This window comes from Runella defluvii (genome assembly GCF_014195535.1).
Lineage (GTDB): Bacteria > Bacteroidota > Bacteroidia > Cytophagales > Spirosomataceae > Runella > Runella defluvii.
In genome coordinates, this window is sequence record NZ_JACIBY010000018.1 from 57,672 (window position 1) to 115,342 (window position 57,671).

Genomic DNA, 57,671 nt, shown 5'->3' on the forward strand with positions numbered 1-57,671 from the left:
TGGTCGTAGTATTTGGCAGGGATTCCACCACGCATTCCGAATGGATCGGGTGCTTCTGGTGCGGCAGGTTTTTCGGTCTTGTCGTTTTTCTGGGCCTCTACAATGGCTTCCGATTTTTTGGGAGAAAGTGTCCAATAATCTTTGCTACCACGCTCAATCGAGTTTTTACCCATTACATATATATTATACAACAATTCGTCGTGGTGACGAGCGGCATAATCCAACACAGCATAATTACACGATACCGAGTAATCAATTGACTGCTTGAAGTACCATTTTTGAGGCGTTACTGGGAAAGGCGTATTTCCGTTCGGAATCAAACGGTTAGGCACCAACGGCACTGTTTCGGGCGTAGGGCCACCGATGATTTCGGTCAACAAACCAATTTGGTTGTGGAAGTGCGTCGTTGTACGCAAGCCTCCGTTGTACCAAGTCGAGAAAACCGACCCACCCAAACGCGTAAAACCAGGTTTTTCTTCGGCAATCAAGCGATTAATCATCGCCGCGCCTAAGGCATCAATTCCCGTAATCATCAACGGGTGAAATACGTAGTTGAACGGATCGCGGTACGGAGGCCCCGCCAACACCGACCCCGCAGGCCCACGTTGGTGGTGGTTGTACATAATTTGCGGAATCCAGTCAACAAACAATTGGCGACCAACGTTTTGGGTTTCTTTCAACTGCAACATGAAGAAATCGCGGTTGTTGTCGTGGCCTGCGTATTTTTGATATAGGCGAGGCAATTGTCCCAACGAACGTTTCTCAGGTGTCGAGTTACGCATATACCAATTAGCAACCAATTCTTGTCCGTCGGGGTTGATGTGGGTCATCAAAATAACCACATTGTCAAGAATACGAGTCACTTCTGCATCTTTACGCGAAACCAACTGATAAGCCGTTTCGATGAGCTGCATCCAAGCGACCGTTTCGTTGGAGTGAATCCCTCCGTCAATCCAAACAATGGCCTTACCTTCATTGGCAAGCTCACGCGCTTGGGCATCCGTAAGCCCCTCAGCACGAGCCATTTTAGTCGAAATCTCTTGAAAACGCGCCAGTTTTTTATGGTTTTCGGGCGACGTCACAATCAACATCGGTTGATCGCGGCCTTCTTCTGTTTTTCCAATGTTTACTAATTTAACACGGTCAGAAGTGGCCAATTTTTTAAAATAAGACTCGGTTTGGGTGTAGGTGGCAAGCATGTAATCGTCGCCAATGTTGAAGCCAAAATGCTCTTTGGGAGACGGGATTTGCGCCCACCCAACATGACATACAAGCGCCAGGAGTAGAAGCGGTAACAGTTTTCTCATTTGGATAGTTAGTTTGTTTGTGGTCAATACGGGCAGAACGCCCAATTCACTCCACAAAGTAATAAGAAAATGAGAAAACTGGACGATTGGAGGGGCGTTTCAGGGAGTTTTGTTGATAAATCCCCGTTATTTAGCGATTTGTGGGTTTTCAGTTTGAGGCTCGATCGCTGCATTTATTTTAAACACATAGAAAACATAGGATTTACACATAGGCAACATTAGCTATGTTTTCCATTGTGAAAAATTCTATGTTTTCTATGTGGTAACCCAAAACCAACCTACACCAACCCCGTCTCTATGACTTGTTTCTGGCTGCTGGTCTTCATTTCTTCTGGAATATGGGCTAAAATTTCGGTTTTGAGGGCTTCAATCAACTTTTCTTTGACAAAATACCGAAAACTCGCAATGCCTATCTCGCGTACTGGCGCAGGCAATTGAAAATGGCGGATGTTATTTTTTTCTTGTTCGCTCAAATCATTAACCGCCAATGCAGGCAAAACGGTAATGCCTTCGTTGATTTCAACAATCTTTTTAATCGTCTCGATACTCGCCGAAGACAAATCCACCTGGCGAAAATGACGCTCTTGCACTTTCAACTCACACAAATTAATCACTTGATTGCGCAAACAATGCCCTTCGTCCAGCAACCACAGTCGTTTGAGATCAATGTCTTTGGGCAACAAATACTTCTTGGTCAACAACTGATCTGTTTTGGCTGTATATACCACAAACTCCTCGTAAAACAAGTGCTGAACCGTAATGTCTGTATCTTGTAAAGGAATGGCCAACAACCCCGCATCCAACTGATTTTGTTTCAATTGTCGGATAATTTCATTGGTTGTTAGCTCGTGAATTTGTAATTTTATCTCTGGATATTTCTGCAAGAAAGAAGGCAGAAAAAGCGGAATCAAGTACGGAGAAAGCGTCGGGATAATGCCTATTTTCAGCGTTCCTTGCATGTGTTGCGTATCCGATTCGACAATTTCCCGAATACGAGCCGTTTCTTTCAAGATGACTTTGGCCTGTTCAATCAGTTTTTTTCCAATTTCGGTGGGGACAACGGGTTGTCGGCTTCGGTCAAAAACTTTGACCCCAAGCTCATCTTCCAATTTTTTAATCATCATACTCAAGGTCGCCTGAGTAACAAAGCATTTTTCGGCAGCCGTTACAAAATGGCGATAGGTATCAACGGCGATGATGTATTCTAACTGTTGTAAGTTCATTATAGACAATATTTATACAAATATAGATAATATCAGTTTGATAGATAGTGCAATTCGCTCTACTTTTGGTAAAAAATCAGAAACAACAAACCACTTCAAACCACAACCTCACTCAGATGGATTCAGTACATCACAATGGCAACGGCGAAGGTAAATGCCCATTTTCTGGGGCAGTATTAACCAAAGGCGCAGGCGGCAGAGGCACCTCTAACCGCGATTGGTGGCCTAACATGTTGAAATTGAACATTCTTCGTCAACATTCTACGTTGTCGAACCCAATGGACAAAGGCTTTAACTACTCCGAAGAGTTCAAATCACTCGATTTACAGGCGGTTAAAAACGACCTTTTTGAATTGATGACCACCTCACAAGATTGGTGGCCAGCCGATTATGGTCACTATGGTCCTTTCTTTATCCGTATGGCGTGGCACAGTGCAGGTACGTACCGCACAGCCGATGGCCGTGGTGGAGGTGGCACAGGAAACCAACGTTTTGCCCCACTCAACAGCTGGCCTGACAACGGTAACCTCGACAAAGCGCGTTTGTTGCTTTGGCCTATTAAGAAAAAGTATGGCAAAAAGCTCTCATGGGCCGATTTGATGATTTTGGCAGGTAACTGCGCCCTCGAATCAATGGGCTTCAAAACGTTCGGTTTCGGTGGTGGTCGTGAAGACATTTGGGAACCTGAAGAGGACGTATATTGGGGAGCAGAAAAAGAGTGGTTGGCGTTAAGCAACAACCCTCATAGCCGCTACTCAGGTGAGCGCAACTTGGAAAATCCGTTGGCAGCCGTACAAATGGGCTTGATTTACGTCAACCCAGAAGGCCCAGATGGAAACCCCGACCCACTTGCTGCGGCGCACGATATTCGCGTAACGTTTGGACGGATGGCCATGAACGACGAAGAAACCGTTGCGTTGATTGCGGGTGGTCACACCTTCGGAAAAGCCCACGGTGCCGCTGACCCAGGCCAGTACGTAGGAGCTGAACCAGCAGGTGCTGATATTACGGCGCAGAGCATGGGATGGCTCAACTCATACGGTACAGGAAATGCAGGACATACCATCACCAGCGGTTTGGAAGGCGCATGGACTTCAACGCCAACCAAGTGGAGCAACAATTACTTCTGGAATCTTTTTGGATACGAGTGGGAATTGACAAAAAGCCCCGCAGGTGCTCACCAGTGGAAGCCTAAGCACGGCATGGGTGCTGATAGCGTACCTGACGCCCACGACCCATCGAAACGCCACGCTCCTATCATGTTTACGACCGACTTGGCGTTGCGACTTGACCCTGCCTACGAAAAAATCTCTCGTCGCTTCTACGAAAACCCTGACGAGTTTGCCGATGCGTTTGCTCGCGCATGGTTCAAATTGACGCACCGCGACATGGGGCCACGTGCTCGCTACCTTGGTCCAGAAGTGCCTGCCGAAGAGTTGATTTGGCAAGACCCAATTCCTACTGTTTCGCACGAACTAATTGATGAACAAGACATTGCTTCACTCAAGGCAGCAATTTTAGCGTCAGGTTTGTCAGTTTCTGAACTTGTTTCGACGGCTTGGGCTTCGGCTTCGACCTTCCGTGGTTCGGACAAGCGTGGTGGTGCCAACGGTGCCCGCGTTCGTTTGGCTCCGCAGAAAGATTGGGCTGCCAACGACCCTGCGCAATTGGCGAAAGTATTGGAAGTATTGGAAGGTATCCAAGCGTCGTTCAACAGCACTCAATCGAGCAAGCAAGTTTCTATCGCCGACCTCATCGTGTTGGGTGGAAGCGCAGCTATTGAGAAAGCAGCGAAAAACGCAGGGCTTGACATCACAGTGCCATTTACGGCAGGTCGTGGTGATGCCTCACAAGAGCAAACCGACGTTGAATCGTTTGACGTATTGGAGCCAATCGCTGACGGTTTCCGTAACTTCTCAAAAGGTAGCTACACGATTTCAGCCGAAGAAATGCTCGTTGACAAAGCGCAATTATTGACTTTGACAGCGCCAGAAATGACGGCCTTGGTGGGTGGTTTGCGCGTACTCAATGCCAATACTGGCAAATCGAAGCATGGCGTATTCACTGGCCGTCCTGAGACACTTACCAACGATTTCTTCGTTAACCTGATTGATTTCGGAACGACTTGGAGAGCTACGTCGGATGCGCAAAACGTATTTGTAGGCAGCGACCGCGCTACGGGCGAGCCAAAATGGACAGCGACGCGGGTTGACCTTATTTTTGGTTCAAACTCGGAGCTTCGTGCCATCGCTGAAGTGTATGCTTGTGAAGATGCGCACGAGAAATTTGCGCACGATTTTGTAGCCGCTTGGACGAAGGTAATGAACCTCGACCGTTTTGATTTAGCATAAATAGCCTATTCTCTTATATGCTCCGCGCGGTGGCCTCTCTGTAGGTCACCGCGTTTTTTTGCCCCTTCCCGAAAGTTCTGAAACTTTCGGGAAGGTAGTTCATGCGGGGATTTTTTAAATAAACTCAATTTTTGGGTAAATTAAAGCGCATTGAGCACTCGACGCACTTCGCTTACCGACATTCCTGTCAATTTTGAAAGTACCTCTACCGAAAGCCCTTCTGAATACCCTTTTTTTATCACTTCAATCGCTTTTGATACTTCTCCCTCAATTTTTCCTTCAATTTTACCCTCAATTTTGCCTTCCATTTTCCCTTCTTCGAAAGCGGTATCCAACGAATTTTTCAAATCACGATAATACTTCAAACTGTCTTCGTAAGACTGCAATTCTTCTCGGGTAAATTTGGCTACTTCTGCCACCTCAAACAAACGTTCAAATATCTGTTCCCGCAGTCGGTCGGGGATTCTGTCTAATTTATTGAGGTTTTTGAGGACATAGAGCCACTTGTCAAAACGTGTTTCCAATTCTTCTACCGACTTGCCAAATTTCGGCATTTCCAGATAGATGAACGTCAACTTATCATAGAACACTTTACAGGTATCTACATCCGTCAATTTTACATTGTAGCGGTACTTTTTACGCTCCGTTTTGTCTTCTTCAAACACAAAATCCAATATCGCTACCGTATAAACAGCCTTCAACTCGTAGTTCCAATCGGCTCGTCTGGCTTGTTCCTGAATTGGAAACGTCGAGTAATACAGCGTCCTGTCTTTGAAGAAATTCTGCTTAGATTTTTGCAATTCTACAATAAATTTCTCGCCGCGTTCATTCTCACAGTATAAATCAAAAATCGCTTTTCTATCTGTATCTCCCGCCCCTAAATGTTCATTCTTGAGGTAAGTAATTGCCTTGATTTCCCCTTCCTCTTCTCTCAACAACTCATTCAGAAAATCCAACAGCAAGTCTTTGTTTGGTTCTTCACCAAACAACTTCTTAAAACCGAAGTCGGTAAAAGGATTGACATATCGTTCTCTTATCTCGCTCATTTTCTTATGATTGGCTAACAAAGATACAGCTTTTCGGATTGGGTATAGCTGCAAAATTTATAATCGTTATGATAGGCGCTTACCTTCCCGAAAGTTCTGAAACTTTCGGGAAGGTAGTTCACGGTATAGGGCTTTCCTTCCACTGATTTTAAACGACCATCCGCCCCAGATTTCACTTCAATAGGTATCAGTTTTCCACGGCTTCTTCTAAACATGTCACAGAATTAGGGTAATTTTCAACAAATCATGTCACAGAATTAGGGTAAATGGCAGATAACGGGTTATTTTTTGACCTCAACATTGTGATACGTTATAATTTTCCATTCGCCATCCGTTTTTGCCATTACCTGTAATAATCGTGTACAAAGACGCCCCTTATCGTCCAACACCGTACCTGGTAAAGGGCCATTTAAAAAACCTGATGTCCAAGTAAGACACTCGACAAGGGCAACATCGGGTCGAACGAATTTTAGTGCTACGATTTTCATCTCAAGCCTGGTATCCTTAAATTTACCTTTGAAAATATCGTCATGTCGCGCGACAAAGGCTTGATGCCCTGTAAAGAACATTCCCAAAATATTTGTAAAAGTACCGTCTTCAGCAAAGTGTTTTGAATAATTGATTGCGTCGCCTTTGTTCCAAGCGCTTACTTCATCATTCACAATAGTTTCGATGCTTGTTGTATCTGATTTGGTCTGAGCATGTACGTTACTCATTGCTACTACGACAAGGGCACTTATCAATACACTAACAAAAGCATTTAATTTCATTCGTTTTTATTTTAGGGTGAAACCTCTATTGTTGATTGTCCAATCTCTAACATTAAGCGCTTATCTTTTTACCTCTTGCCGAAAATTTCTACCACTTTTAAGAATGTAGTGCAAAGTAATAACCAGCCAATCCAAATATGGTAGCTTTTTATTTAGTGTTTTTGGCGATAGCGAATTAATTTGAAGTAGGCTCTCGTAGAGTACAAGGAGATTTACCCACCCCCTCAAGTATCAACCATTGCCTTTATGTTTCTCTATGATTTCTGCTACTCTGTTAATGCTTATTTTCAATGCTTTGGCTATATTTTCAGCAGAAACACCTATTTCATAAAACCCGATGATTGCTTCAATTTCTTTATTTTCTTCTCCTTTTTTTTCTGCCAAAATCAAATCCTGCGCATCTGCCATTTTTGTGTGTTGTTCGCTGGCAATATCCCGAAGTCTTTTTAAATAAGCGTTATATTCTTTCCTTTCTTTCTCTGAAAGTTTCATTTCATCAAGTCTTTCTCCTGCTTCTTTTAACCCTTTCGCTGAAAAGCTATCTTTAACTTCTGAATTTTTTAAAAAATATATCCACTCATCCAATTTATCTTTTATCCGATTTCCAAACATACCCACTTTTATTACCCAATATTCGGGATATATCTGATGTACTTCCTTTTTATTATACAAGGTCATTTGTTTGTCCGAAAGAGTCAAAATATCGCCTTTGTGAATGCCTTTAAATACGTTTGTACCGTGATATACATAATCTTTGCCTTGCCCTAAATCAAAATAGGCAATGGTTATCGAAATCACTTTTTTTACATTTGCGTAAGCATCTCCTTCTTTAATATGCTCAGTTATCACTTTTGATGCTCCAAAAAGCATACGGTGGAAATAATCATATTCTTTGCTATTTTGTATCTCAATAATCACCAATTCATCTTTTGAATTTTCTACAAGAATATCTACCCGATTATGTTTATCATCATCGGTTACTTTATTGCTTTCACTATCTAATATTTGCTTGATTTTAATATCTTCTTTAAGGAGTTCTGATAAAAAACCTTCAAGAATATCAAAATTGGCTTTGTTTCTCAAAAGCCGCTTCATTGCCCAATCAAATCGAATTAACTGTTTTACTTTCATTTTTTGGGGTTTAAATAGGTTTACGGTTCTTCTTTTTCTTTCGTAGAACGGTTGGTTTGCTAACATGCGTTGGATTTGAGGGTTGGGCTTGGGGAGCATAGGCGGCTATGCATTGTTCGCTACTTTTTATTTATCAATATTCAACCACTACTATTTTCTTTTCAGTACTCGAACCAGAAGCTTCTGAGTGTCCGTATTCTAGTTTATCTATTTCTATTGGCTTTGCTTGAGGTTTTGGTTTCCTAAATTCAATTTTGGATATTTGGCGATTAGTGTCGTAAAATTCAATTTTTTTCTTTTTCAATTCAGAGAAATACTTGTTTTTGGCAAGAAGGTCAGCTGGATTAGGCTCTATCCACTTTTTAACTATTCCTTCATAAGTTAACAGCCACCACTCATTAATAAAACTACTTTCATTAACTTCGCTTTCAATTGAATCTAAATTTATTTTATCGGTTATTAATTTCCTTTGCATCATGTCAAAGCAAATTAAGATTGAAATTGAATCCCGCGAATCAAATATTTGCTGCGCCAACGGTTTACTAATTTTTATTGAAAACGTTTTCGCAATCCATAATGCCCATGAAACTTCAAAATTATGACCTTTGTAAATATGCTCTGAAATTATAGAATATAAGAACTTTTTTAACTTACTTTTATTCACCCAATTTTCATAGGTTAATAATAATTTTAAGATTTCAGGAAGAATAACTGGCTCAGAAATACCCATTCTGAATATCAAGGATTCAAACAAGTTCCAATTACTTTTGTAAATTCTATCATAGAATAGTTTTTTAATCGCAAATTTCAAAACTGAGTCTTTGGGATGGTTTGTTACCAATTCCAAAGCAAAACTGACGTAGTTTTTCAAATCAGTTATCTGTCCTTTCAGATTTTTTCTAATCTGATAATTAGACAATTCAATTACCCATTTAGATTCGTAGGGGAATGGCTGCTTCTTGATAGAAGTTTTCTCTTCATTGATATCCAAGCCGTATTCTGTTAATATCGTTTGAAAATGTTTGAACAAGTGTTCAGCATTAGATTGAGAATCAAAATAGAAATAGCAATCGTCAACGTATCTAAACCCGACCAACTTAAATTTGTCAGTCAGCAACTTGTCAAAAGTACACCCTAAAATTTCAGAAATGATTCTGGAAGTATCTGGCCCAATCGGTATTCCAATGGTTTGTCCACTTTGTGCATTTCTGATTGCCTTATCTAACAAGTTTCCTAAAAGAGTAAAATCATTTTTATTTTGTTTGGCAACTGTTTTTGAATGTATAGCCCAAGGAATTGAATGGGTATAAATCGTCGAAAAATATTTAGAAATATCGACTTTGAGTTCAAATAATTTATCAAAAGACTGTTCTAAACACTTTTCTTTAAACTCACCAAACGAATCAATCATCTTCGTTGCTCTTTTACCTGTTTCATCTTCAATTTGTTTACTCGAAGAAATGGAGGAACGGCCATAAAGTGCCTGAATTTCTATCCAGTTATCACAAACAATTTTTGAAAGGTCAATTTGATGAATTGGATTTGGTATTCCCATTAAGCGCCTTGATAATCCAAATTTTGGAACGGAGTAGGCCAAATTTATTGTTTCCTTAAAATCTTTTTTTACGCTATTGTTCAATGCTTGGAAATAATTGAACATATTTAAAGCCTCTACTCCTAATAACTCCGTGTTAAAGGGTGGTGGCAATTCTGCTGGAAAGTAGCCTTTCGAGATTAGTTTTATTAAATTCATTCTTGTTCAGGGCACTTTTTTTATTTTCAGCAAACTTTTATTTATCCGTAATGAGTTGCGTTTATTTTTTCTTCACCAAACATACATGAAGGAATTCAAAACCCCTAATCTATGTACAACAAATTTAACTAATAATTTACCCTGCATAAATTAGAGCCTAGGCACGTCCAAAAAGCTTCGAGATTGAACGATATCAGACTCTCCTTCATAAGTAGATGCCAAACTCAACGCTACCTTCTCTCCCCACCCACCCCACCCACTCACACCCAAACGACGAATTTTTCAACCTCAGTATAGCATAAACGCCGATTTGTGCGTTAGGGAATTAGCAGCCATTACCTAACCAGCCATCGTTTTGAGAACTATTTTACATCTATTGGGTCTTCTATTTGTTACCACTACTGCCTTTTCACAAGAGTTTTACCAACTTCGGGGGTTTGTTCATTCCGAATCCAACGAGCCACTTCCTGGGGTTACGGTTCGCGTCGTAAATGCCAATACGGGTACCATCACCGACAAAGAAGGGCGTTATCAACTCAAATTATTGGAAGGGCTCAACCGCATTTCGGTGTCGTCGATGGGCTACCAAACGGAGGTGTTTGAAGTGGTGGCGGCCAAAGACCTTGTCAAAAATGTGTATCTAAAAATAGACCAAAAGCAACTCGACGAAGTGGTAGTCAAGGTCAAAAAGCGGGATTACTCCTACGAGGTCATCAAGCAGGTGCTCCAGCGCAAAGATTCGCTCCTTGCTCAGTACCAAAACTACCGCGCCAAGGTGTACATCAAGAGCGTCGAGCGACTGGAAACTAAAAAAGTTGCTCCCAAAAAAGAAGAGGATACCCCCGCCAAAGTCGAAGATGCGCTCAAAAAACCTGTCATTACCGACAGCATCCCTAAATTAAACCTCTTTGAATGTCAACTAGTTCGGCACCAAAGTCGGGCAGGACAACAAAAAGAAGAGCGCGAAGCGGTCAAGCGGCTGGGCGACCAAAGTACGTTGTTTTTTAAGTCGGTGACCGACGGGGAGTTTAACTTTTACCAAAACCACCAAAAAATCGCCAAAATCGGCGATAACGAAATCACCTCCCCCCTGAGCGACCTGACGTTTTTGAGTTATCGTTTTCAGCTGTTGAAGTACTACATCGACGGCCCCTACAAAATATACCAAATTAAAGTCATTCCTCGCGAACTGGGCAACGCGCTCTATGAAGGCACCATCGAAGTCATTGAAGATGAATGGGTTTTGCGCAATGTTGACCTTCAAATCACCAAGCGGGGGTTGCTGCGCTACGATGAATTTGGGGTAAAACAGCAGTTTGAGAAAGTACAAAATCGCTGGATTCCGACGCGGGTTACGTACCATTGGAAAGTCAAAGAAGGAAACACCAAAAAGGCGGGTAAAACCGAGGTTTTGCAGTCCGACTACGCCTTTGATTTGGCCTTGCCAAAGCGCTTTTTTGGGGACGAAGTGGGCGTCACCACCGCCGAAGCCTACAAACGCGACACCACTTTTTGGGAACAAATTCGCCCGCAACCGTTGACCCGCGACGAACAGAAATTTATCAAAGAAAAAGAACGACTCGAAGCGCTGGTAAACTCAAAAGCGTACTTGGATTCGATTGATAAAATTTTCAACCGGATTACGTTTCCCAAGGTCGTGTATTTGGGCATGGGTCACATCAACCGCGAAAAAAAGACCACTTGGCACTTCGACCCTGTGTTGGGTTTGGTGGATCCGTTGGCCATTGGTGGCTGGCGGGTGCGCTACGGAGCAGGATTTTACAAACGCCAAGAAAACCGAAAACAATTGTGGGTCAATAGCAACTTGGGCTATGGGTTTAAGAACAAGGATGTAATTGGTTTTGTGAGTGTTAGCTATTTTTATAATCCCCTCAAAGTCTCCAACATCAGTCTGGCGATGGGCTCAGGTTTCAACGTCATCAACGGCGCGGCAACGATTAGCGACATTGCCCGCCGAAGCAATTTTTACCGAAACCAGTACATCAATCTTATGCACCGAACGGAGCTTTTCAACGGCTTTTATTTCAGCGCTCAAGCCTATTACGAGACCCGCAGCGATTTGTCGAATTTCCAGTTTAGCTCACTCGGCGACCGCATTTTTAGCAATAATGCCCCCCAACCCTTCCCGACCACGCACATCTACCGAACCGTTTTCGGTATCGACTATACGCCGCGCCAACTTTACTTGCGAGAGCCCAACGAAAAAGTAATTCTGGGGTCCAACTACCCTACGTTTAGCCTGAACATCGACCGCGCTTGGCCTGTTTCAGGCAAAAACACCAACGTTTACACCAAGCTGTCGGCCTCCATACGGCAAACTTTTAACGTAGGTATCATCGGCACGTCGGAGTACCGTATCAGCGCGGGTAAGTTCTTGGATACCACGAGCTTGGCAGTGATGGATTATTCGTACATGCGGGGTGGCGACCGCTATTTTTTCTCGCCTGCCATGTACACCTATCAGCTCATTCCTCGGACGTTTCCCGTGTTCGATTGGCATTTGGAGACGCATTACGTACATCAATTCAACGGCTTCTTGACGAGCAAAATCCCGCTGCTCAACAAAACCAAAATCCGCGAAATGGCGGGAGGTGGCTTTTTGTACGTTCCCGAACGTAAATTTCAGTATTCGGAATTGTATTTTGGGTTGAATCGTATCTTCAAATTGGGACGCGAACGGATTCGCTTGGGAGCGTATTATGTCATCGGCCAGTCAAATACGTTTGGCATAAGCAACGGTATCAAATTTTCCATCGAGCCGTACAATGCCGCGAAAAACACGTGGAGTTTTTAGGCCCTTGCGCATTTGCTTACTAATAATTCTGCATGGCAGATTTGAGTCGGCTTGCACTCAATCATTCGTCTAAACCCAGATTTTCTTTCAATCTCATAATTACATCCGATGGCAGCTCTGTTATTTCGCCTATTAAATCAATGGGAAGCCCCTTTTTCAACATATTAGAAGCTATTTCAGTAGCTCGTTCTTCCTTGCCTTTAGCTTCGCCTTCGTCAAAGGCAGTGTCAATAACATTTTTAAGATCTCTATACGATTTTAAACTTTCCTCATATTGTTCTTTCTCTTCATGGCTAAATTTAGCTATTTCAGCTGCTTCAAATAGGCGTTGAAATATCCGTTCTTGTAATTTTTGCGGCCTTTCTGTCAAGTTCGGCAAATGTTTTAATACAAAGAGCCATTTATCATAAGTTGTCTCTAACTCGTCTTCTGATTTATTAAAATGCGGCATTTCAAGATAAACAAAAGTCAATTTATCATAAAATACATCCCCCTTCTGGTTTTTCAATTGTACCTCATGCCGTACTTCTTTGGTTAAATTACTCTTAGAATCTTCATTAAAGGCAAAATCTAAAATTCCTACGGTATAAACTGCTGAAAGTCTATAATTCCAATCTCCTGCTTGCGCTTGTTCTTGAATGGGAAATGTGGAATAAAATACACTTCTATCCTTAAAATAATTTTGCTTGGCTTTCTGCATTTCCACAATAAATCGTTCCCCACTTGGGCTTATGCAATACAAATCAAAAACAGCCTTTCGATCCATTTCAGTATGCCCTATATACTCGTTTTTACGATAGCTCAAATCAGCTACTTTCTTCTGTTGAGGCAGAATGACATCATTTAAAAAGTTGATTAATAAGTCTTTATTAGGCTCAGTCCCAAAGAGCTTCTTAAACCCAAAATCGGTAAACGGATTAATGTATTTTTCTTTGAATGTCATTGCTCTCTTTATTTATACTGCAAAGTTACGCTTTTTAACGTCTAAAGTTGAGCATATTTCTGTACGAAAAAATATTTTACATACAAATAGTGTATTTATTAAACCTATTTTACATACATTTACAGAATAAATAAAATTGATGTATGAAGGGAACAAATTTGGGCGAGTTTGAAGAGTTGGTGTTACTTACGATTGCCGCCTTAGCCAGCGAAGCTTACAGTGTAGCCATTTGCGACGAATTGGAGAAACATACAGGCAGAGCCGCGAAATTAGGGGTGGTTCACGCTGTCCTTAATCGACTGGAAGAAAAGGGCTTAGCCAAAAGTTTTTTGGGCGAAGCCACGAGTGCCCGCGGCGGCAAACGCAAACGCTATTACGAAGTAACCCAAGCGGGAAAAATGGCACTGGTCAACGCCCGTGAAATCCGCGAAGGACTCTGGCGAATCATCCCTGAGCTCAACCTTGGGGGAGCGGTATGAGTACCGCCCCCACTCCTCCCCGCAATGCACAACGGCTCTTGGAATGGTATTGCCGCCCCGAGCTCGCCGAAGATTTGCAAGGCGACCTCTACGAATTTTTTGAGCGTAACCTTCAACGCCGTGGCCTTCGCTACGCCCGCTTTATTTATTGGATAGACGTCCTGAAGTTTATCCGATTGTACACCCTACGTGTGCCTAATTTTTATTCATTTTTTACTTATACCATCATGTTTAACAGCTATTTTAAAACATCACGACGCAGTTTGGTTCGCAACAAACTCTTTTCAGCCATCAACATTATCGGACTTTCGATCAGCATGTCGGTGGGATTATTGATGATTTCTTTTTTGAGTGATTTGCTTTCTTACGATGATTTTCACGAAAAAAAGAACCGTATTTACCGCATCAACACCTCACTCCAACCCACAGGACAACCTTCTATTGAACTCGCCTCGGGGTCGGTGTTGGCGGGTAAAAAAATACAAGAAACCTTCCCCAACGTGGAGCAAGTAACGCTATTGCGGCGGGGTTTCGGCGGGGATGCCAAAGTAAACGAAACCACGCTTCCGCTGGGTGGGTTGTGGGCGGATGCGTCCTTTTTTAAAGTCTTTACGTTTCCGCTGCTTTCGGGCAATCCTGCCACCGCGTTAAAAAATCCCTACACGATTGTTTTGCCCGAAAAAACCGCCCAAAAACTGTTTGGTGACACCGACGTGCTGGGCAAAAGCATTCGATTTGACACCACCGAATACACCATTACGGGCGTCATGAAAGATATTCCCAAGCTGTCTCACTTACGTTTTGACGCCTTGGTGTCTTTCGCCAGTATCGAACTCCAAAAACCCGATTTTGACGGTGGTTTTATGAATTGGGGCAACGTTTTTTCAAATTATACCTACGTATTATTGCCCGAAAACAGCTCACTTAAAACCCTGCAAGCAAACCTCGATAAGCTTTGTTTGTCGGAAAACAAACAACTTAAAAATCAGCAAATTCAGTTGAACCCCCAATCATTAAACGGCATCACGATTGGCAATCGCTTGGAAAATGCCAGTGGCCCTACCATGAACCAAATCACCATTTGGATACTGGCAGGTTTGGTGCTGGTAGTGATTTTGTCGGCCTGTTTCAATTACACCAATCTCTCTATCGCACGGTCGCTTCGCCGAGCGCGGGAGGTAGGTGTTCGCAAAATCGTTGGTGCGTTTAAGGAACACGTTTTGCTTCAATTTATTACCGAATCGGTGCTTATTTCTCTGATGGCGCTGTTGTTGGCATTTGTACTTTTTCTGGTGCTACGAGCCCAGTTTTTGGGTCTAGCCCCTCAACTTACCGAACTCGTTTCATTGGAACTTTCACCCAAAATCATCTTGTATTTTGTCGGTTTATCAGCCTTGGTTGGCATTGCTGCGGGTTTCTTACCTGCGTTATTTTTTGCCCGTATCAAAGCCATTCAGGTGTTAAAAGACGCTTCTTCGGTTCCCCTTTTCCGCCGCGTTAATCTCCGCAAAGCGCTTATCGTTGTTCAATATACGTTTTCCCTGATTTTCATCACTACCACGATTCTTGGTTATAATCAATACAAACATTTTATCGTTTTTAACCTCGGATTTTCTACCGAAAACATCCTGAATATCAACCTAAAAGGCAACAAAAGTGAAATTCTTCGGAAAGAATTGGCCGAAATCCCAAGCTTAACCGACATTTCCACCTCTCGACTTGTCACCAGCTTAGGAAGCGTATATGGCACCATGATTAAGTACCAACAGCCAGACGATTCTTCCAATATTGCCCAAAACTACGTGGACGAACGCTATTTGCCCTTACACGGACATCAACTGCTTGCGGGACAACATTTTACACCACGGGCCAAAAGCGAAGAGAGTTCGGAAGTGATTGTCAATGAGCAAGTCATAAAACGATTCAACATCGGTGGTGGCCATCCGACCAAGGCCATCGGAGAACAAATCAAAACCCTCGACGGGAAAAAGTTTACCATTATCGCGGTGGTCAAGGACTTCCATTACCGAACGGTCGAACACCGCATTGAGCCTTTTGTGTTTTTTTATTCCCCCAACGAAGGCAACCTTAACCTCAAAATCAACTCCAAAGACTTGCCCGCCACCATGGCGCAGATTGAAGCTGTGTGGAAACGCATTGACAAGGTTCACCCGTTGGATGCCCGTTTTTACGACGACCAAATCGAAGAAGCCTACCGCCAATTTTCGGTTATCGTGAAAGTCATTGGATTTTTAGCCTTTTTAGCCGTTTGCATTGCTTCGTTAGGCTTGTTCGGGATGGTCGTGTTTACAACCGAAACCAAACTCAAAGAAATCAGCATTCGTAAAGTGCTGGGCGCCAACGAGCCCTCGTTGGTTTATTTTCTTAGCAAAGGTTTTTTGGGGTTGTTGGTACTTTCGGCAGCCATTGCCCTCCCTAGCACGTATTTGTTGTTTGATAAATTGGTACTTACCCAATTTACCTACCACCAGCCCATCCATTTTTGGGAACTAACGGTCGGTTTTTGGTCCGTTTTGGCGTTGGCAGTTGTGCTTATCGGCTCTCAAACCCTAAAAGCCGCCCGCACCAATCCCGCGAATGTTTTGAAGAATGAATGAGTAATGATTTGTGTTGTGCTCGAAGGCTTTGCTTTCGAGCACAACACAAACTGCGTCTATTTATTTGTTCAAAATCACAAACTCAATTCGACGATTTCGGTACTGGTCGTTCTTACCGTTTTCTGGATACACCATCGGTTGCTTCATGCCGTAGCCAGCATACGATAATCGGGTTTTATCCGAACCATTTGCAACCAAAAACTCATATACTTCTTTGGCACGATTGATAGAAAGATCATACTGACTTGTTTGTTTATCATATACATCTTGCCCCAAATCGCCACAACAAACGTGCCCACGAATTTCCAATTTAAGATCAGGATGGGTTTTAAGCGCAGCCGCCACCGCTTCCAATGCTGGCAGATTGGTGGTGGGCATGAGGTGGTAACCAAACTCAAAACTCAGCCGTCGAATGATAATCGCGTCGCCGACTCCACTGTTTTGCAAGCTGTCTAAAAAAGCTCGAGCAATAGCCGCTCCCTTGGTTTTTTCAGGGATTTCTTTCACCCCTTTGGTGTAAAAAATGCGGGTAGTGTCATTGGCAACATAAATTTTACGGGTGATGAACAAGGTCGTTTTTACCTGCCACATCGTCGTATCAATGTGCAGCGTATCGCCCTTTAGCGGTTTTCGGTTGCCCACCAAATAGGCCGAAGGAAAGGGCGGAAGCAGTTGAATGAGGGTATCTCTAATTGAAACCGTTTTAACGGCGGGTTTGGGCGGAAGCGAGTCACGATATACAATCACCGTTTTTATTTTTTTTGTGGTGTCTTCTTTCGCATAAACCGTAATCCATACGACGCGATTTTCGGCATCAACATACGGCTGCGTTCGGTCAACAGGATTGCGGCGACCAAAGCCGATGATGGCATGGATGTTTTCGCGAGCGAAGCCGCTGGCCATTAAAAAATTCTTTACTGCCAATGCGCGTTTGAGCGACAGGCTGTCGTTGAGGGCATCGGAGCCGTGGCGGTCGCCGCGCCCCGCGATGTTGATGTGGGACTGGTTTTTGTGCTGCGCGGCAAAGTCTTTAAGCAACGTTTTAGCCGCAGGACTCAGCCCAAATTTGCCCTCCGAAAAATAGATTTTGAGCAAGAGACTGTCCTTTTGGGCATGGACTTGCTGAATGCTCAGAAAAAGAAATGACAAAAAAACAAATCGTTTAATGGACATATAAGTCATGGCAAAGGTGTTTTCACAGGTAGAAAAAACGGCACAAATACTTGGCTTAAAAGACTATATTATATCGTCGTGAAGCATATCTTAATTTCCTTCAAACCGCTGCTTCCCTTGGTTAATTTTATTTTTCTTATCAAAAATATCCCGTAACTGTCCCCTATTTAAAAATTTCTGACCCAATGGTCCAGTATCCCTCTCGTACATTAAATTCATCTTTTCAAATGGTGAATGTAATAGGCCTAAAGAGTGACCAAGTTCATGCGCAGCAACCTTACGAAGAGATTTTGAGCTAGCTAATATGTTTCTTGAAATATACATGAAATTTTGACCATGTTCAGCATAACCGATGTTTTCCCCGCTATTTTCCGGGTCTGGAACATTATCGGTAATTCGAAATACATGGTCTTTTTTTCCTACAAAAAATTTTCTAGCCCGAATATCCGTGGTGACTTCCCATTTAATCGTTTGACCCGCTACAATTGGTTCATCCACGCTCACGCCAGTAAAATGTTCCTTAATACCCTCTGATATTGTAGATGCATACTGCTTTAATGCTTTTTTTGACAATCTCTTTTCATGATCAATAAGTACTCCTTTTATATGGATTCTATAGGTAATTGTGTTCGTTTCTGGGTCAATATGTTTGTTAAGTGTAACTTGTCTTCCGTCTGGATCAATGTAGGTAAGCGGATTATTTACTACAAAACTGTAAGGCGATAAATTCGGATAACTAGACGCTTTGGGATCAACACTCATCCACTGGCTCGTCGCCGGGTTATAATACCTCGCTCCATAATAATACAATCCCGTTTCGGCATCTCGCTCTTTGGCATTGTACAAATAGGGAGTTGCCTCAGAACTGTTACGCTCTTCAAAAAATGTCTCTCCAAAGGCCGAATACTCCACGTGTTGGACGGCTTCTCCTAGCACATTGCTTACGTAGGAAGTACTTCCCAAATGGTCTCCGTGGTAAAAATATTGATTGAGCTCTGCAAGGTGTCCCGTTCCTCTAAACCCATACCCTGCCTTTACGGAGTCATTACTCGGAATCGGGCTGACATAAATGGGTGGGCCGTTGGTGGGTTTGGTGGTATTGCCAGGCCACCCAGCAGGAATGTTCCCTGCAGTACTATCCACCACCACGGGTGGCGCAATGCCACTGTTTTGGGGTTCGGCATAAAACAGCTTTTGGGTAGGCGGGCCAGGACTAACGCCCAAAGTAGCGTAATAATTGACTCGGTCTTGTTTCAACTGCGCGGCTCGCTGAATGTAATTGACTCCCCCTGCCGTCAGTGCCGATTGTGGAAAAGAAATATTGGTAAAACTTCCCGTACCAATTTTGGAAACAATCCGCTCAGTTTCGACGTAAATGTGCTTGGTAAAGCCCGTCCTTCTACATACCAAATACGGACTTACATAAACCGTATAATTGTCACGGTGGTTGATGGTACCCGCCGCAGCGCCGTTGAGCCAAGTTCCTTGAACTCCTCCACTGCTTTTTATCACCCTATCACCCGCCGCATCGTAAGTGTATTCACTGAGTAGGCCGTTGTCGAGGATGGCCATTAAGCGATTGTCTTCGTCCCAAAAATACTCCGCACCGCCAAAAACCGTGAGGTTTCCGTTGAGGTCGTAACGGCTTTTTTTGTTGCCAATCTGAGTGGGTTGGTGGGGAGCAGTGCCGCCGTATTGGTAGTTATATTGGTAATTCCCAGAAGTATCGCGTTTTGTTAATTTTTTGCTGAGAATGTTCGACAAGTTGTCGTAGGACATTCCCAACGTATAGGACGCCGTGTCTTTGCTGCCTTCGTACTGTCCCGTGGCAGCGACGAGTCGATACAAATTGTCGTAGCTGTATTTTTGACTGGCTTTGCCTCCGAGTTTTCCTTGTTGCGGCAAGCTGTTGTTAATAATCCCTGTGATATTACTGACAGCATCGTAGGTGTAGCTATTGTTCAGCATCGAACGACCACTTGCCGCCGTGGTTTGCAAGCCTTTAAGGCGGCGACGCTGCTCATCAAAAGTATAATTCATTTCGGTGCCATTGCCGTACTTCATATATACGTTGGTTTCGTATTCGTCGTAGCCTATTTTGCTGACGTACGCATACGCATTCCCCGCCTTTTGACCATCGATACTCGCTAGCCCGCCTGCCCGATTGTAGTGATAATTAACCACTTCACCATCGGGGTAAGTCATTTTTTTGAGACGATTCCAAGTGTCGTATTCTTGCTCACTGACGTAAGTAGTATAAAAAACTTCATTGACCAACACCGTCCGAATTTCTTTGGTGACTTCGCCTAATTTTCCATAGAAAAGCTCTCGCCCACCACTTGCATCTTTTACCAGCGTCAGTCGCCCCGCCCGATTGCCCGAGTTGGGAGCGCCGTAGCTGTAACTTACTTTGTTTTGGTAATAAATGGGATAATCGATATCGACAATGCGTTCGTAATCATAACCGTACTTGATAGCCCCTCCTTTGGGAATTGTTTTTCGAAGTTGGGCGCTTGTTTTTTGTACCAAGTTCCCTGCCAAATCGTAGCTAAATTCGCTCAAACCCGCATCAGGATGCAAGGTACTAATGCGACGTCCTAGGTTATCGTAGGTATTAACAATGTTATTTTTGAGGTGGTCTTCTACCCGCAACAATTCACTCAGGGCATTGTAGAAATAATTGGTAAAAATCGTCCCATCGGGGCCACCGTATTGCCTCACTTGGACTTGACGGCCTCTTACATCATCCAATTTTTCAATTCTATTGCCCAGCCCATCCTTGCTTTCGGTAATGAGCTGATTATTAACCGCCGAGTAGCTCATGGTTTCAACCGTGCCATCGGCCAATTCTCGCCGCACCACTCGGTCGGTGATATCATAACTGACTGATTCGAGTAGGTTCCCAATCGTCGTTGATATCTTGGTATTTTCAGCCCCCAGCGCCTCCGTCGTAGGGTAATACTTTTTGACAACCCGTCCGAAAGCATCGTATATATCCCCCCCCGATACAATCATTTTTAATTCATCGGCGAGGTTTTTACCTTTGAAGAGCGCGCCCAATTTTTTGGTTTCAATTTCTCTCCCCAAACCATCCATAAAAGTCACAATATCAATGGAGCTGTCGTATTCAGGGTCGTAGTGACGGGTAAGGGCGTACGGGGTGCTGGCCTCGGGATGGTATTCAAAGGCCAAAGTATATGCTTTGCCTGCGGCCAATTCATAAGGCCCAGTAATGGTACTGATACGTCCTCGGTTGTCGATTCCGAATCGAATTGGTTGGTTTTGAATACTCGTACTTTGAATTCTATTTCCAAAACGGTATTCGTACTCCGCTGTGCTGCTGTAGCCATAAGCATCAGTGGTTTTTACGGGGTAGCTGTGCGTCACGTTGTCGTAGGCATATTGATAAAACAGCCGTTGCCCTCGGTAATTGGCGGGGCGTAAAAGTTTACTCAAATTACCGTACTCGTCGTATTCAAGGTCATAATTGGCCGAAGTTCCATCAGCCAAAAACGCCCGCACTTGAGTGAGATGTCCTTTGCTATCTATGGCGGTCGTACGTTTTCTTTTGGTTCCTTCAGCCGTTGTCACAATTACCTCCGCAGGAATGTTCTTGAGGTAAGCAACGTCGTTGTTATGGTACGAAACCTTGGCAGTGAGCACGTCTTGGGGCGTGCCATTGCCCGCGTCAATGAGCTTACTAATGTTCCCAAAAGCATCATAATCGTACTGCATGTACGTACTCGCACCAGCCACCGCTTTCCCTTCGTATATCCACCTGTCGTTTCGAATCAGGGCAGGAAAAAATACGCTATCACGCACGGCTCTTAACTCGTAGGTATTACTACTTTCACTGAATTTATTGCCCGCAGCATCGCGCAAGATTTCGTTTTTGAGTAACCCTTTTAGGTAATAGTTTTGGTTCAAAAAAACTTCTTCCGAAGTGCGGTACACGGCATTATTGTTAGCCGTATTTAGCTCTTCGGTAACAACATTTGCAAAACCATAAAATTCTCTTTCGCGACGATTATAGCGCCCGTTGGCATAACGAAATCGGCTACGCAAGGTGTCTATCCCGTCGCCCGCTACACCGTCGTACACTTCCAAGCTACTCAACGCCCATACGTTTTGGGACGACATTTCGTAGGTATTACCCAAGCGTTCATAATTCATTGAAAAATAAGAACCTAAAGGCCGTTGAACGCGCCGTAACATATTGGTACGCCCAATGGTAGAACTACGCACCGACAAATCTCCTTCGTTTTCGGAATGTACGACATCAAGATAACCATCGCCATTGACGTCCAGCAACTGATCCATTTGCCCCGAAACGCCGTGCCCAACGTTAAAAGAAGGGTTGATACAAATTTTTATAATGATGATGTTGATGGCAATGGTCAGGGCAGCGTTAATAGATTCTCCAACGGAAACGGTTTTATTGAGACTTGCCGCTCCTTTCCAAAGTAGCGGGGGTCCCAAACGGCTACCCGTGTTCAATTGAACCGTCAGTGGATTAGTCGAGGTAATTCGGTCGGGTAAGCCATCGCCATTGATGTCTTGGAAGGTCAGTTGGGTATTATCGTCACTGCGCGACATTCCAATACCCGCTTCAATGGTTCCCGAAAAGAGATTTACCCCAATGCCCGCCCCGAAGCTAGTTGATTTACCTTCTTCGATATTTTCAAAATTCCAACGCTCGGGAGTCGAAAATGAATACCCAAGATTTAGGGCTACCTCGCCATTTTTATATACTTTATCGGGCAAACCATCGCCATTCATATCGATCCAAGCCGCCGTTCCTGATTGTTCGTTATAACCAATACTTCCCGAAAGGCCAATGGAAGCATTCGCAGATTTCTGCTCACTTCGGGCATTGGAGGCTGTTTTATTGTTTTTGGCACTGCTTCCGCTACGTTTGTTGGAAGCCGACGCTTTGGGAAACTTCCCTCCCAAACTAAGTCCAAACGAATTGGCGGTGGTATTGGTAGGCGACAGCGCATTGGGTCGTCCCTTCGATTCCAGCCCTCCGTTTGGTAGGGTGAATTGAACATCATTGACGTGCAAAACATCAGGGTAATCGTCCCCGTTCATGTCCATCATGTCGAGTAAATTGGTCGTTGAGGCATTGGAATAGCTACCCGAAACCACAAATCCCCCCGAAAGGCTATTGACATCACTTCGTTCGATTTTGGAAACCGCCGTCAACGACGCCCCAGCGCCCAACATCAGACTATCGACGGCCACATCGTGCTTCCACAAACGGGAACTGCTCATGGTTGTTTTTGACACAAATACCGAACTATCACGGCCTATCCACGCGTTTTTTGTCGCATTACCGTACAGCGGAGCAAAATCCGAATTGGTAGGGCTCTGCACACTTTTAAGGGAATTGGGATCTTTTCGGTAGCTGGCAGTGTCGGCGAGTATTTTTTTGTAATCAACATTTTTCAGCTCGTTGAAATTCAATTTTGACTCATCCAAAGGACCGTTGCCTTTGTCGCCCGCAAATGAAAACTGCCCCCAACCGCGAAAAAGTGGGCTTAATTCATCGTCCGAATTGGTATATATTCCCGCTGGCCGCACCTTATACAGTACTTTGCGGTGTTTTCCTGTAGAGTCACTAACTAGCGTATCTATTTTGCTCCCATAGCCAATTAGGGACATGGCTTTGGCAAAACCCACGTTGGGTACGTGGTACTCCACAAAAATGGGAGTTTGAGGGGTCAAAATGAGCGATAGCGTATCAACAGCGCCCACAATTTTTCCATTTTTGACTTGCAAAATTCGCTTGGCTATGACCGAATTAGGGCTTTTGATGGTGAACACAACAGTCCCACTACTATCAGCTTTGAGGGGGACCAATGGGTACACACGAACGGTATCCAAGGTATTTTTTTCGACAACGGGGGTAGGCGAAAACCAAGTAGTGTACTTGTTATTTTCTGGCACTATCCCGCCCTTTTGTGTCACAGGCTGACGCGTCGAAGCATCCACAAACGTTAATTCATAGTTGGGCGACCAACGCACAGCCGTTCGGTCAATGTACGAATCGGCATCTATCTCAAACCGTAACAAATCTTTGACCGTTACATTTAGCGCGGTATCTTTCAGCGGGCCACTGGCGCTGGTATTTCCTGCAAAAACTCGCTGAAATGGAATAGAAATCCCTCCCAGCGAATCCTTCCGAACGATTCGTACAATGACCGTATCTGAGGTAATTGATTTGAAAAAATCACCCGAAATTTTTAAAGTTCCCGAAGCAGGAATCCCCAACGGCTGAATGGCACTGAGGATAAAGTCTTCGGAGGCTTGGTAGTGCCGCGTATCTTTTTTGTTGACATCCAACACGGGTGAAACCGCGCTCACGTAATCAACGATGGGATCCCACGCCACTTCATCGTTTTCACCATTATAAACCGATTGCACCCTAAAATAAACTCGATCGCCTTTTTTTACCTTTACATTACTCACCCCTGTCGGTATTTTGGGGGTAAAGTTTCCCGCGCCAATGGCTTCGCTCCACACGACTCCCTCTCGCACCTGAATGCTCACCCTAACGCCATCTTCTTTTTTTGATCGAAGACTGTCCGCTGCTTTTAGCAATTGAACGGGGCCTGAAATACGAACCGCTCCGTCGAAAGGTGCCGTCCAAAAACGTACGATGTCTTGGAGTGGAAACTCTTTTTCTTGGCGGTGTTGCAGGGCTGTATCGGGGGCAAAAAAAGTTTTATCCACCGTTCCACCGAGAAAAAGCGGATTAGGCGTACGCGTACTCGTTCGTTCAAAAATGGGTTCTCCCTGCGGGTCAAGGTGATTGAAAAAAACCTGCCCGTTAGAAGCAATGTCTATCAAACCATCCCCGTTAAAATCAGACAGATAGGTGGTGGTCGTGGTGGTAGTATTGGTATAATTATACCCAAAAAAGCCCAAAGGCGGAACAATCTGTAAGCCCAGTGAAAACGAAAGTGCATTGCTGGCACTAAAATCATTGACGCCACTAATGGGCTTCAGGTTTCCAAAAGCGTTGGCATTTTTTAGATTGGCCCGATAAAATAGCCGATTCCCTAATTTGATGATTTTGTCGGGAAGGCCATCCCCATTAATGTCGGTCATGCTTACCACCCCTTCATTGCCCGTGTAGTCAAACTCAAAACTTCCTCCCACCGTAAACTGCTTGGTCCAGCCGTCGCCTATAAACCCCACGGTGAGAGCCAGCCCCGCCCCAAAGCTGTTAGATTTTTCAGTACTCAACACCGAACTCTGGTCATTAAACCCTGGAATGGGATTGATGATGCCACCTTTCGCGCCATCCTTCTCTACGTTCCACTTTGTCAATTCGCCCAACGGAGCGTAACCTGAGGACGCAAGAACATCGTCGAAATAGTCGAAACGATGCGTATAAAATTCCTTTCCTGCATCATCTAGTTCGGTCACGCTTTCCAACAATATTTTGTAAAAAGCTCCTTCTTTGTATTTCAAATCGTAGGTACGAACAAGCTGATTTGTAAATGTTATGGTAACTTTTCGGAGCAAATCGGCCGTGACCATTTTAAAACCATAACGGGCATCCATACTGACATCTTTTCGCTGTGGCTCCGTCAATTGTCGGTCTCTCGTAAACGTCACCGTGTAAGGGCCTTCGGTAGAAGCTTTATTCGTATAATTGATTTTATCAATATACAGTTGTTGTCCTAGCCTACCGCCTACAACCCCTGGATTTTTTACGTTAGCGTACGTATATTGCACTCGGTTATCGTCCAAATCGCGCGTTTGTACCAATGCCCAATGGGCGATGTTTCCTAGCGTATCTTTGAGAACGGCCGCGTCCACTACGCCTTTCTCGGGCAAACCGCCGTAAAAATTTTTGACGCCGTTTTTATTTGTAACTTCCCACCAATAATTCGACGGATGCGAACCATGTCGGACGATTCTATCAAATCCTCCCTCCACCCGTGGAAAGAATTCTTTTTCAGTAACGCGTTTTTCTAACGTAGCTCGGTGCGCCGTGGGAGCCAATTGTCCCCCTTCCAACTGATACGTTTCGGTTTCCCATTGTGCATCATACCTCGGCACTCCCCAACGAGTATCTAGGTTTATGGCGGGAACAGACAAGTCCCAGCCTAGCCCCAACCAGCCATTGCCCCCACCATTGTTGTAGCGAATGCTTAATTCTGGCTGCATTCCTTGCCGCCCCGCAGGAAGTTTTAGACCAAAATCCAATGACGCACTACCCATGGTATTTGCCGTGGGAGGTGCTATCATTACAATCCCCGCCGAAGGATCGGCAGGTTTAAAATCTTTGATAGTCGTAGGCGCATAGCCTTGCGTTTCAGGGGATTCGGGCACTTTTATAATCCCGTTAATCATGTCCGTAAAATGCAGGGTATGAGACAAAACTACGTTTGAGGGCGTAGCCACCGAGTCGAACGGTAGAACGAGCCACTTGCGGAGTTGTTCATCAAAATAATAAGTGCGAATGTCGCTGGCCGTATAGCCTTCAGGAATGAGCGTGCTATCATAAGGAATACTCAACTGAGCAGCCTTACTAAATTGACTTCCATGCGGCAAGAAACGATACCCTGCCGCCCCCGCTGTTACGTTGACCATGTCTTCGTTCAACGCAGGCAAGTCGATGGCGCGTAGGGCCGTGATTGAAATTAGTTTGCTTTGGGATAAAGCATAGGCTGGAATCTCAATGGAAGCCCCTGAAATCGCGGTCGTAACCAAGGTTAAATCTAGCCCTTTTTCACGGTCAAAATGTCCTAAACTTTCTCCTTGCCTCACCTCTGACGTGTAAACTTGATCCGCTTTTTCAGCGCGCACAAAGCAGACATCCTTGGTAACAATTTCACCATTGGAAAAGGTGGCTTTCAACGACGCCCTAAACGATGTCTTACCAGGATTGTCAAGCAACGCTTCAAATTCACCACTATATACAGGGATGCGTTGGTCACCGCAGGTCAACAAAACGGGTTCTTTCAAGCTCCCTTTTTGCGGTTGAGGAAGGCGGATCATTCCTTTGATATAGGCATTTTGTCCATAAAAAACGCTATCGGGTTGGTTGAGCACAATCGCTTCCTCTCCTTTCGATTGCTGCTTAAAAACGATGCGTACTTGCTTAACTTCGTACTGATAATTCGCCTCCAAAGGCAACGAAAAACGAATGACGTTGTCGCCAGAATGCAAAAGCGCCAAAGGGATGGCCTCTTGCTGACTACTCCACGCCTTATTGAGCTGAACAAAATGCGCTCCAATCGCCTGCGATTCGTTGATGCTTCGGGCAACAGACTCGTGGGTGCTTACACCGTACAGTTGATACTCTAAAAACGCTTGAAAGTCAGTACCAGGCAATTCAGGAAGTTGGACATGGAATACATTATCGAAAGGACTATCAATTGATTTTTTGCCCGTCGTCCCAATGCTACCATAAGCAATATCCGCATCAAATCCATATCTTACTGGCTTTGAAACAGACACACTTGCCACCGAAAGCGTTTTAGGAGTGGGAAATACTTCGGTTGTAAAGGCGTTGGTCGTTTTAATTTTTGAACCATAAAACGCAAACAGAACAACAAGCGAGGCAACGGCCACCCCTCCTTTGACAAAAATAGATACCCACCGAATCGGTCTTAGGGTTTTCAAAAGGCAGGTTAATTTGTTGACACTTTTCATTTTATCGAACGATAAATAGTTTGTGGGTTGTCACTGACCTGCCCGACTGCAACACAATTAGATAAAGGCCGTGCGTGGTTAGCTGTTCGCTAAACAGGTAGTGGTCAGCCCCGAAAGCTTCATCCGTAAGTACTTGCTTTCCTTCTGCCGAGAAAATAGACACGTGAACGGGAGCAGGTTGATGCAACCTTACTTTGATGGAAAACTTTCCGTTGGAAGGATTAGGATACACTATTTCCGAATGAAATACGCTGAGTTGGAGGCCATTCACTTGGATTTCTCGGGTTGAACTACAGCCATTTTGAGTCGTAATAAGTGTATAAACGCCTTGCTGATTTAGCTCAATTTCAGGCAATTGCGACTCTGTCTTATCAGGACTTCGCCAGCGGTACGTTATCCCCGCAGGCATATTTTCAGCCGCGTTAACTCGAACAGGCGCAGCTCCTTCCACCAAAGAATAGGTATCAGACAAACCCAGCGGTAACGGTGCTTCGGTGGGGTTGACCCAGAATGAATCAACGTACATTTGCTGCAACGCATCCGTTACGTTAAGGATATAATGCCCTGCAGAAAGACCGCCGAATTGTGCAGTCGAAAGCTTTTCTGGCTGCTGACGCTGGGCCGCAAATCCAGTTGATTTATTAAAAATTGTGAGGGAATAAGGCGGCTGTCCACCCAAAATCCGAACCTCAAACTGCCCCAAATCAGACTGTGAGCAGCTCGGCGTTGTTACTTTAGTGGTGACGAGCAGGTCTTGCGCTACGACAAATGAAAAGTGATTTTTTTGCGCCTTATTCATTGACCAAATCGTATTAAAATAAGCCAAACCCTGCTTATCAAGGTTTTTCATTTTAAAGAAACAAGTTGCCAAAGGTGCAAACTCCCCCGTTCCCGTGGTATCTACCGCCAGCCAAAACACAGGATTTGGGGGAATGGCAGCAAACACCTGTTTGGTATCCCATACAACTTCCGTCTCCCACACGTTCTTGCCAAAAGAAGACACCAGCCCCTTTCGTTTCAAAAACGTTGGCATTCCCATCGTTTTGGGGGCAAAAACCAAGGCTTGATCATTGTCTCCCCACAGCAAATACTGGTGATTGTTGAGGGAGGACGCCGCCGAAATGGTGAGCAAATGGGGGGAATGACTACTACTAGCGATTCTCTGCGACCAGCCCGAGGCGTCGTCACGACCAATACCCGCTATGTTGTGGTGAAAAATGGGAGACTCTTCCCCATTCCAAAGGGTTTTACCTAAACTATTCACGTACTTCCCGCTCGATTCAGTGAGCGTAATTCCATATTTTAGTGCCAGATAAGACGCTACTTTTAATCGTTCTTCTCGGTCAAGGACTCGGTTAAAGGCAATCAATTCAGGCACGAGACCATTGAAAACGCTGACGGGCAACTCAGGGGAAGTAGGTAGATTGCCTATGTTCCATGTCTGCTCAGCTACTTCACTACTATCGACGGATTTTAATTGCCCATAAATATTGATTTTAGGCATAGCAGGCGCTAAATCCGTAAAATTCATGTATCGAATAGCTTCCAAATCGGCCACGCGCTCGGTTGTCAAGACGAGGCTTGTTTTCTTATTTTTCTCAATGCTCCAAATCAGCTGGTCTTTTTGCCGTTCTTTGGTCTGATATACTGTAAAGAAGGTGGCACTTGGCAATCTTTCATTGCCTAATGGGAGAAAAAGGCCATTGGAAGGAGTAAGCCGCCGAGCAGGGTGGTAATTGAGTCGCTCAGCGTGGTTGCTGTCGGCCATCCACCATCGAATAGCCCCTGCTACGCCGCCTGGCGCAGGCGTCAGCTGGTTTTGGGAAAACGTTGTGAATGCTCCCCACCAAAAGACAACGACAAAAAAGGCTTTAATAGAAGCTGGGTTCATAGGAGTAATGGTTACGATTTTGACAGAATCGACGCTACTAGCTTCTTGGTTTCTTGATGAGAAGAACGCGTTTTTTGGGGTAGCTACTCATAAACTCCCAGCCCAACGTAAATTGAATTGTATTGTTGGTATTTTTATTTTCGATAAAATTATACGCGTTGGCTTCGGTATGAACTATGTCCGTCAGGCCATAATGATAACGTGCTTCAAGGTTGAGTCCCAGCCCTACAAACTCATACCCAAGCTGAAAATTAAGCCCCAAATTATTTTTTCCTTTCAGGACATTCCGAAGCTGCTGTTGTTGTTCGAGGTCGCTACCAAAAGCGGGCAATTTCCCTGTCCCGCCCGAAGTATAATTTATTTTTTCGGGAGTTAAATTTAGCCCTAATTGGGGGCCAACTCCCACGTTAAATCCATGCAGCCCATCGTGTACTTTTTCAAACGGGTATAGCTTCAACATCAGCGGAAAGTTCAGGTAACGGTAGTTGAATTGCAGGGTGTAGTTGAAGTCTTTCTCCAAGTTGTTGAAGGCTAATTCACTACCTTGCTGGGAATATAAAACGTCGAAATTAAGCGAGGCAATGGTATTTTTCAATTCCCAATTGATACCAAATCCTGCCGTAAATCCCCATTTTCGGTTATTATTCAGGGTATAATTTGTAAAAAACGGCTCGCTCAATATAGTCGTTTGTAAGGCACCAATGCCCGAATAAACCGCACCTCCTTTCAGTCCAACTCGTAAACCGTCCACCGTTTGAGCGTTAGAAAACTGTACAAAAACCCCACAAAAGAGGTAGAAAAAACAGCATGTAGTTTTCGCTGCCATTGAGTAACGGCATAATGGAGAAGAAGTACTAATTAGAGCTTTCATTGTTGAGAATAGTTTTTTCAAACACAGTAATTGGTTTTTCCTATTCCCCGCCACTCCGACAATGCTTTTGTTTGAGCAGTCGTCAAAGTTTTATATTGATTTTTGCCATTGATAGCTTCCGTATAGGCTATACGTTTCTCGGTTTAGCTTCCGAAACGGGCGTAATGAGTCTGGTCATACGTAAGGAAGAGGCTTATTTTTCAATTTAGCTAGGGCCGTAAGACAAGGTATAAAGAAAAATCGAAATAACCTCCTGAAAACCAGTATATTTTTCACCTAAGAAGCTATTAAGTTTTTTACATTCCATCCCTACCTATTTCACCCGAAAATACCCATCCAACGTCGTTTCTTCTGGTTGGTTTTGCTGTTTGACTTTTAGGATTATATACCAAGTGTGGTTTGACAAAATTTCAAAAATTTCGGAAGGACGAACATCAGCCTGCTTTTTGCAACCAACTTCTTTTTCTACGTTCTAATCGCTAATTTCTACTAAATCGGCGGTTTTTAAGAGATTAAGCGCATTTGAAAGATATTGTGTCAAAATCTCTTTCATACGTTGGTTAGAGGTATTTCCACAAGTTACCCAAATAATTTTTGGGGGGCTTCCTTTTTCTGTTACCAGATTTACAAAATCATCATCTTTTGTCAAAACAATAGCGTTAAGTTTACGTGCTGCTTCAAAAATATCTCGATCCTTGGCATCACGTAGTCCCAAAAATTTAACAGAGTATGCCTCTATATCAAACGTTTGGGTAAGCCATAATGCTAAACTCGGCGACAATTGAGCATCAACAATAATTTTCATGCTGCTCTGAGTACTGGATAATCTATTTTCTTGATGGCATACTCAACGCAAGCTTGTATATCCTCTTCTTCCAAATCGGGCAGTTCTTCTAAAATTTGCTCAAACGTCAAATGATTTGCCAACAAAGACAATACATCGGTTACGCGAATACGCATACCTCGCACACAAGGCTTCCCACCACATTGTTCAGGATTAGAGGTAATTCTATCTAAACTCTTCATTTTCACTTCTTTTTAAATCCTCCCGAAAGTTAAACATATTTCGGAAGGAGAACAATTCTTATTGCAATACATCCCACTCCAAATTTACATTCCAAAGCGCGGGCGCTTTATAGGCGAATGGCCATTGTTTTCCCGTTCACCGCCCACTCAATATACTTCTCCACTTGCGAAATAGCGAAATAAGGCAGATTCAGCAATTGAAACCGTTTACTTTGGCGGGTTGTGACAGCTTCGATGTTTAGCTCACAAACCTAGTTTGTAACAAATAAGGGGCAAATTTCAGAGCTATAAGGTTTTTGAAACCTTATAGCTCTGAACTCAGTAGAATTACCGCAACGCGTTCCAGTTTAAAATCGCATTCCACAAAAGTGGCGCGTCGTGGTGGTTGAGGTAACGATGAAGTGGGTCAAACGTAAACGCTACCACTTGGCCTTTGCCTACGGGTACGTTGAAAATAGCACCGTGGCCGATGATGGTTTGCTCATTCCGCACCATCCCCGACAGCACATACGGTGGTTCAGGTTTGGGCGTGGCGGGTTTAGGGTCTTTTACTTCTTTTTTATCGGGCATTCCCATAATCAGCCCCTTGTATTCTTCTTCTTCCTTGAGTGGCTTGGTGCCGTATTGCATCAACATCATGTCGCGGTCGCGCTTTTCGGTTTGCAACAAGGCCCCTTGTCCTTTGAAAATAGGGAAAGTGTCGGGGTAACCGTACATGATTGGGTGCGATGGCTGACGGTTTTTCACCTGAATAATCGAACCCGGGTGAAACAAGGTGGGTGATTCGTACCGTTTCAATTCGCGCACAATGCCCAAATCCGACATGATGCTCGACGAGTTATCGAGGGTAATCAATACCCCACCTTCATCGACAAACTTTTTCAACTCAGCTACTCCCTCAAAACCAGGGCCACCCGTCATGTCATCGGTGCTGCTTGGCGTGCCGTGCGACGGAAACTCGGCGGTTTTGGTGTAAGGCATGGGGCCAAATTTGGCATCTACTTCGTGCAAGAAGTTGGCTCCCGTACCGCCCACGCGAGGCACCAAAATCACGTCAAACTGCGACCGTAAGTTGCCTTTTTTCAAATGGTCTTTATGAATCGAGGTGTAAGGAATGCCGCGTTGCTCAAATGTAAAGCGCGACCAGCCTTCGTCTTGGGTTTGGTACCAAGTATGGTAAATCGCCACGCGCGGGAGGCTCACTTCGTGCTGCTTCACTGACGGCAGGGTTTTGGTCGAAATCAAATCCACGCTAAACTTCTCGGCCAATTGCTTTGCTTGGTCAGACGTTAAGCCCGAAAACACCACGGCTCCCTGTGCCAACGTGTCTTTGCGGCCTTCCAAGGTGATTTTCGCATCCAATACGATGGTTTTGGCGTTTTGCAATTTTGCCCAATAGGCAGCAGGCAATACCGTATTTTGCGCTTTGTAATTCACCACATAGTACGTTCCTTCTCCCTCGATTTTTCCATCGTACTTCACATCGGCCACGAGCAATTTCAAGTCCGATACTTCGTATTTGAGGGTATCTTGCTGGGTTACATTTACGCCATTGAGGTACTGCAACGTCCACGCAATCGCGTCGTACGGGGGGAATTTAGCTTCTTTCGGATAGTTTTGTTTGGTCAACAACGAGTACGCATAGTTGCGGTACGGTTGGTTCAACAACACTACATAATCTCCCTGATTTTTACCCGTTTCGGCCTTGTGAACTTCAATTCCTTGGGTACGTAACTGATTGACCAAATACGCCGCCATCGCGGGGTCGCGTTGTTGCTTACCAATCACAAATGCCTTCGGGCCGTCTTTGGCTGCTTTGGACAAGTTATTCAAACTTTTTTGGTAAAAATTCTTCAACAATAACTTACCATTGGCAGCCGCGTATCCCAACGACGCCAATACCCCCGCTTGCATATAATTGATGTTGTTTCGGAACGACCAATATACTTTTTCGGTCGCAGGATACGGGCGGTACCACTCACGACTTGTCACGTTGTCGCCCGCAAATTTGGCATTGGCCAAGTCACGCATGAAGGTATTCGCGCCCGCATTTCCGTAGGTTTCGTAAAAACGCCCCACGGAGTTGTGGTTGTTGGCCACCCAAATGCCGTAGCCAGGATACCAGCCATCGTAGAAGGCCCAGTTGAACACCCCAGGAAGCCCTTGCGCGGCCAACGTCGTCATGTCGTGGTCGGCCATGATTTGCCATTCGCCAATCGCTACGGGATCCACGGCTTCGCTGTATGGACCCGTTCCTGTTGAAATGTACAACAACGGCACCGACTCGTGCAAGTCGAGCATCACCGTAGGATGCCAGTCGAAGTAGGCTTTAAAAATACTTTTTGTGATGGCCTGCGAGACCTGTAAGCCGTCGCGGTTGTTGTCGTGATAGACGTACTTTCCCCAATACGGTGGTGAGGCAGGCATTCCGTCGTCAAAATCTTTGCGTTTTTTGGTGTAACGGTTGTACCAGTCCACCATTTTGTCCCAGCCGTCGGGCTCAGACACGGGGTTAATTATCACAATCAGGTTGTCGCGAATGGTCTTGATTTCGTCAGACTGTCCCGTTACCAACCGATAGGCCAATTCCATCAGCATTTCGGGCGAGCCCGTTTCGGAGGCGTGCATTCCTCCGTTCAGGAAATACACCACTTTACTATCGCCCAAGATTTTTTGCACGTCGGCCGCATTTACTTTGCGCGGGTCAGAAAGGAGTGATAGTTGTTTTTTATAATGGTCGAGGCGCTTGATAGTGGCCGCATTGGCAATAACGGACATTTGAATGGGACGATTTTCTTCGGTCGTACCAATCTGTTCGTTGACGATGTTGGGCGACGTGTGCGCTAATTTTTGAAAATAGCCGTAAATATCCGCCGTTCGGTGCAGCACGCCTGGAGCTCCGACGATTTGCCCAAATTGCTTCAACGGCGACGGGATTTTAGGGTCGTTGACCAAATCCAGCACCGACGAGGGCAGAAAGCGCGGGTCGGTCGTAAATTCTTTGATTTTTTGGTTGTAAGGCTCGTCGATTTGCTGAGCCTGTGCCGTCAGCGCGAGGGCACTCGCACACGCTCCCGACAACAAGAAACGATATAGTGATTTCATAGGGATTAGGCTTTGTGTAAATGGTTTTAGACCCCTCTCCCGAAAGCGTTCGAGAGAGAGGTGACAAAGGGTGTCACTCCGTTAGCAAAAAGCGGTCTTTTACAAGTGATTCCAGTTGATGAGGGTATTCCAAATCATCGGTGCATCGTGGAGGTTGATATAACGATGCAACGGATTAAACGTAAACGCCACCAAACGACCTGCCCCCACGGGAACGTTGAAAATTCCGCCGTGACCCACGATGGTCTGCTCGTTTCTTACCATTCCCGAAAGCACATACGGTTCTTCTTTCTTAGGTTTGGCAGGCGTAGTCTCTTTAGCCGTTTTGCTGTCAGGCAATCCCATGATTGGGCCGTTGTATTCTTCATCTTCTTTCAATGATTTAGTGCCATATTGAAGCACCATCATGTCGCGATTGTACTTTTTGGTCTGCAACAACGGTGAAATACCTTTGAAAATCGGGAATACTTCAGGGAATCCGTACACAATTGGGCTATCTGATTTGCGTACCTTAACGTTTACAATAGAGCCTGGATGGTAGAGACCTGGCGTTTCTACTTTATCCAAATCGCGGGTAATTCCTGTTTCCGCAATCATCGCAGAAGTGTTGTCCAAAGTCACCAATACTCCACCTGCTTCCACAAACATTCTGAGCTGGTTCATCCCATCAAAGCCAGGCCCACCTGTCATGTCAGGAGTGGAATCAGGAAACCCGTGCGAAGGAAATTCTGGGGTTTTGGTATAAGGCAATGGCCCAAATTTTTTATCAATTTCGTGAATAAAATCACTGCCCGTACCACGCATTTTTGGAATCACAATCACGTCGTATTTACTGCGTAAGTCGCCCGCCTTCAAATCATCTTTTTCGATGGAAGTGTAGGGAATTCCACGTTGGTCAAAGGTAAAACGCACCCAACCTTCGTCTTGGGTATTGAACCAACTGTGGTAAATGGCCGTCCGTGGGAGGGTCACTTCGTGTTGTTTCACGTTAGCCGCCGCTTTGGTCGCGGTCAGGTCAAGCCCAAACTGCGTTGTAATATTCTTAGCCTGCTCAGGCGTAATTCCCTGCAACACCACCGACCCCGCGGCCAAGGTATCCTTTACCCCGCTCAGGGTAGTTTTGGCATCCAACACCATCGCCTTGCTCGATTTATTCTGCGCTTTTAGCCAATACAAGGCCGACAACACCGTGTTTTGCGCTTTGTAATTGAGGACATAGTCTGTACCCTCTCCTTCCACTTTACCCGTATATTTCACTTCTTGATTCACGAGGGTAAGGTCGTTGGCAGCATACGTGACGTTGTCAAGGGCTTTGACGTCAACACCATTCAGGTACCCGAGCGTCCACGCAATGTCGTCATACGAAGGGTACTTGGTGTCTTTAGGATAGTTTTGTTTGGTCAACAACGAAACCGCCAAATTGCGGTATGGCTGTTCCAACAACACCACATAGTCCCCTGAAGAGGCTTTGTGAACCTCAATTCCTTGCCCACGCAACTGATTGACCAAGTAGGCCGCCATGGTGGGATCATTTTGTTTTTGGGGAATGGAAAACGCACGTGGCGATTCGGTTTTTCCTTTTTGGATAGCATTTACTCCTTTTTGGTAAAAATTGGTCAACAACAACCGTCGGTTATTGGCGGCATAGGTCAAGCCCGCCAACACGCCTGCTTGCATGTAATTGATGTTGTTTCGGTACGACCAATTCACTTTTTCGGTAGCGGGATTGGGCCGATACCATTCTTTGCTCGTTACGGGGTCGCCTGAGTATTTTTGGTTCGACAAATCGCGCACATACGTCGTGGCACCCGCGTTGCCAAATGTCTCATAAAAACGTCCGATTGAGTTGTGATTGTTGGCAATAAAAAACGCGTAGCCAGGGTTCCATCCGTCATAAAAAGCCCACGTAAACACCCCTGGTAATCCCTGAGAGGCTAACGCTGTCATTTCGTGGTTGGCCATGGTTTGCCACTCACCAATGGTGATGGGGTCGATGGCATCGTTGTACGGCCCTGTTCCCGTAGAAATATAAAGCAACGGCACCGACTCGTGCAAATCGAGCATCACCGTTGGGTGCCAATCGTAGTAAATTTTGTACATGGCTTTGGTCAACGCCTGCGACGACTGTAAACCATCGCGGTTGTTGTCGTGATAGGTATATTTTCCCCAATACGGCACGCGAGGGAAACCATCCTCATAGTTTTTACGATCTTTGGTGTAGCGATTGTACCAATCCACTTGTTTGTCCCAGCCATCGGGTTCTGATACGGGGTTAATCAACACAATGATATTATCTCGAACGGCTTTACTATCAGGCGTTTGGGCGGTGATTAAACGATACGCCAACTCCATCACCATTTCGGGAGAACCCATCTCGGGCGAGTGAAGTCCGCAGTTGATGTAATACACCAATTTGGTATCGCCCAACACCTTTTCCAGCTCCGACGCGGGTAATTTGCGCGGGTCGGCCAGCAGCGAAAGTTGTTTTTGGTAGTGGGCCACGCGTTTCATGGCGTCTTCGTTTCCGATGGCCACCAAGTGAATCGGGCGACCTTCTTCGCTTGTTCCTACCTGTTGCATGGTCAGGTAAGGCGAACTTTGCGACAGTTTTTGAAAATAGCCATAGATGGTCGTGGTGTTGTGCAAAATCCCAGGTGCGCCCACAATCTCGCCAAAGTGTTTACGCGGCGATGGTACCTTCGGGTCATCGGTTAGATTGAGCACCGACGATGGCAAAAAGCGGGAATCTGTGGTGTATTCTTTAATTTTTTGGTTGTACACCTCGTCGATTTTCTGGGCGTACGTGGCTGCCGAACAAAAAGCAATGGTAGAAACGGCAAGCGGTCTAAGCAGACGTTTGAAGTACATGTGAGTTAGTTTGGTTAGGACGGATGAAGTAATGCAGGCATTAACAGCCTTTAAAGATGGCACTATAAATTGCCTATTTCAAGTATCATTACGATTTAATTTTCTATCCCAACCCTCAAACTTTTCATATTCGTACAAAACATTTTTATAATCCATAAATAGCGCATTCCTTTCTTTTCAAGCCCTGTTGTATTCGCGCCAGATTCACTATTTTTGGCTTTTCAATCCATTTAGTTTCATCAACCCTTACGTAGCCATGTTTAAACCCCTATTCTGGGCCAGCCTTTTCGCTACCAGTGCAGCCATTGCCCAATCGAGCGTGCATTTTGCCACCCACCCTACCCTGAGCCCCGACGCTAAAACGGCCATTTTTGCCTACGAATCTGACCTGTGGAAAACCGACCTTACCTCGGGCATTACCTCCCGCCTCACAGCCATGCAAGGCAACGAATCTCGCCCACGTATTTCACCCGATGGGAAATGGTTGGCATTTACGGGTACTGAAAATGGGAATGCCGATGTGTTTGTGATGCCCCTCGAAGGTGGTACCATTCGGCAACTTACCCACCACAGCACCTACGATTTGGTAGAAGCTTGGTCGTGGGATTCACAAACAATTTATTTTGAATCGGGAGTACAAAACAGCGGCACGACCTACACCATTTCGGTAATCGGAGGAACGCCCAAACGCGTTTTTAAACATTATTTCAACCGCACGCACAACGTCGCCGAAAGCCCGACGGGCGAGTTGTTTTTCAACGACACCTGGGAAAGTGATGACCAAGCCATGCGCAAGCGCTACAAAGGCGACTTCAACCCTGATATTCAGTCGTACAACCTAAAAACCAACACCTATAAACGCTACACCGACTACCGTGGCAAGGACATGTGGGCGACGATTGACAAAAAAGGGGCCATTTATTTTGTGTCGGACGAAGCCAACGGAGAGTACAATTTATACACTTTCGTAAACGGACAAAAAACCGCCCTCACTTCGTTCAAAGAATCCATCAAACGGCCTCAGGTAAGTGCCGATGGCAGCAAGGTTATTTTTGAAAAAGACTACCAACCTTGGGTGTATGACGTTGCGACTAAAGCCGCTGCTCCGCTCAAAATCAACCTAGTCAGAAACTTTACGCTCACCAAGTGGCAAGATTTTAAAGTAAGTGGGTCAATCTCGGCCTTTGATGTCGCTCCTGACAACAAAAAACTGGCCTTCATTTCGCGGGGAGAATTGTTTGTATCGGACATTGAAGGAAAGTACATTAAACAACTCAAAACCACTCCTAACGAACGCGTTCAGGAAGTAAAATGGTTGGCCGATACTTTGACGTTGTTGGTAGGACAAACCGTAGGTGGCTACCAAAACTGGTTTACCCTCAAAGCCGACGGCAAAGGAACACTCAAACAACTTACCACTGATACCCAAAACAACCGTCAGCTAGTTTTTAACAAGGACCGCAGCTCGGGCGTGTATTTGAGCGGACGCAACGAAGTTCGCCTACTCGACCTCAAAACCTTTGAAAATAAGACGATTGTCAAAGATGAGCTTTGGGGTTTTTACAACGACAACGCCTACTTCTCGCCCAATGGCGAATACGTGATGTTTACGGCTTACCGCGATTTTGAAAGAGATATTTTCCTGCATCACCTCACCAAAAACGAGACTATTAACCTCACCAACACGGGTATTTCGGAGTCGGCGCCTGTGTGGTCGCCCGATAGCAAGTACATTTATTTTGAGTCCGACCGTATTAACCCAGGCTATCCGTTTGGCCCGCGCAATGTAAAAGTTTACCGCTTGGCACTCACCAAAATCGAAGACCCGTTCCGCAGCGACAAATGGGAGGATTTGTTTAAAGTAACCAAAAAAGATTCGACCGCTACGGCGGCCAAAACGCCCGAAAAATCGAGCAAGAAAAAGAAAGCTACGCCTGCCGAGCCTAAAAAAGAAACCAAGAAAGAAATCAAACCCATCGAGATTGATTTGGCTGACATTTGGGAGCGCATGGAGCAAGTAGGGCCGTCGTTTGGTCAACAAGGCTCTCCCGCTGTTTTTCAAAAAGACGATAAAACCTACGTCATTTACGTTTCTGATCACAGCGAGGGCGAAAATAAGCTTTGGCGCACGACGTACGAGCCTTTCAAAGCCCCCAAAACCGAGAAAGTGGAAGACGGCGTTCGCGGGTACGATTGGGTACAGGTAGGCGATAAATCGTATTTACTCATCAACGGTAAACTCAAAAAATTCACCCCAGAATCGGGTAAAGCAGAAGATATTACGATTGACTTTACCTTCCGTCGCAATTTGGAAGAGGAGTTTCGTCAAATGTATTATGAAGCGTGGGCGAGTGTAGAAGAAAATTTTTACAATGAAACCTTCCACGGTGCCGACTGGAAAGCCCTACGCGACCGCTACGCCAAGTACTTGCCTTATCTCAACCAACGTGACGATTTTCGGACATTGTTCAACGATATGCTTGGCGAGCTAAACGCCTCTCACTTAGGGCTTTATAGCAACGGAAAAGAAGAAGAAGTTTTCTACAAATCTCGCACGATGGAAACGGGGATTCTTTTCGACAACCAGCGCCCGTTTGTCGTTGACCGCATTCTAAAACGTAGCGCCGCCGACAAACACGGAAAAAAAATTGGCAAAGGTGACATCCTCACGCACGTCAACGGTGAGGCGATAGACTCGCTCCAAAACCGCGACGTGTATTTTACCAAACCTTCGTCTGATACCGAAATTACGCTGACGTTCCGCCGCAGTAACGTCGATTCTAGCTACTCGGTGAGAGTGCATCCAAGAGGTTCATTATCAGGAAATTTCTACGATGAATGGATGGATTGGAACCAAAATTACGTGGACGAAAAAAGTAAAAAACGGATTGCCTACGTACACATGAAAGACATGGGCATGGGCGAATACGAGCGTTTTGTCCACGACATGACCCGCGATTGGTACAAAAAAGATGCTTTAATTCTGGATTTGCGCTACAACACAGGCGGAAACGTCCACGATTTGGTGCTTAATTTCTTGTCGCAAAAGCCTTATTTGCAGTGGAAATACCGCGAAGGAAAACCCACCCCTCAACCCAATTTTGGGGTAGCGGCGAAGCCAATTGTATTGCTTATCAACGAACAATCGCTCTCGGATGCCGAAATGACCGCCACGGGTTTCAAAGCCCTCAAGTTGGGTAAAGTCATTGGCACCGAAACCTACCGCTGGATTATTTTTACGTCGGGCAAAGGGCTCGTCGATGGCTCGTTTTATCGTTTGCCTTCGTGGGGATGTTATACGCTTGATGGCAAAAACATTGAGCAAGAAGGTGTCGCGCCTGACATTTACATCAAGCAAACATTTACCGACCGCCTCACCGACAAAGACCCCCAACTCGACCGCGCCATCGACGAGATTTTAAAAGACCTGAAGTAGAATTTCTGTTATCTTTGAAACCCGTTATCGGAATGACGATTGAAAGAATGACGAAGTACGAAGTAGAAACGAGGTGCTCCCCATTCCTAATTTCGTCATTCGTAACTCGTTCACTCGTCATTCACAATACTCTAAATTACAACATATGCCAAGCTGGTACTTAGGAAAAATCAAATACCAACAAGAACAAGAAAACGGTGCGCTCAAGACTATCTCGGAAGCGTACCTTGTGGACGCGGTTTCATACACCGATGCCGAAGCGCGAATTTATCGCATCGTAGCTGACAACACACCTGATTTTCAAGTAAGTAGCCTTACCAAAATGAAACTCTCTGATGTATTTCATTTTGAGGATGAAGGGGGAGAAAAATGGTTTAAGTGCAAAACTTTTTACGTCTCTATCGACGATAGCAAAGGCGCTGCCAAAGAGAAAAAAATCATCAGTTACATGCTCGTCAATGCCGATAGCCCCAAGCAAGCCATCGAACGCATTGAAAAGAGTTTGGCGACGATGTTGATTCCCTACGAAATCACGGACGTGAACCTAACGCCTATTTTGGAAGTGTATCCTTATTCACCCGAAGACGAAGCACAACAAGTTCCTGCGGGTTTTCGCCCCCTCGCCGAAGTGATGGCAGAGCGCGGAGCTGAGTAATAGAAAATTGACGAGGCTGTCCTTTTTGGACAGCCTCGTTGCCTTTTAAGCAGTAGAGTACAAATTTTAGGGGATTCGCTTTGACGTAATTCACTGTTATCCAACTCAATTAACGATTAACAGATAACAATTAACCGCTCAGGCGGCCTGCGTGAGCACTTATCTTCTTCGTAATGTTTGCAAAGGCGGCATTACGGGCGTAGCGAAAGGTTGTACCTGCTTACGGTACGCACCCGCAAAATCGAGGGCTAAGTTGGAGAGATAAACCATACCTCGTTTAAAAACCAGATTGACAATCACAATATCATCGTGGGGTACTTTGTCGAAGTGTGCAGGTAGCCATTTGGGCATGTCTTTGATAATCTCCGCAATTCGGGTCAACGTCACCTTTTCGCTTTTGCTAAACTGATGCAAAACCGCCACGCTGTCGGCCTGAACTAGCAACTCAAAGGTAAACATCGACATTTCCGAACCTACGTGTATATCTTTGAGCTTCGACCGCAAATACGCCTGAAACGCGTAGTCTCCGCCTGGAAAAGTAGCAACTTCAGAAAACGGGTAAAAATCTATTTCTTCGCCATTTTCATTGTAACAATGTTTTTCCTTCCGCAAACCCGCCCAATGCGTTTCGCGGCGCTTGAGCTCGCCGTTTTCGTGGTAAACGCGCATTTCGCCCCAAAGGTCATTGTTGCGATAGTCGGCAATCCAGTACAATTGCCCCGTTGGATAATACCCCTTTGAAAACCCTTGGCGAATGCCCGCTTGGTAGTCTTTAAAGTTGGTTTCAGTCAGGAGAACTCCTTCTTTATTATACGTTTTGAGGGTAGCGAAGCGTTTTTTGCGGTCGTGAAATGTCAGTTCTTCGTCGTGGTCAACAAATTCCCGACGAATAACGGCACGCTGCAACGAATCAGGGAAAGATGCCTGAATTGCTTGAAGCGTTATTCCCCACAAAATCACCAACAATAGACTGACTTTCTTGCCCATAACTTGTAGATTTTCAAGACAGACTTAAAAACAAACACTTTGATTCAGATTAATGTAATGCCGCTAGATGCACCCTGCCGTTTTGAAAAATAAGCGAGATAGGCACAATTTCCCCTTGCGGGTTTTTATCGTAGCGGGCAGGTTTCCATTTAGGCATATCTGTGAGAATGTCTTTCAACTTATTGATTGTCATCAGATGGCTATTGGTAAACTTGTGTAACACCGCTTTCCCATCTTCTTCTATGTAAATCTCGAAATTATAGATTTGCGAAGTATTACTAGCAACAAGCTCGTTTAGTTTGGTTTGCAAATACGCTTGCAACGCCCGATCTCCGCCAGGGAAACTTGCTTTTTCCGCCAGTTCGTAGTACGGGATTTCATTGCCATCCCTGTCGTAGCAGTGTTTTCTCTTTTGAAACCCCGCACGGTACGTCTCTCGGCGCTTTAAACCTCCGTCTTCATAATATACCCGCAGCTCTCCGTGAAGTTTATTGTCGCGGTAATCTGCGAGCCAATAGAGGTTTCCGCTCGGATAATACCCCTTCGAAAACCCTTGGCGAATGCCCTCTGCGTAGTCTTTGAAGTTGGTTTCAACCAGTAAAGTTCCGTTTTTACTAAAGTGTTTTAACGTGGCAAAACGTTTTTTACGGTCATGAAACACGAGTTCTTCATCATAGTCGGCAAACGCACGGTGGCGTATCGTGCGCCACAGCGAATCGGGCGAGAAAGCTTCTACTTCTTGAAAAGCGATACCCCACAAACAAACCAACAAAACACTGATTTTCTTTAACATAGCTGTTCACCTTGACAATTTAATCAAAATTAACTGCTTTTTTTATCAATATCAATACCCATCAACCACGGGCGACTGTATTTCTGAGGCTGCCAGTCCCAGTCGTTTTTTAGCTTCTTCAAGCATCACAACGGTGGCGGTGGCACCAATACGGGTAGCGCCGAGCGCTTTCATTTTAAGCAGTTCGTCCAGTGTTCTTATCCCTCCTGCGGCCTTTACTTGCACTTCAGGCGTGCAGTTTTTGCGCATCAAACGGATATCCGCTTCTGTTGCGCCTTTGTAATTGTAACTACCGTCGGCTTGCTTGGTATAGCCGTATCCCGTCGAAGTTTTCACAAACTCCACGCCCAGGGTACTGCAGATTTTACACAGCTTAACTTTATATTTGTCTTTGGGAAGAAAATCGTTTTCGAAGATAACCTTCAAAATAGCCCCGTGTTTGTGGCATTCTTTCAGAATCGCGTAGATTTCTTTTTTGACATAGCGCCAATCTTCGCTCAGCACTTTTCCTACGTTTACCACCATGTCGATTTCGGTGGCACCGTCTTTACAAGCCTGTCGGGTTTCGGCTACTTTCAGCGCGATGGTATTGCCACCATGAGGAAACCCTACCACTGTACAGACGCCAACGTTACTTCCTTTTAGGAGTTCGGCGGCGCGTGTTACGTAGTAGGGTTTGATACAAACTGTGGCGACATCGTATTGCAATGCCAACGCACAACCTGCTTCCAATTCGGCATCGGTCAGGTGCGGTTGCAACAACGAATGATCTATCATTTTGGCCAGTTCTGAGAGAGAAGTAAACATAGCATGAACTTGTTATGGTCTTTTCTCATAAGAACGTGGCAAAGCTATCCTACTTAGAGCAAAGCTGGCTAATCACGTTATATGCTTCCACAAAACCGTATTCTCCCGACTTACTAAAGTCGTAGCAGGCTTCGTTTTTGTCGAGCAATGAAAATTTAATAACTCCTCTCAAGAAAAAGGCTTCGGCGTGGCGTGGTGCTAGTTTAATCGCACTGCTGCAATCCACCAATGCGCCTTTTTGATCACCCAACGAAGATTTCACCACCGCCCGAATAAAATAACTATCGGCGTTGGTAGGCTCAATCTCGATGGCCTTGTCTAAGTCAGCAACCGCAGATTTTCCTTCACCGATTGTATTTTTGGCAATTCCTCTTGACAAATATACCTCTGGACGGCCTGGTGACAAATCTTTAGGTTGGGTGTATTTTGTGACAATGACATCCAACAATTTGATGGTATTTTCCGTAATCAAGGTGTTATAATAAGGCAACGTATTGGCCGATGCACCGTTGATTTCGATGGCTAAGTTGTAGTCAGCCACGGCATCTTTGGGTTGCCCAAGTTTTACTTTGCAAACCCCTCTCCCATAGTAGGCCATATAATTTTGTGGGTTGATTCGCACCGATTCGTTAAAATCGGTCAGTGCTTCCGCAAACTTACCCATTTTGCTACGCGCTAATCCGCGATAATAAAACGACTCCGAGTCATTGGCATTCACTTGAATAGCTTTTGTCAAGTCAGTAATCGCGCCATTCAAGTCGTTCATGTTGGTACGCGCATTACCCCGACCTGCATAGGCCGCGTTGTAACCCAAATCAATGGCTTTGGTAAAATCGGTAATACTTCCCTTGTAGTCTTTTACGCCAATTTTGCACTGCCCGCGACTGTACCACGCTTGGGCGTTATTGGGCTCCAATACCAGTCCTTTGTCAAAGTCTTGCATGGCACGACGTTGGTCTTCCATTTTAAACCAGATTTGGCCGCGTTGAAGCAATGCTTTGGCTTCGTTAGGATTGAGTTCAATCGCAGAATTGAAGTCGCGCAATGCTCCTCCCAAATCTTCCTGAATGACTCGGCACATACCTCGGTATAAAAAGGCTTTGGCATCTTTGGATGTAATGCCAATGGCTTCATCATAATCACGCATGGCACCACGATAATCTTTGAGCGAAACCTTCAGCAAACCCCGTTGGTAGTAGCTCGGCGCGTGATCTGGATTGGTCTGAATGGCAGAGGTATAGGCTAACATGGCGCCCGATACGTCGCCTTTGGTCTGCTTCGTAAGCCCTTCTTCGTAATAGGTTTCCGCAGAATTTTGGGCAAAAGTGATATGACACGACAATAATATACCCAAAATAGGTAGTAGAGTTTTTCTCATAATTTAGCGGTTAGGATAGAAAGTACAATAATACGTCAATCAAACTATTTTTTGCAACATAACCGACATAAATATTATCAGTTTATGTCGGTTACTATTTTCGCAGGTAGGTTTTGAGTACGTCGGAATCTGGAGTATTATTTCGGAATAAAAATTGTAAAAATGGTACGTGAGTCGTTGTACGGACAACAATATCTTCCAACGGCACTTCTGGAACTCCCAATAAATCAGCCACTTCCTTCCCTAAAAGGAAACGCATCTGGGCTATTGGAAAGTTCTGTAACTGTTTTGTAGGAACCTGATTTTGAAGTACTTTCGTAAGGGCTTGGGTCAGCCCTTTCCCCGCTGTAGATGGCTTAAATTGACGGCGATAAATGGCCCTATCCAGGTGGTATGCCTCGCGCAAATCGACGGGCAAAAGGCGCTCATTGACTCCAAGTAGGTGTCCAATTATATCCCAAAAGTGCAAATACGATTCTTCGTCATTTGTTTGCGTCTTTACGTTCATTTTTCGCAACCCTCGGACAACAATATACGAAAAGGCGAGGTTTGTCCCTGCCATGTCTTCTTGGTTAATGGGAAGCCCCCAAGCCGAATCCCACTGGGCATGGTGGCTGGTAAAATACCGAACAACGGCGTGCATCAGCCTTATTTTAAGTACCTTTATCACGTTACGGCCATTGCGCCAATCTCGCTCCTGCATGATTTCAAACACAAATTCGCCCGTCTCTTCTAGCCGTTTGTAGGTGTCTTTTTTGATTCGTTCGGTCAGCCAAAGTACTTGGGCACCATTGGCAGCGGCGTAGCAATACGGGAGTGAATAGCAGCCCAACAATAACGCTATCTCGGTTTCGTGCTTCCAAAAAAAAGCCATGCCTTGCGCCATTTTTTGGGGATCTGTCCAAGGAGGTAAATGACCCTGCTGTTCAAAAAAATGAACAACTTCGGGAAGCTGCTCGGCGAGCGAAGCATTTTTTAAGTCGCCCAAAAAACGCATAAAAACAGTTAACCCCTCTCGGCCTGTTTGCTGGACTACCGCCGCTACCAATGCGTCGGCTGCGGGGTCGCCCAGTTGGCGAAAAGGGGTCAACAAAGTATCGTCAAAAATTCGCGTTTGTGCAGGTCTCATGACCTTGAAACCATTTAAACTATAAAAGGTTTGATAACGCGCGCGTTTTGTTTCTTAAGTTCGATAAAAAGACGATTGAGCATTTCTTCGTCGCGGTAAATTCCAATTATTGAGCCACCCGAACCCGTAAAAGACGCCGAAGCCCCGCAAGCGCGAGCGGTGTCGATAAGCGCTTGGTTGCGGTCGGTGATGGTCATGATTTGGGCGCGGTAGTCAAAATTTTGGTTAATCAATTCCCCCAAACGTTTAAAATCTTGGTTTTTGATGACGTCACAGCCTTGTTCAGCCACTCCCGCAATGTTTTGCAACGTTCCAACCACGTGCGGGTCGCCTTGCTCCCAACGCTCACGGATGGTATTCAGCACTTTTCCCGATACTTTACTAAGGTCAGTTTTATAAGCAATGTACAATTTGGGCAACATTCGGGGGTCAAGGGGTTCGTAGTAGCCGTACCCTTGTTTTTCGATGAGGTCTCTCGAAAAATCCATATACACACAGCCTTCGTAGCACTGAATGACGCGGTCTTGTAAACCTGCCGTAATGCCCAATTCTTCCACTTCCGATTTGAGGGCCAAGGTCGGCAACATCGGCTGCGGGATTTCGACTTTATAAAACTGCATCAACGCCCGAAGCGTAGCTACCACAATGGCGCTAGAACCCGCCAAACCCACTTGGCGCGGGATGGTCGTACGGTAGCGAACGGTAAAGTTTTTATTGGAAAGTTTAATCCCCTCTTTGTCGCAATACTCAACAAACTTCTTAATGGACGCTTTCACCAACGGAACACCTCCGTGGTAGCCAAGCGTACTGATCGTATCGCGCAGGTGGAAGATGTTTTTGTAAATGTGAGTATCTTGTACTTGGGGTTCAATCTGTAGCTCAGGCGATTCGTACAGCGTAATAGAAGCGCCAAAATTGCGCACCGAAATTGAAATTGTTTTCCCAAAATATCCATCGGAAGGGTTTCCTAGAAGCCCAGCACGGGCATAAGCACGAGTTTCAATCATTTTTTGTGTGTCTGTCACGCCGTAAGCGACTTTCGCTTTCAGCAACCGCAAATTAACAACAAAAAAGCGAAGGCTGCTACCTTCGCTTTCTCATCTTTGGTTAACTTCCCGAAAGTTTATATTTTCGGGAAGTTGTTATTTACCAAAAGTAGGATCCTTAGTTTTTCTTTTTTGTGGTAATAATAATCACTCCATTCTTCCCTTTGTCACCATACGTCGTCGTTGCCGACTCGTTTTTCAATACCGAAATATTGTCAATTTCACTGGGATTTAGCTTCTTTTCAAGTTCTTCATAATTTATTTCTTTACCATCCAGTATGTAAAGTGGTTGTTCCTTCAAAGGGCTTCCCTTTCCATTAAAAATAATTTTTACGGGGCCATCCGTAAGTGTGGAATTTGCAGCCACTTTTCCAAACTCAAACCCAATTGGCAATTGGTATGAGAGGGCTACAGGTTTACCGTTTTGCTTGGCAGGCGTCCAGTTGGGCATGATACCCATGATACGCATTGCTTCTTCATCGCACCCAAAACCAATCCCTTTTACGACATGAGGGTCTTTCACCACTCCGTTTTCATCAATCGTAAATTCTATAAATACTTTTCCTTCTACATGCGCACGGCGAGCTGCTGCGGGATATTTGAGGTTAGTAGATAAAAAATCACTCAGGCCTCTTACGCCACCTGGGAACTCAGGGTTTTGTTCTGCCTTGGTGAAAATAGTCCCTTCTTTCGACATCGTTGGGGCAGTTTGTCCACCCTGCACCTGACGCCCGCCACCGCTTTGTGATGGAATGGGTTCACCAACGACCGTAACACCTTTCAACTCTGCTATTTCGGGAATCATAACTACATTCTGTTCTCCTTGCAAAGCATCAAGTACCTGCATTTTGAATCCAATAAAAGAAAAAGCCAATTGTTTTCCACGGGCAACATTTATCGCATAATTTCCCTGCGCGTCGGTGATTGTTCCTCGTTGTAAGTTCACCACAACGATACTGACCCCAGGTAGTCCTTTACCGTCAGACGTTACTACTTTTCCTCTTACCACAAACTCCTCACCTGGGTTTACCAACGTTTGTACTGGAGTAGCGCTACGGGCCGCCACCAATACCACCAGACCAATCACAACGGGGACAACCATTAAATAACGGCCCAATACCCATTTAGAACTACGTTTTTTTGTCAACATGGCAATTCTGCTTTTCAATTGTTTTACATCAAAAAAATTATTTGTTAATGTCTGTGGCGATACCCCCAGTGCGTAGCCAGCCAACGTATAGGCATAGCTTAAACGGTCACCGTTGGTCGCGTTTTCATCGGCTATAAATTCATGGATTTCTTTCAGCGAGCGCTTATAAAAAATCAAAATTGGGTTAAACCATAAGAGCGCTTGAACCACTTCGACCCATAGCAAATCCCAACTATGGCGCTGTTGGATATGCACAAGTTCATGGCTTACAACGACTTGCCCATAAACGCTGGCATCCTTTTGGTTTAATACTAAGTAATTAAAGAAAGAGAAAGAGCTCATCGACGAATCATCGACGGTCACAAGTACACAGTCTCCAAAAGGTTGGTGCTCACCTGCACGAACCATCTTAAAAATTTGAGAAAGTCGCCAAATCAATCGGCCTAACATAAACAAAACACCGACTAAATAGGCCATTAAAATGCCCTGTTCGAGGGTGAATAGTGGCGGTTTTTCAACCTGAATAACACCTCCGCTCACGGCTCCTAGCGCCATTACCTGCATCGGTACTTGCTCATGCGCCGCTTCGGGAAGCACCACCCAAGGCGCGAGACAAGAGAGCCCCATGACCAGTAACAAGTAGATACGGTTTGCGGTGAAATAGGTATGCTTACGCAGCAAACCCCAATATAAGGCGTAGAACAACACTAGCCCAAAGCTGACTTTGAGGAGATAAGAAAAGAATAACATGGCTTAGGTTAAGTTAGAAATAGTATGGTGTTTTGAACTTCCCGAAAGTTTTACCTTTCGGGAAGTTACGAGCTTGAAGCGACGCGATTGCCGCCAACAGAAGAAGGCTTACGCCCTTGAAATGCGATTACTTACCGCCTTCCTGAAGCAACTTAATAATTTCATCGGCATCCTGAACACTTAGGTCTTTGTCTTGAACAAAATACGACACTAAGTCTTTCACTGAGCCACTGAAGTAATTGGACATCAACTTATTAGCTTCATAGGCACGGTAATCTTCCTTTGAAATAATGGGAAAATACTCGTACGTCTTACCACTAATCGGGCGGTGCGCAATGAAACCCTTTTGTTCCAAAATTCGGATAAAGGTAGAGATGGTATTGTACGCTGGTTTTGGCGTCGGAAAACGCTCCAGGACATTCCATACTACGCCTTTGCCCAAATCCCATAGGATTTGCATTACTTGTTCTTCGGCTTTGGTCAACTCTCTCATGGTTCTCAAAAAGTAGGTTAAAAAATAAAATAATAGACAAATATAAACTATCCGTGTAGTTTTTGCAATTAAAATTTTATTAAATTTTTAGGTCTTGCAAAAAACATTCATTTTAGCGCATTTATTTACGTTTTTGGCCTCTGAGGGCAACAACCGCTATTTCGACACTTGCTCCTCCTGGGAGGTTGTTTACTCCAACCGTGGTGCGGGCTGGGAAATTTCCACTAAAATATTTCCCATAGATGTCATTTATTTTTTGAAAATAGGAGACGTCTTTTAAATAAATAGTTGTATTGACAATATCATCCATCGTCAGACCCGCCGCCGATAGTATCGCTTTGATATTGTCCATGACCTGTGTCGCCTCGGCTTCGAAGCCTCCTGAGACCAGCTGGCGAGATTGTGGGTTCAATCCTATTTGTCCTGCAACAAAAATTAGCCCATTGGCTTCTACTGCTTGACTGTAGGGCGCGATTGGAACAGGAGCTTGATCGGTCTTAATAATTTTTTTCTGAGCAAAAATGCTCAAACTACTCAAAAACAAAGCAAAAATAAGGGCAAAGGGCTTCATAGAATTGGATTTATAACACATTCTGTCGATAATATACCGCAGACTACTAATTTTGCTTTCCAAATTCTGTTTTTTTTTACTAAAAACCAATTTTATGAGCTTACAAACTCTTACCGAGAAAGTAAAAACACTGGTTGGCACTGACAGTGGCCTTGATGCGAGCTTCAAGTTCGTCACCGACGAGGGTGTTGTGTTTGTTGACACGAAGCAAGTTCCGAACATTGTCTCAAACGAAGACTTAGAAACCGACTGTGCCATGGAAATCACTACTAAAAACGCCTTGGATCTCATTAATGGTGACCTTAATCCGATGATGGGTTACATGATGGGTAAGTTCAAAATTAAAGGCGATATGGCTGTAGCGATGAAAATTGCACAAACTTTTGGTAGCTAAACTAAAAAAGCGGGCTTGGTATGCCAAGCCCGCTTTTAGGAGTTAGATTAAAAAACTACTCTTTGTCATTTTTGCTACTCTGTACTTCCGAACGTATTGTTTGGGCTAAATTCTTCAACTCCTGCATTCCTTTACGGACGCGTGTTCCAGCTGCTTGGTTACCCTTGCTGTAGAATTTATCAAAGTCAGCTTCAAGGCTTAACACGAGATTCTTGACTTCATCAAATCTTGCCATAATAATGTACGGTTTTTGGTTTTATAAAGTGTCCTAAACGCCTAAAACAGCGTGTTTTGGCCGAAATTTAGTAATTCTACCCTGAAACACAACAGAAATAATCAAAAAACTAATAAAAATAATGCAATTTCTTAGCCAAAACAAAACAAAATTCACATAACCACCTCAAATACAGGAAGTTATACAACATTATAAATTTACTTAATTTTAAACCTTTTTCCTCAAAAACGCCCTAATTCGCTCAAAAAGGCACATTTCTGAAATTAACGCGGGAAGGAGGGTTCTTGTTTTACACGCATCGCTTGGTTGAGGTGACGTTGGTGGTGTGCTACCACAAACAGAAAAACATCACCCAGACGAAATTTGAGCAAAGCCGTAAAAGGAGAAATAATTTTTTGGTTCCAATCGACACCTTCGGAGCTTTCAAGGCTATTTTCTAAATCCTGAAGAATCATAAAATACCTTTCCAACACTTTTGGCGCATCCAAATGATACGGTTTTGGTTTGAACATTCCAGGTGAAGGGATTTTTCGCTGCGAAGCAGGGTCCACAAAACCAAGCATCATTTTACCGTTGAAACTCATCTCAAAGTCCGTTGCAGAAGAGCGGATTGGCGTTTGTGAAAATTTAAGTTTCAATTGGTTTGTATAGTATTGACTGGCCGCATTGAGATGTACCAAACATTCCAAAACTCCCCAACGCTCGGGGGCTGGTTTCCACAGCAGTTGCGCCTCTGAAAGCGTTTTAAACTCCAGCGAAACGGTTTGACGAATCTGCTGAATATCTTTTAGAAGTTGTTGTCTTGTCTCTGCAATGTTCATTTTAGCTCAATTGTTCACGCGTTTTTTTGGGTAACGACGCCACTACAAGTTCGTATGAATGATCAATCCAATCGCGTATGAGGGCATCTTTGACCGAGCCATCCACAACCACGGTATTCCAGTGTTTTTTATTCATGTGAAAACCTGGGCGCACACAATCATACTCTTCACGAAGCTGAAGGGCGCGTTCGGGATCACATTTAAGATTGATACTCAAAGGAGTTGAATCAAGCGAACTGAGTGCGAAAATTTTTCCCACTACTTTATAAACCAGTGTTTCATCTCCAAACGGAAACTCCTCTGTCACACCAGCTTTCGACAAACAATACGCTTGTAAGGTCTCAATGTTCATTCCTAACCTATCTTGTAAAGAAGCGATACAACATCACGCCAAGGCACAACAAAAACATGACGATAGAAATACGGTTGATGCCGTGCATCACGCGGAGGGAAGCCGTACTAGGCCGCGAAGGGTCTGGTTTTTGAAACACCCGCAGAAAGTATCCGAATACTTCTCCCAACTGCAAAAATTCAACAATTTTTTTCATTTCTGTACTGTGTTAAGTTAACTCCAACGCTTCGGGTTCAAACCATTTGGCGTCTTCTTTGATTAAATTAATCAATTCATCGACTGCCGCTGCCGCAGTCACCGACTTTTTGACAACCTGCTGGCCACGATACAAGGCTATTTTATCTTTACCAATCCCCACGTATCCGTAATCAGCATCGGCCATTTCGCCTGGACCATTTACAATGCAACCCATGATACCAATCTTCACTCCTTTGAGGTGATCGGTCCGTTTGCGAATCATGGCGGTGGTTTCTTGCAAATCAAACAACGTTCGTCCACACGACGGGCACGAAATGTATTCCGTTTTTGACATTCGCGTACGAGCCGCTTGAAGAATGCCAAAACCAATGCTATTTTGTTGTTTTGCCAATCCTAAATCGGTCTGAACCGCACTTAGCATAATACCGTCGCCCATCCCATCCACGAGTAAACCTCCACAATCGGTCGCGGCAAAAAGCGAAAGTTCGTCGAAATTATTTCCTGAATAAGTACGTTGAATAATGACGGGAATAGTTACGTTCTTATCCATTAAATCAATCATAAAACGACGCATTTCGGGCATAGCGTGCGCATTTTGACTTTCTAGTACCAAAACCACTGGAATATTCCCAAGCGTTTCGGCTGACAATGGCGCACTTGTATCCACCTTTACAAAATTCAAGATGGAACTTTGCTCTTCGGCAACAATAAACTCATTAAGCGTAAACAGTGGAAACTTATGTTCACGGTCCGACTGGGTTTTCCACGTTTCGTAATCCATGATTTCTTTCAATCCCATGGGCAACATAAACGGCACAGGACGCGCACCTGAGTAGATAAAATCAGCGCCAATGTCGTTCATTTTCCATTTGTCGGGAACGGGCAAAAAGAAATGCCCAATGCTGCGCAAGTCTTCGTATTGTTCAACCGCAATTTGTGAAAAATCAGCAATCACCCGTGGCACGTTTCCGCCCCCGAAATTATAGACTTCCTGCGTTTTGCGACGGCTGTATTGAAAAGGATTAATCGGTGAAATTGCCAACGGAGCGATAGGCTTACTTACTTTCGCCCGTTGCGTATATCGGTCAATGAGCGATTTTGCTACGGGTGCTTCAAATTCGGGGTCTTCAGTCAAAGAAACGCGAACGGTATCCCCTAGCCCATCTTCCAACAGAGTTCCGATGCCAACGGCCGACTTGATACGACCATCTTCACCCTCCCCTGCTTCTGTCACGCCCAAATGTAACGGATACGGCTTTAACCCTTCGGCATCAAGTCGGTGGACGAGCAAACGGTACGCCTCTACCATCACCAAAGGATTACTCGACTTCATCGAAAGCACCACTTGGTCGTAGTTAAATTCCTCGCAAATCCGCAAAAACTCCAACGCCGACTCCACCATTCCCAACGGTGAATCACCGTAACGGCTCATGATACGGTCAGACAACGAACCATGGTTCGTACCAATCCGCATGGCCGTTCCGTACTCCTTACAAATATTTATTAATGGTATAAATTTTTCACGAATACGTTCCAATTCACGCTGGTATTCATCTTCGGTATAGTCGATGATTTCAAAGCGTTTTTTATCGGCATAGTTCCCTGGATTGATGCGCACCTTTTCCACAATACGAGCTGCTAACTCAGCCGCATTGGGCGTAAAGTGAATATCGGCAACGAGTGGCACTTCGTAACCGCGCGCGCGCAATCCTTTGCGAATATTTTCTAAGTTTTGGGCTTCTTTCACGCTTGGCGCCGTGATGCGTACGTACTCGCAACCCGACTCCACCATCCGAATTACCTGCTCAATCGACCCTTCGGTGTTCATGGTATCGACGGTAGTCATGGACTGAACCCGAATTGGGTAGTCAGAACCCATAGGAACACCCCCAATATTGACCGTGATGGTTTTACGGCGAGAATACTCGGTCAACGAGTTAGCGTATTGATACGACTTAATCGCGTCTTGAAGCGATACGGTGTCGTTGATGATTGTCATAAGCAAGAGTACATTTTGCAGTGAGCGATAAGCCTCACCCGTTTAACGCGACAAAATTACTGATAAAACCCCAAAGAAGCAGGGATTGTTTTTAGCCCAACACCGAAAGCATCGTTTGGCATTTCATTTCGGTTTCTTGCCATTCTTTTTCGGGTTCCGAATCTTCCGTGATTCCTCCTCCAGCGTAGAGCGTCGCTACGTTGTTTTGAATTTTCATACAACGCAAATTCACAAAAAGATGGGTTTCGTTTCCAACGTTTACTGGCCCCAAATACCCGCTGTAAAACTCACGGTTGTAGCCCTCGTGTTGTTGAATAAACGCCAATGCTTCCATCTTGGGCATCCCACACACCGCCGATGTCGGGTGGAGCAATTCCAGCATCACCGTTCCTAGTTCAGGGAAATTTATCGTCTTAGTATCCACCAAATAGTCGCTTCGAAGGTGCATCAGATTTCCAGCAACGACCGTTTTTGGGCCTTCTTCGAGGTACTCACGAACCCGAATTTTTTTGAAACACGAAATAATGTAACGCCCTACCAAGGCTTGTTCTTCAATCTCTTTTTGGGTCCAAGCCGCTTTTTTGACGGAAATCGGCGCGCCAGAAGCATCAAAAGCCGACTGCGTACCCGCCAACGATACTGTCCGAAAAATACCTTCTTTATCGACACTCACCAAGGTTTCGGGCGTGGCGCCCAACCAAACTTGGTCAAGCTGCGGCAAATACACCATTGACACGAATGCCGTAGGGTATTTTTCGCACAGGCGTTCAAAGACTTCTGAGAATGTAAAATCAGTTGCCAATTCAACCTGCTTTACTCGCGAAAAAACAACTTTTTTGAATGCTCCTGCCTCAATCGCCTTTATTGCTTTTTGAACCGCCTCCAAGTACGCAAAGTTTGGCAATTCGGGTTGACGTGGGCTATCAGAAGCTATCACCAACGAAGAAGCATTCGCTGGTCGATTTCGGTAATGATTATACCATTTTTCACGGTTGGGAGCAGACAAATAGGCACTTTCTTGCTCCAACGTCGCCTCTCCATTTTCATCAAAACGAAAATACAAATCGGCTTCAATAAAGAGCGAATTATCTCCTTCGATGTTTAGAAACGGGCTCATGGCAAAGCCCGCGGGCAGCTCATCAAGCATCATTCGCGTACGAGGGAGCTCTGACCCAAAATTAACAATGAGGTGCTTGTCTTTCTGGTGTGGAAGCCGCCACAGCGCTGCCGCAAAGCCTAACTCACGGGTGCTTTGCCACGCAGAAAGTGGATGTAAGCTGTGATCAAAAAGGGAAGAAGCCCCTGTTGTTTTTAGTTTGTCTGACATCATACTCACCTAACACTTTTTAAAGTAAAAGTGTGCCTTATTTTGGGCAAAAACATTTACTCATAAAAGTACAAAGGAGCACAATTTGTTCGACAAAAGGCACTTTTTGTGACATAAATCTAAATGCGACTACTCTACCCCTTCCTTTTAGCTGGTTAAAAGTAGAGGTAGAATAGTCCCAAAAATGAATAGAAAACTAGCCCATCAACTACGACCGATTCACACCGAGCGTATTCGCATTCGTCATAATCGCATTTGTCATATTAGTGCCGCGTAGATTGGCTTGTATCAAGACAGCATTGGTAAAGTTTGCGTTGCTCAAATTCGCATTGACTAATTGAGCTTTGCTGAGATAGGCACCTGTGAAATCAGCTCCACTGAGGTTAATCCCTGTGAGGTTCATGGAGGCTAAATTGGCTTTTACAAAAGATTTCCCTTGTGCGTAAGCCTCTTCAATACATAATTGAAAAAACTATCAAATGAATGTAATTACAGCACCTGCACACTCGTAGCTTGTGGCCCTTTGGGTCCATTTATAATTTCAAAAGTTACTCTCTGACCTTCTACTAGTTTTTGTAGTTGGTTAAAAATTACTGTCACTATTGGCTCACTTTGACTTTGCATTAATTTATTTAGGTGATTGTTTACTTATTTGATAATTTTCAAACTTAGCACTTTTTATTAAGTAAGTACCAAATTGAATTTCATAAGTAATGTCTCACGTTTGTTTAAATTATTTATTTCTTAATTCTACAAAGACCCTTTTAGCAGCGGCCTTAAATGTTTCAAACACCCCTGTACCATTAGTAGCAATCGCCTCAAATCCTTGGACGTTATTGAGATTCAGTGTTGACCGTATTTCATCCGCACTGACTTTGTCAGGCACATCTACTTTATTAAACTGAATCAATAATGGGCGTTGAATACCGTCGGATTCGGGGAAATTACTTTGTAATATTTCCATCGATTTCTTATTAGCTTCTATCTTCGACTTCTGCGAATCTGCTATAAAAACGACGGCATCTGCATTTTCAAGGGCTTTCTTTATATTCTCCGAATTAGGCATATCGCTAGACGCTGTGCAAAGGTGGTATGACAATTTAAATCCACGAATTGCCCCTACTTCTTCGTATATAAAATCACAAGAAACAATTTTGTCATCTCCTACAAATTCAGAAACTATCTTCCCTCTGTTATTTGGACTTATTTTATTAAATACAAAATCCAAGTTCGTTCCTTTCCCAGAAAACTTACAACCGAAATAAACAATCTTTACTTCAATTGTCTTTTTTGAATAATTAATAAAACTCATATATTTATTTTAAAAAATTAAAAAAATTATTTCAATTTCATTTGTTGGTTGTTTTTAAAACAATCAACAAATGAAATTATTTTTCGCTGTTTTACAAAAAAAGCTTTGTGAAGGATAAACTAAGCCCCAAGAGCAATCTTACATTGAACCACACAGGCTTTCTATTTTCTTTTTAAGCGTCTCAGCATTAAAAGGTTTCACTAAATAATTACCAACTCCTACCTCCTTTGCAGCAATGACATTTCCAGTTGAGCTTTCAGCTGTTACCATAATGAAGAGAGTACCTTGGAGTTCACTGTCGTTTCGTATCTCTTTGAGTAATTGTAAACCTGTCATTGGCTCCATATTCTCGTCTGAAATAACAAGATTATACTTACTTTCGCGCAAGCGTTGTAAAGCTGATATTGCGTCTGATGCTTCTTCGACATCTATTACACCAATCTGGACCAACAAGTTACAATGATTTTATTCATAGTACTATTTAAACAAAATAATCAAATAAACTATCCGAGACGTGGATAAATTCCATCTACACAAATCATATAGTGGATAAAGTTATCACCACTATAAGTTTTATTATCACTTTTAAATTTTCCAATTTTAGGCAAATAAAAAGTATTTCTAGAATCGCCATTGTAAGTCTCACTCAATAAACTATACAAATAAAGATTATCCTGAATATTCATTATTTTACCATCACATAGCTCCCATCCTATGGGAGCATAATCTATTACAGTTGGATAAATGAAACCTATGTAATAATCCTCATGATCTTGAGTAGCGACGAGGTATCGAA

Annotated in this window: 42 protein-coding genes (2 of these 42 cut by a window edge); 7 read left to right on the forward strand and 35 right to left on the reverse strand. The window is 44.4% G+C overall.

The features are described 5' to 3' along the window. Positions 1-1,307 carry the 5' portion of a M14 family metallopeptidase gene (locus tag FHS57_RS27270; protein ID WP_183979288.1) on the reverse strand. 1,456 nt of this gene lie to the left of the window's left edge, so 1,307 of the gene's 2,763 nt are visible here — the first part of the coding sequence; it begins with the start codon at positions 1,305-1,307; its stop codon lies beyond the left edge, outside the window. Between the two features lie 278 nt (positions 1,308-1,585). Next, complete coding sequence (locus tag FHS57_RS27275) at positions 1,586-2,530, reverse strand: hydrogen peroxide-inducible genes activator (protein WP_028526849.1); 945 nt, start codon at positions 2,528-2,530, stop codon at positions 1,586-1,588. 116 nt (positions 2,531-2,646) lie between these two features. Here FHS57_RS27275 and katG point away from each other — a divergent pair, with 116 nt between their 5' ends. Next, positions 2,647-4,881 (forward strand): catalase/peroxidase HPI, encoded by a 2,235-nt coding sequence (katG, locus tag FHS57_RS27280; RefSeq protein ID WP_183979290.1) that lies wholly within the window; start codon positions 2,647-2,649, stop codon positions 4,879-4,881. A gap of 140 nt (positions 4,882-5,021) precedes the next feature. Here katG and FHS57_RS27285 read toward each other — a convergent pair whose 3' ends face one another. The 4 genes from FHS57_RS27285 to FHS57_RS27300 form a co-directional block, all read right to left on the reverse strand. After that, on the reverse strand, positions 5,022-5,927 hold the full coding sequence (locus FHS57_RS27285) for an Rpn family recombination-promoting nuclease/putative transposase (RefSeq protein ID WP_183979292.1): 906 nt from the start codon (positions 5,925-5,927) through the stop codon (positions 5,022-5,024). 281 nt (positions 5,928-6,208) lie between these two features. Further along, positions 6,209-6,697, reverse strand: coding sequence for an SgcJ/EcaC family oxidoreductase (locus tag FHS57_RS27290; protein ID WP_183979294.1), 489 nt, complete (start codon positions 6,695-6,697; stop codon positions 6,209-6,211). 231 nt (positions 6,698-6,928) lie between these two features. After that, positions 6,929-7,828: an Rpn family recombination-promoting nuclease/putative transposase gene (locus FHS57_RS27295; protein WP_183979361.1), complete on the reverse strand. Its 900-nt coding sequence runs from the start codon at positions 7,826-7,828 to the stop codon at positions 6,929-6,931. A gap of 133 nt (positions 7,829-7,961) precedes the next feature. Beyond that, entirely contained in the window at positions 7,962-9,581 is a 1,620-nt protein-coding gene (locus FHS57_RS27300) for an RNA-directed DNA polymerase (RefSeq protein WP_183979296.1), read from the reverse strand. Between the two features lie 355 nt (positions 9,582-9,936). Here FHS57_RS27300 and FHS57_RS27305 point away from each other — a divergent pair, with 355 nt between their 5' ends. Further along, entirely contained in the window at positions 9,937-12,396 is a 2,460-nt protein-coding gene (locus FHS57_RS27305; RefSeq protein ID WP_183979297.1) for a DUF5686 and carboxypeptidase regulatory-like domain-containing protein, read from the forward strand. A 61-nt stretch (positions 12,397-12,457) separates the two neighbouring features. Here the strand turns inward: FHS57_RS27305 and FHS57_RS27310 are convergent, their stop codons facing one another. Beyond that, positions 12,458-13,339 carry an Rpn family recombination-promoting nuclease/putative transposase gene (locus FHS57_RS27310; protein ID WP_183979298.1) on the reverse strand — a complete coding sequence of 294 codons (882 nt, stop codon included), beginning with the start codon at positions 13,337-13,339 and terminating at the stop codon, positions 12,458-12,460. 143 nt (positions 13,340-13,482) lie between these two features. Here FHS57_RS27310 and FHS57_RS27315 point away from each other — a divergent pair, with 143 nt between their 5' ends. Both FHS57_RS27315 and FHS57_RS27320 read left to right on the forward strand, forming a co-directional pair. Beyond that, positions 13,483-13,818, forward strand: coding sequence for a PadR family transcriptional regulator (locus tag FHS57_RS27315; protein WP_183979299.1), 336 nt, complete (start codon positions 13,483-13,485; stop codon positions 13,816-13,818). Next, positions 13,815-16,436 (forward strand): ABC transporter permease, encoded by a 2,622-nt coding sequence (locus FHS57_RS27320; RefSeq protein WP_221225746.1) that lies wholly within the window; start codon positions 13,815-13,817, stop codon positions 16,434-16,436. The genes FHS57_RS27315 and FHS57_RS27320 overlap by 4 nt, the downstream gene beginning before the upstream one ends. Before the next feature lie 60 nt (positions 16,437-16,496). Here the strand turns inward: FHS57_RS27320 and FHS57_RS27325 are convergent, their stop codons facing one another. The 8 genes from FHS57_RS27325 to FHS57_RS27360 form a co-directional block, all read right to left on the reverse strand. After that, positions 16,497-17,585, reverse strand: a complete 1,089-nt coding sequence (locus FHS57_RS27325; RefSeq protein WP_183979300.1) for an OmpA family protein — start codon at positions 17,583-17,585, stop codon at positions 16,497-16,499. Between the two features lie 114 nt (positions 17,586-17,699). Then, positions 17,700-27,251, reverse strand: a complete 9,552-nt coding sequence (locus FHS57_RS27330; protein WP_183979301.1) for a SpvB/TcaC N-terminal domain-containing protein — start codon at positions 27,249-27,251, stop codon at positions 17,700-17,702. 31 nt (positions 27,252-27,282) lie between these two features. Next, positions 27,283-29,172: a DUF8202 domain-containing protein gene (locus FHS57_RS27335; protein ID WP_183979302.1), complete on the reverse strand. Its 1,890-nt coding sequence runs from the start codon at positions 29,170-29,172 to the stop codon at positions 27,283-27,285. Between the two features lie 37 nt (positions 29,173-29,209). Then, complete coding sequence (locus FHS57_RS27340) at positions 29,210-30,043, reverse strand: outer membrane beta-barrel protein (RefSeq protein ID WP_183979303.1); 834 nt, start codon at positions 30,041-30,043, stop codon at positions 29,210-29,212. Between the two features lie 472 nt (positions 30,044-30,515). Continuing rightward, positions 30,516-30,848, reverse strand: coding sequence for a DUF5615 family PIN-like protein (locus FHS57_RS27345; protein WP_183979305.1), 333 nt, complete (start codon positions 30,846-30,848; stop codon positions 30,516-30,518). After that, positions 30,845-31,069: a DUF433 domain-containing protein gene (locus FHS57_RS27350; protein WP_183979307.1), complete on the reverse strand. Its 225-nt coding sequence runs from the start codon at positions 31,067-31,069 to the stop codon at positions 30,845-30,847. Before FHS57_RS27350 ends, FHS57_RS27345 begins: the two co-directional genes overlap by 4 nt. Positions 31,070-31,396: 327 nt before the next feature. After that, the gene (locus FHS57_RS27355; RefSeq protein WP_229601470.1) at positions 31,397-34,174 is read right to left on the reverse strand and encodes a M14 family zinc carboxypeptidase; all 2,778 of its coding nucleotides are present in this window, start codon (positions 34,172-34,174) and stop codon (positions 31,397-31,399) included. Between the two features lie 99 nt (positions 34,175-34,273). Beyond that, complete coding sequence (locus FHS57_RS27360; protein ID WP_183979309.1) at positions 34,274-37,042, reverse strand: M14 family zinc carboxypeptidase; 2,769 nt, start codon at positions 37,040-37,042, stop codon at positions 34,274-34,276. Between the two features lie 256 nt (positions 37,043-37,298). Between FHS57_RS27360 and FHS57_RS27365 the strand changes: the two genes are divergently transcribed. Continuing rightward, entirely contained in the window at positions 37,299-40,478 is a 3,180-nt protein-coding gene (locus tag FHS57_RS27365; protein ID WP_183979311.1) for a S41 family peptidase, read from the forward strand. A 145-nt stretch (positions 40,479-40,623) separates the two neighbouring features. After that, positions 40,624-41,133 carry a DUF4494 domain-containing protein gene (locus FHS57_RS27370; RefSeq protein WP_028523071.1) on the forward strand — a complete coding sequence of 170 codons (510 nt, stop codon included), beginning with the start codon at positions 40,624-40,626 and terminating at the stop codon, positions 41,131-41,133. 159 nt (positions 41,134-41,292) lie between these two features. On the opposite strand, the gene FHS57_RS27375 is transcribed toward FHS57_RS27370, so the two are convergent. The 9 genes from FHS57_RS27375 to FHS57_RS27415 all read right to left on the reverse strand — a co-directional run bounded on the left by FHS57_RS27375 (position 41,293) and on the right by FHS57_RS27415 (position 50,237). Further along, on the reverse strand, positions 41,293-42,120 hold the full coding sequence (locus FHS57_RS27375; RefSeq protein ID WP_183979312.1) for a toxin-antitoxin system YwqK family antitoxin: 828 nt from the start codon (positions 42,118-42,120) through the stop codon (positions 41,293-41,295). A gap of 49 nt (positions 42,121-42,169) precedes the next feature. Next, positions 42,170-42,913: a toxin-antitoxin system YwqK family antitoxin gene (locus FHS57_RS27380; protein WP_183979313.1), complete on the reverse strand. Its 744-nt coding sequence runs from the start codon at positions 42,911-42,913 to the stop codon at positions 42,170-42,172. A 51-nt stretch (positions 42,914-42,964) separates the two neighbouring features. Further along, positions 42,965-43,720 (reverse strand): deoxyribose-phosphate aldolase, encoded by a 756-nt coding sequence (gene deoC / locus FHS57_RS27385; protein WP_183979314.1) that lies wholly within the window; start codon positions 43,718-43,720, stop codon positions 42,965-42,967. Positions 43,721-43,769: 49 nt separating this feature from the next. Then, entirely contained in the window at positions 43,770-45,098 is a 1,329-nt protein-coding gene (locus tag FHS57_RS27390; RefSeq protein WP_183979315.1) for a tetratricopeptide repeat protein, read from the reverse strand. Between the two features lie 94 nt (positions 45,099-45,192). After that, positions 45,193-46,227, reverse strand: a complete 1,035-nt coding sequence (locus FHS57_RS27395; RefSeq protein WP_183979316.1) for an oxygenase MpaB family protein — start codon at positions 46,225-46,227, stop codon at positions 45,193-45,195. Between the two features lie 14 nt (positions 46,228-46,241). Beyond that, entirely contained in the window at positions 46,242-47,234 is a 993-nt protein-coding gene (locus FHS57_RS27400) for a mevalonate kinase family protein (RefSeq protein ID WP_183979317.1), read from the reverse strand. Between the two features lie 157 nt (positions 47,235-47,391). Next, positions 47,392-49,173, reverse strand: a complete 1,782-nt coding sequence (locus FHS57_RS27405) for a M56 family metallopeptidase (RefSeq protein ID WP_183979318.1) — start codon at positions 49,171-49,173, stop codon at positions 47,392-47,394. Between the two features lie 127 nt (positions 49,174-49,300). Continuing rightward, positions 49,301-49,666 carry a BlaI/MecI/CopY family transcriptional regulator gene (locus FHS57_RS27410; RefSeq protein WP_122931478.1) on the reverse strand — a complete coding sequence of 122 codons (366 nt, stop codon included), beginning with the start codon at positions 49,664-49,666 and terminating at the stop codon, positions 49,301-49,303. A gap of 121 nt (positions 49,667-49,787) precedes the next feature. Then, complete coding sequence (locus tag FHS57_RS27415) at positions 49,788-50,237, reverse strand: RidA family protein (RefSeq protein ID WP_183979320.1); 450 nt, start codon at positions 50,235-50,237, stop codon at positions 49,788-49,790. A 94-nt stretch (positions 50,238-50,331) separates the two neighbouring features. Here FHS57_RS27415 and FHS57_RS27420 point away from each other — a divergent pair, with 94 nt between their 5' ends. Continuing rightward, positions 50,332-50,631, forward strand: coding sequence for an SCP2 sterol-binding domain-containing protein (locus FHS57_RS27420; RefSeq protein ID WP_183979321.1), 300 nt, complete (start codon positions 50,332-50,334; stop codon positions 50,629-50,631). A 55-nt stretch (positions 50,632-50,686) separates the two neighbouring features. On the opposite strand, the gene FHS57_RS27425 is transcribed toward FHS57_RS27420, so the two are convergent. The 11 genes from FHS57_RS27425 to FHS57_RS27475 all read right to left on the reverse strand — a co-directional run. After that, on the reverse strand, positions 50,687-50,866 hold the full coding sequence (locus tag FHS57_RS27425; protein ID WP_122931480.1) for a BF3379 family histone-like protein: 180 nt from the start codon (positions 50,864-50,866) through the stop codon (positions 50,687-50,689). 263 nt (positions 50,867-51,129) lie between these two features. Continuing rightward, positions 51,130-51,687, reverse strand: coding sequence for a DinB family protein (locus tag FHS57_RS27430; RefSeq protein ID WP_183979322.1), 558 nt, complete (start codon positions 51,685-51,687; stop codon positions 51,130-51,132). Position 51,688: 1 nt separating this feature from the next. Further along, a complete protein-coding gene (locus tag FHS57_RS27435; RefSeq protein ID WP_183979323.1) occupies positions 51,689-52,039 on the reverse strand; it encodes an MmcQ/YjbR family DNA-binding protein in 351 nt (116 codons plus the stop codon). Between the two features lie 7 nt (positions 52,040-52,046). After that, the gene (locus FHS57_RS27440) at positions 52,047-52,235 is read right to left on the reverse strand and encodes a DUF6728 family protein (protein ID WP_183979324.1); all 189 of its coding nucleotides are present in this window, start codon (positions 52,233-52,235) and stop codon (positions 52,047-52,049) included. A 12-nt stretch (positions 52,236-52,247) separates the two neighbouring features. Further along, positions 52,248-54,236 (reverse strand): (E)-4-hydroxy-3-methylbut-2-enyl-diphosphate synthase, encoded by a 1,989-nt coding sequence (gene ispG / locus FHS57_RS27445; RefSeq protein WP_183979325.1) that lies wholly within the window; start codon positions 54,234-54,236, stop codon positions 52,248-52,250. Between the two features lie 91 nt (positions 54,237-54,327). Beyond that, positions 54,328-55,566, reverse strand: a complete 1,239-nt coding sequence (locus FHS57_RS27450; RefSeq protein WP_229601471.1) for a chorismate-binding protein — start codon at positions 55,564-55,566, stop codon at positions 54,328-54,330. Between the two features lie 205 nt (positions 55,567-55,771). Next, positions 55,772-56,020 (reverse strand): pentapeptide repeat-containing protein, encoded by a 249-nt coding sequence (locus FHS57_RS27455; RefSeq protein ID WP_310587019.1) that lies wholly within the window; start codon positions 56,018-56,020, stop codon positions 55,772-55,774. Between the two features lie 32 nt (positions 56,021-56,052). Further along, positions 56,053-56,187: a cold-shock protein gene (locus tag FHS57_RS32215; RefSeq protein ID WP_183979327.1), complete on the reverse strand. Its 135-nt coding sequence runs from the start codon at positions 56,185-56,187 to the stop codon at positions 56,053-56,055. Between the two features lie 109 nt (positions 56,188-56,296). Then, positions 56,297-56,875, reverse strand: a complete 579-nt coding sequence (locus FHS57_RS27465; RefSeq protein WP_183979328.1) for an ADP-ribosylation factor-like protein — start codon at positions 56,873-56,875, stop codon at positions 56,297-56,299. Between the two features lie 138 nt (positions 56,876-57,013). Further along, positions 57,014-57,325 carry a response regulator gene (locus FHS57_RS27470; protein WP_221225747.1) on the reverse strand — a complete coding sequence of 104 codons (312 nt, stop codon included), beginning with the start codon at positions 57,323-57,325 and terminating at the stop codon, positions 57,014-57,016. Between the two features lie 53 nt (positions 57,326-57,378). Next, positions 57,379-57,671, reverse strand: partial view of a tail fiber protein gene (locus FHS57_RS27475; RefSeq protein ID WP_183979332.1) — the 3' portion only. The gene runs 127 nt beyond the window's last position; the window shows 293 of its 420 coding nt (coding positions 128-420); the start codon falls outside the window, past its right edge — the gene reads right to left on this strand; its stop codon occupies positions 57,379-57,381.

Bases quoted from the DNA above. Each gene is read 5' to 3' on its own strand.
- katG (WP_183979290.1), top strand. From the start codon at position 2,647: ATGGATTCAGTACATCACAATGGCAACGGCGAAGGTAAATGCCCATTT.
- FHS57_RS27335 (WP_183979302.1), bottom strand. From the start codon at position 29,172: ATGAACCCAGCTTCTATTAAAGCCTTTTTTGTCGTTGTCTTTTGGTGG.
- FHS57_RS27290 (WP_183979294.1), bottom strand. From the start codon at position 6,697: ATGAAATTAAATGCTTTTGTTAGTGTATTGATAAGTGCCCTTGTCGTA.
- FHS57_RS27425 (WP_122931480.1), bottom strand. From the start codon at position 50,866: ATGGCAAGATTTGATGAAGTCAAGAATCTCGTGTTAAGCCTTGAAGCT.
- FHS57_RS27285 (WP_183979292.1), bottom strand. From the start codon at position 5,927: ATGAGCGAGATAAGAGAACGATATGTCAATCCTTTTACCGACTTCGGT.
- FHS57_RS27405 (WP_183979318.1), bottom strand. From the start codon at position 49,173: ATGTTATTCTTTTCTTATCTCCTCAAAGTCAGCTTTGGGCTAGTGTTG.
- FHS57_RS27420 (WP_183979321.1), top strand. From the start codon at position 50,332: ATGAGCTTACAAACTCTTACCGAGAAAGTAAAAACACTGGTTGGCACT.
- FHS57_RS27340 (WP_183979303.1), bottom strand. From the start codon at position 30,043: ATGAAAGCTCTAATTAGTACTTCTTCTCCATTATGCCGTTACTCAATG.
- FHS57_RS27395 (WP_183979316.1), bottom strand. From the start codon at position 46,227: ATGAGACCTGCACAAACGCGAATTTTTGACGATACTTTGTTGACCCCT.
- FHS57_RS27275 (WP_028526849.1), bottom strand. From the start codon at position 2,530: ATGAACTTACAACAGTTAGAATACATCATCGCCGTTGATACCTATCGC.
- FHS57_RS27295 (WP_183979361.1), bottom strand. From the start codon at position 7,828: ATGAAAGTAAAACAGTTAATTCGATTTGATTGGGCAATGAAGCGGCTT.
- FHS57_RS27365 (WP_183979311.1), top strand. From the start codon at position 37,299: ATGTTTAAACCCCTATTCTGGGCCAGCCTTTTCGCTACCAGTGCAGCC.
- FHS57_RS27380 (WP_183979313.1), bottom strand. From the start codon at position 42,913: ATGTTAAAGAAAATCAGTGTTTTGTTGGTTTGTTTGTGGGGTATCGCT.
- FHS57_RS27415 (WP_183979320.1), bottom strand. From the start codon at position 50,237: ATGAAGCCCTTTGCCCTTATTTTTGCTTTGTTTTTGAGTAGTTTGAGC.
- deoC (WP_183979314.1), bottom strand. From the start codon at position 43,720: ATGTTTACTTCTCTCTCAGAACTGGCCAAAATGATAGATCATTCGTTG.
- FHS57_RS27390 (WP_183979315.1), bottom strand. From the start codon at position 45,098: ATGAGAAAAACTCTACTACCTATTTTGGGTATATTATTGTCGTGTCAT.
- FHS57_RS27360 (WP_183979309.1), bottom strand. From the start codon at position 37,042: ATGTACTTCAAACGTCTGCTTAGACCGCTTGCCGTTTCTACCATTGCT.
- FHS57_RS27400 (WP_183979317.1), bottom strand. From the start codon at position 47,234: ATGATTGAAACTCGTGCTTATGCCCGTGCTGGGCTTCTAGGAAACCCT.
- FHS57_RS32215 (WP_183979327.1), bottom strand. From the start codon at position 56,187: ATGCAAAGTCAAAGTGAGCCAATAGTGACAGTAATTTTTAACCAACTA.
- FHS57_RS27370 (WP_028523071.1), top strand. From the start codon at position 40,624: ATGCCAAGCTGGTACTTAGGAAAAATCAAATACCAACAAGAACAAGAA.
- FHS57_RS27350 (WP_183979307.1), bottom strand. From the start codon at position 31,069: ATGAAGAGTTTAGATAGAATTACCTCTAATCCTGAACAATGTGGTGGG.
- FHS57_RS27465 (WP_183979328.1), bottom strand. From the start codon at position 56,875: ATGAGTTTTATTAATTATTCAAAAAAGACAATTGAAGTAAAGATTGTT.
- FHS57_RS27375 (WP_183979312.1), bottom strand. From the start codon at position 42,120: ATGGGCAAGAAAGTCAGTCTATTGTTGGTGATTTTGTGGGGAATAACG.
- FHS57_RS27345 (WP_183979305.1), bottom strand. From the start codon at position 30,848: ATGAAAATTATTGTTGATGCTCAATTGTCGCCGAGTTTAGCATTATGG.
- FHS57_RS27440 (WP_183979324.1), bottom strand. From the start codon at position 52,235: ATGAAAAAAATTGTTGAATTTTTGCAGTTGGGAGAAGTATTCGGATAC.
- FHS57_RS27355 (WP_229601470.1), bottom strand. From the start codon at position 34,174: ATGAAATCACTATATCGTTTCTTGTTGTCGGGAGCGTGTGCGAGTGCC.
- FHS57_RS27310 (WP_183979298.1), bottom strand. From the start codon at position 13,339: ATGACATTCAAAGAAAAATACATTAATCCGTTTACCGATTTTGGGTTT.
- FHS57_RS27410 (WP_122931478.1), bottom strand. From the start codon at position 49,666: ATGAGAGAGTTGACCAAAGCCGAAGAACAAGTAATGCAAATCCTATGG.
- FHS57_RS27320 (WP_221225746.1), top strand. From the start codon at position 13,815: ATGAGTACCGCCCCCACTCCTCCCCGCAATGCACAACGGCTCTTGGAA.
- FHS57_RS27315 (WP_183979299.1), top strand. From the start codon at position 13,483: ATGAAGGGAACAAATTTGGGCGAGTTTGAAGAGTTGGTGTTACTTACG.
- FHS57_RS27430 (WP_183979322.1), bottom strand. From the start codon at position 51,687: ATGAACATTGCAGAGACAAGACAACAACTTCTAAAAGATATTCAGCAG.
- ispG (WP_183979325.1), bottom strand. From the start codon at position 54,236: ATGACAATCATCAACGACACCGTATCGCTTCAAGACGCGATTAAGTCG.
- FHS57_RS27435 (WP_183979323.1), bottom strand. From the start codon at position 52,039: ATGAACATTGAGACCTTACAAGCGTATTGTTTGTCGAAAGCTGGTGTG.
- FHS57_RS27300 (WP_183979296.1), bottom strand. From the start codon at position 9,581: ATGAATTTAATAAAACTAATCTCGAAAGGCTACTTTCCAGCAGAATTG.
- FHS57_RS27450 (WP_229601471.1), bottom strand. From the start codon at position 55,566: ATGATGTCAGACAAACTAAAAACAACAGGGGCTTCTTCCCTTTTTGAT.